Annotated in this window: 58 protein-coding genes, 3 tRNA genes and 2 pseudogenes (1 of these 63 running past the window's edge); 35 read left to right on the forward strand and 28 right to left on the reverse strand. The window is 57.2% G+C overall.

Features of this window, described 5'->3' with window-relative positions; translation table 11 throughout:
* Positions 1-276 precede the first annotated feature (276 nt).
* Positions 277-1,020: an SDR family NAD(P)-dependent oxidoreductase gene (locus ACYSTU_RS25365; protein ID WP_123442615.1), complete on the reverse strand. Its 744-nt coding sequence runs from the start codon at positions 1,018-1,020 to the stop codon at positions 277-279.
* A 612-nt stretch (positions 1,021-1,632) separates the two neighbouring features.
* Between ACYSTU_RS25365 and ACYSTU_RS25370 the strand changes: the two genes are divergently transcribed.
* On the forward strand, positions 1,633-2,112 hold the full coding sequence (locus ACYSTU_RS25370) for a carboxymuconolactone decarboxylase family protein (RefSeq protein ID WP_122506017.1): 480 nt from the start codon (positions 1,633-1,635) through the stop codon (positions 2,110-2,112).
* Here the strand turns inward: ACYSTU_RS25370 and pdxR are convergent.
* Positions 2,105-3,541 (reverse strand): MocR-like pyridoxine biosynthesis transcription factor PdxR, encoded by a 1,437-nt coding sequence (pdxR, locus tag ACYSTU_RS25375; RefSeq protein WP_123442616.1) that lies wholly within the window; start codon positions 3,539-3,541, stop codon positions 2,105-2,107. The two genes, ACYSTU_RS25370 and pdxR, sit on opposite strands and share 8 nt — an antisense overlap.
* 89 nt (positions 3,542-3,630) lie before the next feature.
* On the opposite strand from pdxR, the gene ACYSTU_RS25380 reads away from it, so the two are divergent.
* The 3 genes from ACYSTU_RS25380 (at position 3,631) to ACYSTU_RS25390 (ending at position 5,419) form a co-directional block, all read left to right on the forward strand.
* Positions 3,631-4,113 carry a GNAT family N-acetyltransferase gene (locus ACYSTU_RS25380; RefSeq protein WP_122506015.1) on the forward strand — a complete coding sequence of 161 codons (483 nt, stop codon included), beginning with the start codon at positions 3,631-3,633 and terminating at the stop codon, positions 4,111-4,113.
* Positions 4,114-4,141: 28 nt separating this feature from the next.
* Positions 4,142-4,816, forward strand: a complete 675-nt coding sequence (locus tag ACYSTU_RS25385; protein ID WP_123442617.1) for an FMN-dependent NADH-azoreductase — start codon at positions 4,142-4,144, stop codon at positions 4,814-4,816.
* A 153-nt stretch (positions 4,817-4,969) separates the two neighbouring features.
* Positions 4,970-5,419 carry a carboxymuconolactone decarboxylase family protein gene (locus ACYSTU_RS25390; protein WP_122506013.1) on the forward strand — a complete coding sequence of 150 codons (450 nt, stop codon included), beginning with the start codon at positions 4,970-4,972 and terminating at the stop codon, positions 5,417-5,419.
* Between the two features lie 1,173 nt (positions 5,420-6,592).
* Here the strand turns inward: ACYSTU_RS25390 and ACYSTU_RS25395 are convergent.
* The 3 genes from ACYSTU_RS25395 to ACYSTU_RS25405 form a co-directional block, all read right to left on the reverse strand.
* Complete coding sequence (locus ACYSTU_RS25395; RefSeq protein WP_499002324.1) at positions 6,593-7,363, reverse strand: molybdopterin-dependent oxidoreductase; 771 nt, start codon at positions 7,361-7,363, stop codon at positions 6,593-6,595.
* A complete protein-coding gene (locus tag ACYSTU_RS25400) occupies positions 7,360-7,980 on the reverse strand; it encodes a cytochrome b/b6 domain-containing protein (protein WP_110599401.1) in 621 nt (206 codons plus the stop codon). The genes ACYSTU_RS25395 and ACYSTU_RS25400 overlap by 4 nt, the downstream gene beginning before the upstream one ends.
* A 71-nt stretch (positions 7,981-8,051) precedes the next feature.
* Entirely contained in the window at positions 8,052-8,660 is a 609-nt protein-coding gene (locus ACYSTU_RS25405; protein ID WP_042609816.1) for a hypothetical protein, read from the reverse strand.
* A gap of 215 nt (positions 8,661-8,875) precedes the next feature.
* On the opposite strand from ACYSTU_RS25405, the gene ACYSTU_RS25410 reads away from it, so the two are divergent.
* Positions 8,876-9,571 (forward strand): heavy metal response regulator transcription factor, encoded by a 696-nt coding sequence (locus ACYSTU_RS25410; RefSeq protein WP_039760267.1) that lies wholly within the window; start codon positions 8,876-8,878, stop codon positions 9,569-9,571.
* Complete coding sequence (locus ACYSTU_RS25415; RefSeq protein WP_262138109.1) at positions 9,544-10,932, forward strand: heavy metal sensor histidine kinase; 1,389 nt, start codon at positions 9,544-9,546, stop codon at positions 10,930-10,932. Before ACYSTU_RS25410 ends, ACYSTU_RS25415 begins: the two co-directional genes overlap by 28 nt.
* On the opposite strand, the gene ACYSTU_RS25420 is transcribed toward ACYSTU_RS25415, so the two are convergent.
* A complete protein-coding gene (locus tag ACYSTU_RS25420) occupies positions 10,904-11,410 on the reverse strand; it encodes a nuclear transport factor 2 family protein (protein WP_042609814.1) in 507 nt (168 codons plus the stop codon). The two genes, ACYSTU_RS25415 and ACYSTU_RS25420, sit on opposite strands and share 29 nt — an antisense overlap.
* Positions 11,411-11,489: 79 nt before the next feature.
* Complete coding sequence (locus tag ACYSTU_RS25425; RefSeq protein ID WP_499002335.1) at positions 11,490-12,248, reverse strand: SDR family oxidoreductase; 759 nt, start codon at positions 12,246-12,248, stop codon at positions 11,490-11,492.
* A gap of 168 nt (positions 12,249-12,416) precedes the next feature.
* Between ACYSTU_RS25425 and ACYSTU_RS25430 the strand changes: the two genes are divergently transcribed.
* The gene (locus ACYSTU_RS25430; protein WP_223631549.1) at positions 12,417-13,928 is read left to right on the forward strand and encodes an MFS transporter; all 1,512 of its coding nucleotides are present in this window, start codon (positions 12,417-12,419) and stop codon (positions 13,926-13,928) included.
* 1 nt (position 13,929) lies between these two features.
* On the opposite strand, the gene ACYSTU_RS25435 is transcribed toward ACYSTU_RS25430, so the two are convergent.
* Positions 13,930-14,790 (reverse strand): LysR family transcriptional regulator, encoded by an 861-nt coding sequence (locus ACYSTU_RS25435; RefSeq protein WP_122704478.1) that lies wholly within the window; start codon positions 14,788-14,790, stop codon positions 13,930-13,932.
* 118 nt (positions 14,791-14,908) lie between these two features.
* Here ACYSTU_RS25435 and ACYSTU_RS25440 point away from each other — a divergent pair, with 118 nt between their 5' ends.
* From ACYSTU_RS25440 to ACYSTU_RS25455, 4 genes are all read left to right on the forward strand, one after another.
* Complete coding sequence (locus ACYSTU_RS25440) at positions 14,909-15,760, forward strand: NAD(P)-dependent oxidoreductase (RefSeq protein ID WP_042609811.1); 852 nt, start codon at positions 14,909-14,911, stop codon at positions 15,758-15,760.
* A gap of 34 nt (positions 15,761-15,794) precedes the next feature.
* Entirely contained in the window at positions 15,795-16,127 is a 333-nt protein-coding gene (locus ACYSTU_RS25445) for a chorismate mutase (protein WP_042609810.1), read from the forward strand.
* Positions 16,128-16,173: 46 nt separating this feature from the next.
* Positions 16,174-16,827, forward strand: a complete 654-nt coding sequence (locus ACYSTU_RS25450; protein WP_110599395.1) for a hypothetical protein — start codon at positions 16,174-16,176, stop codon at positions 16,825-16,827.
* A gap of 232 nt (positions 16,828-17,059) precedes the next feature.
* The gene (locus ACYSTU_RS25455) at positions 17,060-17,452 is read left to right on the forward strand and encodes a RidA family protein (RefSeq protein WP_009049394.1); all 393 of its coding nucleotides are present in this window, start codon (positions 17,060-17,062) and stop codon (positions 17,450-17,452) included.
* Positions 17,453-17,643: 191 nt separating this feature from the next.
* On the opposite strand, the pseudogene ACYSTU_RS25460 reads toward ACYSTU_RS25455, so the two are convergent.
* Together ACYSTU_RS25460 and ACYSTU_RS25465 are read right to left on the reverse strand one after the other, a co-directional pair.
* Positions 17,644-18,245: pseudogene (locus ACYSTU_RS25460) on the reverse strand (terminase small subunit).
* 317 nt (positions 18,246-18,562) lie between these two features.
* Complete coding sequence (locus tag ACYSTU_RS25465) at positions 18,563-18,895, reverse strand: phage holin family protein (protein WP_110599393.1); 333 nt, start codon at positions 18,893-18,895, stop codon at positions 18,563-18,565.
* A 514-nt stretch (positions 18,896-19,409) separates the two neighbouring features.
* Between ACYSTU_RS25465 and ACYSTU_RS25470 the strand changes: the two genes are divergently transcribed.
* The 4 genes from ACYSTU_RS25470 to ACYSTU_RS25485 are packed head-to-tail and all read left to right on the forward strand — an operon-like array spanning position 19,410 to position 21,495.
* Entirely contained in the window at positions 19,410-19,775 is a 366-nt protein-coding gene (locus tag ACYSTU_RS25470; protein ID WP_093101815.1) for a pyocin activator PrtN family protein, read from the forward strand.
* Positions 19,776-19,786: 11 nt separating this feature from the next.
* Positions 19,787-20,260: a hypothetical protein gene (locus ACYSTU_RS25475; protein WP_499002345.1), complete on the forward strand. Its 474-nt coding sequence runs from the start codon at positions 19,787-19,789 to the stop codon at positions 20,258-20,260.
* Complete coding sequence (locus ACYSTU_RS25480; RefSeq protein ID WP_093101817.1) at positions 20,257-20,463, forward strand: DUF4224 domain-containing protein; 207 nt, start codon at positions 20,257-20,259, stop codon at positions 20,461-20,463. The genes ACYSTU_RS25475 and ACYSTU_RS25480 overlap by 4 nt, the downstream gene beginning before the upstream one ends.
* Complete coding sequence (locus ACYSTU_RS25485) at positions 20,464-21,495, forward strand: site-specific integrase (protein ID WP_499002349.1); 1,032 nt, start codon at positions 20,464-20,466, stop codon at positions 21,493-21,495.
* Positions 21,496-21,588: 93 nt separating this feature from the next.
* On the opposite strand, the gene ACYSTU_RS25490 is transcribed toward ACYSTU_RS25485, so the two are convergent.
* Positions 21,589-21,675 (reverse strand) — tRNA-Leu (locus ACYSTU_RS25490).
* Between the two features lie 493 nt (positions 21,676-22,168).
* On the opposite strand from ACYSTU_RS25490, the gene ACYSTU_RS25495 reads away from it, so the two are divergent.
* The 4 genes and pseudogenes from ACYSTU_RS25495 (at position 22,169) to ACYSTU_RS25510 (ending at position 24,770) form a co-directional block, all read left to right on the forward strand.
* Entirely contained in the window at positions 22,169-22,702 is a 534-nt protein-coding gene (locus ACYSTU_RS25495) for a GAF domain-containing protein (RefSeq protein ID WP_163012213.1), read from the forward strand.
* 342 nt (positions 22,703-23,044) lie between these two features.
* On the forward strand, positions 23,045-23,410 hold the full coding sequence (locus ACYSTU_RS25500; protein WP_499002352.1) for a hypothetical protein: 366 nt from the start codon (positions 23,045-23,047) through the stop codon (positions 23,408-23,410).
* Positions 23,411-23,464: 54 nt separating this feature from the next.
* Positions 23,465-24,145: pseudogene (locus tag ACYSTU_RS25505) on the forward strand (SOS response-associated peptidase family protein).
* A complete protein-coding gene (locus ACYSTU_RS25510) occupies positions 24,102-24,770 on the forward strand; it encodes an Rv1289 family protein (RefSeq protein ID WP_499002355.1) in 669 nt (222 codons plus the stop codon). The pseudogene ACYSTU_RS25505 and the gene ACYSTU_RS25510 overlap by 44 nt, the downstream one beginning before the upstream one ends.
* Positions 24,771-24,791: 21 nt before the next feature.
* Here the strand turns inward: ACYSTU_RS25510 and ACYSTU_RS25515 are convergent, their stop codons facing one another.
* Together ACYSTU_RS25515 and ACYSTU_RS25520 are read right to left on the reverse strand one after the other, a co-directional pair.
* Positions 24,792-25,295, reverse strand: coding sequence for a lysis system i-spanin subunit Rz (locus tag ACYSTU_RS25515; RefSeq protein WP_499002358.1), 504 nt, complete (start codon positions 25,293-25,295; stop codon positions 24,792-24,794).
* Positions 25,292-25,825, reverse strand: a complete 534-nt coding sequence (locus ACYSTU_RS25520; RefSeq protein ID WP_499002360.1) for a glycoside hydrolase family 19 protein — start codon at positions 25,823-25,825, stop codon at positions 25,292-25,294. The genes ACYSTU_RS25515 and ACYSTU_RS25520 overlap by 4 nt, the downstream gene beginning before the upstream one ends.
* Before the next feature lie 111 nt (positions 25,826-25,936).
* Between ACYSTU_RS25520 and ACYSTU_RS25525 the strand changes: the two genes are divergently transcribed.
* A complete protein-coding gene (locus ACYSTU_RS25525; RefSeq protein WP_499002363.1) occupies positions 25,937-27,073 on the forward strand; it encodes an acyltransferase family protein in 1,137 nt (378 codons plus the stop codon).
* A 220-nt stretch (positions 27,074-27,293) separates the two neighbouring features.
* Here ACYSTU_RS25525 and ACYSTU_RS25530 read toward each other — a convergent pair whose 3' ends face one another.
* From ACYSTU_RS25530 to ACYSTU_RS25555, 6 genes are read right to left on the reverse strand one after another with little or no spacing between them, the layout of a single operon-like run.
* Positions 27,294-28,346 carry a hypothetical protein gene (locus tag ACYSTU_RS25530; RefSeq protein ID WP_499002366.1) on the reverse strand — a complete coding sequence of 351 codons (1,053 nt, stop codon included), beginning with the start codon at positions 28,344-28,346 and terminating at the stop codon, positions 27,294-27,296.
* Between the two features lie 11 nt (positions 28,347-28,357).
* The gene (locus ACYSTU_RS25535; RefSeq protein ID WP_499002367.1) at positions 28,358-28,957 is read right to left on the reverse strand and encodes a YmfQ family protein; all 600 of its coding nucleotides are present in this window, start codon (positions 28,955-28,957) and stop codon (positions 28,358-28,360) included.
* A complete protein-coding gene (locus ACYSTU_RS25540) occupies positions 28,948-29,985 on the reverse strand; it encodes a baseplate J/gp47 family protein (RefSeq protein WP_499002370.1) in 1,038 nt (345 codons plus the stop codon). The genes ACYSTU_RS25535 and ACYSTU_RS25540 overlap by 10 nt, the downstream gene beginning before the upstream one ends.
* A complete protein-coding gene (locus ACYSTU_RS25545) occupies positions 29,975-30,373 on the reverse strand; it encodes a phage GP46 family protein (RefSeq protein WP_499002372.1) in 399 nt (132 codons plus the stop codon). Before ACYSTU_RS25545 ends, ACYSTU_RS25540 begins: the two co-directional genes overlap by 11 nt.
* The gene (locus tag ACYSTU_RS25550; protein ID WP_499002375.1) at positions 30,373-30,879 is read right to left on the reverse strand and encodes a phage baseplate assembly protein V; all 507 of its coding nucleotides are present in this window, start codon (positions 30,877-30,879) and stop codon (positions 30,373-30,375) included. Before ACYSTU_RS25550 ends, ACYSTU_RS25545 begins: the two co-directional genes overlap by 1 nt.
* Positions 30,876-31,007 (reverse strand): hypothetical protein, encoded by a 132-nt coding sequence (locus ACYSTU_RS25555; protein WP_499002378.1) that lies wholly within the window; start codon positions 31,005-31,007, stop codon positions 30,876-30,878. Before ACYSTU_RS25555 ends, ACYSTU_RS25550 begins: the two co-directional genes overlap by 4 nt.
* A gap of 1 nt (position 31,008) precedes the next feature.
* Between ACYSTU_RS25555 and ACYSTU_RS25560 the strand changes: the two genes are divergently transcribed.
* From ACYSTU_RS25560 to ACYSTU_RS25575, 4 genes are all read left to right on the forward strand, one after another.
* Positions 31,009-31,290, forward strand: a complete 282-nt coding sequence (locus tag ACYSTU_RS25560) for a hypothetical protein (RefSeq protein WP_499002379.1) — start codon at positions 31,009-31,011, stop codon at positions 31,288-31,290.
* The gene (locus ACYSTU_RS25565) at positions 31,287-31,829 is read left to right on the forward strand and encodes a phosphohydrolase (protein WP_499002382.1); all 543 of its coding nucleotides are present in this window, start codon (positions 31,287-31,289) and stop codon (positions 31,827-31,829) included. The genes ACYSTU_RS25560 and ACYSTU_RS25565 overlap by 4 nt, the downstream gene beginning before the upstream one ends.
* A 159-nt stretch (positions 31,830-31,988) precedes the next feature.
* Positions 31,989-32,225: a DUF4224 domain-containing protein gene (locus tag ACYSTU_RS25570; RefSeq protein WP_499002384.1), complete on the forward strand. Its 237-nt coding sequence runs from the start codon at positions 31,989-31,991 to the stop codon at positions 32,223-32,225.
* Between the two features lie 2 nt (positions 32,226-32,227).
* The gene (locus ACYSTU_RS25575; protein WP_499002387.1) at positions 32,228-33,295 is read left to right on the forward strand and encodes a tyrosine-type recombinase/integrase; all 1,068 of its coding nucleotides are present in this window, start codon (positions 32,228-32,230) and stop codon (positions 33,293-33,295) included.
* A 6-nt stretch (positions 33,296-33,301) separates the two neighbouring features.
* Here ACYSTU_RS25575 and ACYSTU_RS25580 read toward each other — a convergent pair whose 3' ends face one another.
* The 7 genes from ACYSTU_RS25580 to ACYSTU_RS25610 form a co-directional block, all read right to left on the reverse strand.
* Positions 33,302-34,243, reverse strand: a complete 942-nt coding sequence (locus tag ACYSTU_RS25580) for a DUF2971 domain-containing protein (protein ID WP_499002389.1) — start codon at positions 34,241-34,243, stop codon at positions 33,302-33,304.
* 284 nt (positions 34,244-34,527) lie between these two features.
* Positions 34,528-34,601, reverse strand: a tRNA-Cys gene (locus ACYSTU_RS25585).
* Between the two features lie 46 nt (positions 34,602-34,647).
* Positions 34,648-34,723: transfer RNA gene (locus ACYSTU_RS25590), tRNA-Gly, on the reverse strand.
* A gap of 60 nt (positions 34,724-34,783) precedes the next feature.
* Positions 34,784-35,344, reverse strand: coding sequence for a CDP-diacylglycerol--glycerol-3-phosphate 3-phosphatidyltransferase (gene pgsA, locus ACYSTU_RS25595; RefSeq protein ID WP_016774513.1), 561 nt, complete (start codon positions 35,342-35,344; stop codon positions 34,784-34,786).
* Between the two features lie 32 nt (positions 35,345-35,376).
* Positions 35,377-37,200 (reverse strand): excinuclease ABC subunit UvrC, encoded by a 1,824-nt coding sequence (uvrC, locus tag ACYSTU_RS25600; protein ID WP_024012762.1) that lies wholly within the window; start codon positions 37,198-37,200, stop codon positions 35,377-35,379.
* 2 nt (positions 37,201-37,202) lie between these two features.
* Positions 37,203-37,844, reverse strand: coding sequence for a response regulator transcription factor GacA (gene gacA, locus ACYSTU_RS25605; RefSeq protein ID WP_024012761.1), 642 nt, complete (start codon positions 37,842-37,844; stop codon positions 37,203-37,205).
* A gap of 127 nt (positions 37,845-37,971) precedes the next feature.
* Positions 37,972-38,415, reverse strand: coding sequence for a GNAT family N-acetyltransferase (locus ACYSTU_RS25610; protein ID WP_122699220.1), 444 nt, complete (start codon positions 38,413-38,415; stop codon positions 37,972-37,974).
* Between the two features lie 603 nt (positions 38,416-39,018).
* On the opposite strand from ACYSTU_RS25610, the gene ACYSTU_RS25615 reads away from it, so the two are divergent.
* The gene (locus tag ACYSTU_RS25615) at positions 39,019-40,092 is read left to right on the forward strand and encodes a 3-deoxy-7-phosphoheptulonate synthase (RefSeq protein ID WP_071172273.1); all 1,074 of its coding nucleotides are present in this window, start codon (positions 39,019-39,021) and stop codon (positions 40,090-40,092) included.
* A 17-nt stretch (positions 40,093-40,109) separates the two neighbouring features.
* Here ACYSTU_RS25615 and ACYSTU_RS25620 read toward each other — a convergent pair whose 3' ends face one another.
* Positions 40,110-41,222, reverse strand: a complete 1,113-nt coding sequence (locus ACYSTU_RS25620) for a hypothetical protein (protein WP_130926595.1) — start codon at positions 41,220-41,222, stop codon at positions 40,110-40,112.
* A gap of 334 nt (positions 41,223-41,556) precedes the next feature.
* Here ACYSTU_RS25620 and ACYSTU_RS25625 point away from each other — a divergent pair, with 334 nt between their 5' ends.
* The 10 genes from ACYSTU_RS25625 to ACYSTU_RS25670 all read left to right on the forward strand — a co-directional run bounded on the left by ACYSTU_RS25625 (position 41,557) and on the right by ACYSTU_RS25670 (position 54,509).
* Positions 41,557-42,426 carry an esterase/lipase family protein gene (locus ACYSTU_RS25625; protein ID WP_051600704.1) on the forward strand — a complete coding sequence of 290 codons (870 nt, stop codon included), beginning with the start codon at positions 41,557-41,559 and terminating at the stop codon, positions 42,424-42,426.
* A gap of 95 nt (positions 42,427-42,521) precedes the next feature.
* Positions 42,522-42,803 (forward strand): peptidylprolyl isomerase, encoded by a 282-nt coding sequence (locus ACYSTU_RS25630; RefSeq protein ID WP_016774509.1) that lies wholly within the window; start codon positions 42,522-42,524, stop codon positions 42,801-42,803.
* A gap of 131 nt (positions 42,804-42,934) precedes the next feature.
* Positions 42,935-44,803 (forward strand): extracellular solute-binding protein, encoded by a 1,869-nt coding sequence (locus ACYSTU_RS25635; RefSeq protein ID WP_125926814.1) that lies wholly within the window; start codon positions 42,935-42,937, stop codon positions 44,801-44,803.
* Positions 44,803-45,864, forward strand: a complete 1,062-nt coding sequence (locus tag ACYSTU_RS25640) for a microcin C ABC transporter permease YejB (RefSeq protein WP_125926815.1) — start codon at positions 44,803-44,805, stop codon at positions 45,862-45,864. The genes ACYSTU_RS25635 and ACYSTU_RS25640 overlap by 1 nt, the downstream gene beginning before the upstream one ends.
* The gene (locus tag ACYSTU_RS25645; RefSeq protein WP_024012756.1) at positions 45,864-46,886 is read left to right on the forward strand and encodes an ABC transporter permease; all 1,023 of its coding nucleotides are present in this window, start codon (positions 45,864-45,866) and stop codon (positions 46,884-46,886) included. Before ACYSTU_RS25640 ends, ACYSTU_RS25645 begins: the two co-directional genes overlap by 1 nt.
* A 9-nt stretch (positions 46,887-46,895) precedes the next feature.
* Complete coding sequence (locus ACYSTU_RS25650) at positions 46,896-48,470, forward strand: ABC transporter ATP-binding protein (protein WP_073474724.1); 1,575 nt, start codon at positions 46,896-46,898, stop codon at positions 48,468-48,470.
* Positions 48,471-48,602: 132 nt separating this feature from the next.
* Positions 48,603-50,030, forward strand: a complete 1,428-nt coding sequence (locus ACYSTU_RS25655) for a sigma-54 interaction domain-containing protein (RefSeq protein WP_024012755.1) — start codon at positions 48,603-48,605, stop codon at positions 50,028-50,030.
* 265 nt (positions 50,031-50,295) lie between these two features.
* Complete coding sequence (locus tag ACYSTU_RS25660; protein WP_122610516.1) at positions 50,296-51,687, forward strand: GntP family permease; 1,392 nt, start codon at positions 50,296-50,298, stop codon at positions 51,685-51,687.
* Positions 51,688-51,694: 7 nt separating this feature from the next.
* The gene (gene hbdH, locus ACYSTU_RS25665) at positions 51,695-52,468 is read left to right on the forward strand and encodes a 3-hydroxybutyrate dehydrogenase (RefSeq protein ID WP_499002400.1); all 774 of its coding nucleotides are present in this window, start codon (positions 51,695-51,697) and stop codon (positions 52,466-52,468) included.
* A gap of 85 nt (positions 52,469-52,553) precedes the next feature.
* Complete coding sequence (locus tag ACYSTU_RS25670; RefSeq protein ID WP_499002403.1) at positions 52,554-54,509, forward strand: acetoacetate--CoA ligase; 1,956 nt, start codon at positions 52,554-52,556, stop codon at positions 54,507-54,509.
* 48 nt (positions 54,510-54,557) lie between these two features.
* Here ACYSTU_RS25670 and ACYSTU_RS25675 read toward each other — a convergent pair whose 3' ends face one another.
* Positions 54,558-54,995, reverse strand: the final stretch of a protein-coding gene (locus tag ACYSTU_RS25675) for a hypothetical protein (RefSeq protein WP_499002406.1). Its footprint extends 3,321 nt past the window's final position; only the last 438 of its 3,759 coding nucleotides appear in the window; its start codon lies beyond the right edge, outside the window; the stop codon is at positions 54,558-54,560.

Here is a 54,995-nt window from a genome sequence, read left to right on the forward strand (position 1 = left end):
AGCCAAAAGCGGACCTAGATGAGCCATGCATATGGCAAAGTGGTCACCGCTGCAGGCTTGCCATGTTCGTCTTTCCTTCAAGGCAAGCTGGGCGTGACGGCACTGGCCAGCTGAGAATTTCATTGATAAAAGGTGGGCAACTATGTGGAGAATGTACTTAATCAAGGGCCCGAGTTGATCACGTCAATTAGAGGTAAAGTTAGCGCAGAAAATAGAGGCCGAGAGCACGATCCGCACCGGATAGGTGTCTCCTCGACCTCAATGCGTTTCTAACGCCTACCGCAAGGTATACCCCCCATCTACCACAACATCTTGGCCGTAAATGCCACGTGCTCGCTCTGATAGAAGGAACAGAATCACATCTGCCACCGCTTCCGGCTCAAGGAACTTACCCTCTAGTAAGCGCTGGTTGACCGTTTCCGCGACTGAGGACAACGTCGCATTATCCAACCCTAGTGATCGCCAGATCGGCGTAGCTGTTGGCCCTGGCGATACGACGTTCACTCTAACTCCGGCCTCAGCCTGTTCGACGGCTAAGGTTCGAGCATGCGCTGTCAGTGCTGTTTTCGACGCAATGTAGCCAGCCAAGCCTGGGAAGGCCAAAGCGGAAAGAAAAGTCCCCACAAATACAACCGAAGCGGGTCTCGCCAATTGGGCTCGCAAAGCTGAAAGCGTGTTAAGCGCACCTGCTCCGTTGATGGCCCAATTTCGCTCGAATCCCTCACTCGCCAAGCTGTCTTCAAATACAGCGACTCCTGCATTCGGTACTAGAAAATCTACAGGCCCGATTCTGGAGACGCAGTGTGCAAGCTTCTCAAGATCCGAACTTACCGTAACATCGCCACTGACAATATGGAGGCGATCACCATGAACGTCTTTGAGTGCAGCCAGGCCGCCCCGGCCACGGGACATCGCCACTACCGTCGCTTCATAGCTTAGTAATCGTTGAACGACTGCCAGTCCGATGCCTGAACTTGCTCCGGTTACCACAGCGACACGATTGTCGAACTCACTTTTCATGTTTCAGCTCCTTGGGTATTAAACCATTTACCCATCACTGACACATTTCATGCCAACCTCAAACGTCATAAAAATCAGGGTGCTGAAGCTATACCGAGTCAATTTGACCATTATTCGTTTTTGTCGAAATGACGACAAAAAGGTTTTTTTGACACGCACCAATGGCTGTGTTCTCAAGTGCGTTATAGGACTGAAAATCCGGTCGCATCGAATTTCTTTGAGAGGAAAATGCCACTCCACTCTTCGTAAACACGCCCGAGTTGCTCTGCGAACTGCGGATTGACCGCCCACCGCCCCACTCTCTTGCGATCTGTTTCGGCGTTGTCGACCGGCGAGAGGAATCAGTCTTCACAAAGGCGCTGCACCTGTTATCCACCCCAGAACTATCGCGCATCGCAACTCAGTTGCCGCTTACTGTGCCAGTTTATACACCGGCTTTGGGTCGCCTTCCGCCGGGTTCACGGACAACCGGCTTGGCAACATCGGCGAACGGCAAATCGCGAATCAGAACTGTATGGCTTAGTTGAAAGGTCTTTTCTTGGCCCTGTCTGACTAGACCACGCGTGGCTACTGTGGGCTCCAACAACCCTAAACCCGCTGCGAGTGACCGCCATGAACAACCGTCTTGATTACTTCAAACAGTCGCCTCAGGCTTCCAATAAGCTGGTGGAGCTGACGATGCAACTGAGTAAGAAGCCGCTACTGGCTGACCTGGCCCACCTCATAATGCTGCGGGCGTCTCAATTGAATGGCTGCGCGTTCTGCGTGGATATGCACGTGAAGGAAGCCAAGATCCATGGCGAGCGCGAATTGCGCCTCCATCACATTGCGGTCTGGCGTGAATCGCAACTGTTCTCGCCAATAGAGCGCGCGGCGCTCGCCTGGACAGAAGCCCTGACCCAACTGCCATCCCATGGTGTACCTGAAAGCCTCTACGCGGATGTGCGTGAGCAGTTTTCCGAACAGGATCTGTCGGATTTGTCGTTCCTGATTGTCGCCATCAACGGTTGGAATCGCCTCAATGTGGCCTTTCAGGCAGTCCCTGGTTCGTCGGATGAGGTGTTCGGCCTGACCAAAGCCAACCTCAACTGAGCGCACGGTTTATAAACGCGCCAAGCTGCTCGCCCTGAGCAGCGCAGGCGCAGTTGGTGAAGCTCAGCAGCAGCCCAGATTGACGCCGCGACGAAACACTCCATCGCGACAAGGGTTGCACGGCGATGCCTTTGGCCAGCAGTTGCTCAGTCAGGGCAGTGTCGACTACTCCCTCCGGCAAACGGAGTACCAGGTGCATCCCTCCTGGCGAGCGCTCCACCAGCAGTCCATTGGGTAAACTCCGCTCCAACGCTTCAATAGTCAAAGCGCGTCGTTCGCTGTAGAGCCTTCGCATGCGCTGAATGTGCCGAGTGAAATGCCCCTCGACAATGAACTCTGCGACCAGCGCTTGAGTAATCGCTGGCGAGCCTGCGGAGAATAACGCCCGACTTACACGCTCAAACGCTGCCACTTGCCCCTGAGGCACCACTAGGTAGGCAAGGCGGATACCGGGGAAAAGCACCTTGCTGAAAGTTCCGGCGTACAGCACGCGCCCGTTGCGATCCAAGCTCGCCAACGCCGGCAAGGGGCGACTGACATAGCGATACTCGCCGTCGTAATCATCCTCGACAACCCAGGCATCGCTCCGGGCCACCCAATCGAGTAACAACTGTCTCCGAGGCAAAGACAGCGCCATACACAATGGGCTTTGATGCCCCGGCGTCACCATGACGACCTGTGCAGCCTGATGCCTGGCAATGGCCTGCTCCACATCCATACCTTCGGCATCAACTGGCACTGCCTCAAGCTCAATACCGAATTGACGAAGCACTTGGCGCGTGGTTGGGTAGCCAGGATCTTCGACCCAGGCTCGCTCCCCTGCGCGCAGTAAAGTATGTGCGATCAGCGACAGGCTACTGCGCCAGCCGCTGGTGATAAATACCTGATGGGCGCCGCAATCGATACCTCGAGACACCTGCAGATATGAGGCTATGGCGCTGCGTAAGGCAGGCAGGCCGTGCGGCGGCGGATAGTCCAGATCGCCTGAACGCATGCCTCGCAGATAACGGGCACCCAAGCGCGCCCAGATCTTGCGTGGGAACTCATCCATTGCAGGCACTCCCATCTGAAACGGCAAAAGTTGCGGTGGACGCCATAGTGCGTCTGGGGAGTTTTCAATCACCTCGCTGCTGACGGATAAAGCGGGGGCAGACAGTAGCGGCTTCTGCAATTCGGGATTGACCACGGTGCCCTTCTGCCCCAGGGCCAAGAGGTAGCCCTCGCTCGTGAGCAGCGAATAGGCCAGCTCGATGGTGCCACGAGCAACGCCGAGATCCTTGGCGAGAGCTCGCACCGAAGGCAATCGGTCACCAGGGGAAAGCGTGCCAGCGGCGATGGCGGCGAGTACTCGGTCATATAACTGACGGTACAGAGGCGAGCCGGGTTGCCCATCCAAGGAGGCGAAAGGGTGCGAACAGGAAGTCATCATGGCCTAGTTCATATCTCACTTCTTGGTTCAATAAATTGAGGCAATGTTAGTTCAAGATTTGACCATCACAACCCACTAAGGCCTCTCCCATGACGTTCAATCTTCAAGACTACGTGCCCAGCGTGCTCGACTTGGCCGACACTGCCCTGCGTCCTCTAGACAGCCGCCATGACTTGAAAATCGCTTTCCCGGTAATGCAGCAATTGCGCCCCCACCTAACAAGCGAGGCCGATTTTATGAGTCGTATCGAACGAATGCGAGCCGGCGGCTATCGCCTGGTTGGAGCCTTCGAGTCATCGGCTCTCGTGGCGCTTACAGGTTACCGCCTTCAGGAGAATCTGATTTATGGCCCATTCTTGTATGTCGATGACCTCATCACCGATGAAGCCCAGCGCGGCGGCCAGTGGGGCTCCCGATTATTGCGAGCTCTGGAACGACTGGCTCGTGCCAGCGGTTGTGCTCGCCTTGTGCTTGACACGGGTTTGGCCAACGCGCGCGCCCAACGCTTCTACTTCCGCGAAGGCCTTTATACCGGCGCGCTGCGTTTTCAAAAACAGTTCGATACCCCATGACCGCATCACCCGTACAGGAGGCAATATCATGAACCCGTCTCAGAAGCCACTCGCTCCTTTGCGAATCCTTCGCCTGATTGCCAGTCCCAACGGTAATGCATCTGAAAGCTTGAAACTGTCTGAGCGGATTCTGCACGCTCTGACAGTACGCGCTGGTATACGCGGGATTGAACTGACGGATATAGACCTGAACACGTTATCGCCAGTCGATGCGACTTATGCCCATGCCTTGGCCCATCCGAGCGAAATAGCTACCGAGGATCAGAAAGGTACATTGAGTCGCTCCGACCAAATGATCATCCTGTTGAATGCCTGCGATGTACTGGTAATCGCTACTCCCATGCACAACTACAGCGTGCCCTCTCCGCTCAAGGCCTGGATTGACCACGTTGTACGCGTCGGAAAAACTTTCCTGAGCACATCAAAAGGTAAGGTTGGAACGTTATTGGATCGCCCCGTCTACGTTGCCGTAGCCACCGGCGGCTACATTAGCGGTGAGAGGGCCCGGCAACCCGACTTTCTTCGTCCCTACCTATCCGCAGTGCTGAAAACCATCGGTCTCAATCAGGTGCATTACTTCACCGTTGAAGGGACAGCAAAAGGGACGGACGCGCTAAAAACGGCGCAGAAAATAGGGTACGACGATGTGCACACGTTCTTTCATGAGGAAATCGAAGCTAGGACTCATGAAACAGTTGCCTGAAGCCGGTGCCCCCAGACGGTCGAAGTACAAAGGTCGGCAGCGATGCCTGAAGCTGAGCCTTGCTTTTTGATTTCGGGAGAGCCGTTCGCCCGGCTCGGCAGCCATGAGCCGCAAGTCCCACGCTTAATATCGCCCTACAGAGAGGAATTAATCATGAGTCGCCTCGATTGGTTTCAAATTTCACCTAGTGCAGCCAAGGCGCTTGGAGGTTTGCATCACTTTGCGACCACTGCAACCAACCTGCCAGCCCAACTGATCCATTTGGTGTTTCTCAGAGTGTCGCAGATCAACGGCTGCGCACACTGTATTGATCTGCATTCACGGGATCTGATCAAAGAAGGCATGTCGGTGGACAAGCTGGTATTAGTACCGGTATGGCATGAAGCGCAGCACCTATTCTCGGATCAGGAGCGCTCGGCATTAGCCTGGGCAGAAGAGGTCACGCGGGTAAGCGAGACCCACGTATCGGACGAAGCGTACGCAGCCGCCTTGGCGATGTTTGCGGAAAAGGATCTGGTTGACCTGACAGTAGCGATTGCTGCGATGAACGCTTTCAATCGTATGGGTGTCAGCTTTAGATTGAAGCCTGCTGCCAAGGCTTGATGGCGAAGGCCTATGAGTCCGAAGACAGCACTTCAGCATCCCTCTGCTGACCCTGCGTAAAGGCTAGTGTACGCCCACCACAACTGATGCCCGCTGTGGGTTGCGGCGGACGCTAAAGGCCCGGTATCCGTACTGGGCCTGGGTCTTCGCCCCGCCTCATTTGTCCGATTGAATTCAACATCTTTGAAGGGCTATCTCCGCGCATCAGTTAGAGGCGGCAATTTTAGTTAACAGCCTTCTCTTAGCCTTCCTCATGCGTTTATGCCAATACTGTTGGCAGCTATAGCCTGGACGTTTTCGGAAACATCCACGAGTTCGCGTCTAGCGGTTTTTCATCGAAGGTAATCTCAGGTTGATCTGCCGCTTATAGCCGAAAATGGACGCCCATCAGGGCTGCTTCTGGCCGAAAGCGGCCGTTCACGAACGACTACCTTCGGCCAAAAGTAGCTCTGAAGGCGGGCTATAACTCTCTGATGCTCAGAATCAACGGGGGATGACAGCGGGGGGGAAATAGGCTGTAAGTCGACCCTGCCTCATATCACCACCTTCGCCACGATAGAGAAGCCATCGGGCCTTCTACTTCAGGCGAACGAAAGACCATTCAACGCTACAGATGAGAATTGGCGGTAGCTGCTTCTCCCTTAATAATACTGGCCTACGGCGAGCAAGCTCTCGAGACACGTCTAATCATAATCCCTATCCTCCGAGCTTGACCGGTTGAGGAAGGAGCTCTCGGCTGAAGAGGGATTGCGACGGCGAAAAGTCCGTATCCCAGGCGAACGCAGTGGCGCTCGAACAATCTCGGTCGGTACCCAGGTGACGGTTAGCGGCGAAAGAGCCACTGCAATGGCGAACGCATTCAGTCCCCCTGTGCCGATAACATCAGAGCAGATAGCCCTTTTTTCGCCATTGAAGGTACATGCGGCAAGATTATCAAAGAGCATCCGAGTGCGAGCTTTATCTGACTGTTGTAAAGGTGGCCTGGACTGAGCCTGCAAGAGAGATTGGAAATCTGCTCCATCACTCGTTGCCCGCATCCTGGGTTCTGATGTCGGCAAGACGGATGGTGCTGGCGGTACTGCAGAAATACCGGTCATCGGCATGCCTCATATCACGCTTGGTGTCATGAATCTCGCCAGTGTTCCTGGCGTGACAGTTCCGTTCTTTGCTTCATCAGATCCCGCTGAACCAGTTGTAGCCCTGGTCTTCCCAATACCCGCCCGGGTTGTCGTTGCTGACGAAAATCTCGACAACATGCTTGGGGTTTTTGAAGCCCAGTTTGGTGGGGACCCGAACCCTCAGCGGATAGCCGTACTCGGGCGGCAGCGCCACGTCAGCGTAATCCAGTGCCAACAGCGTCTGCGGGTGCAACGCAGTCGGCATGTCCAGACTGGAGTAGTAACGATCGGCACATTTGAAACCGACAAATTTCGCTGTGGTGTCGGCGCCGATGTGTTCCAGGAAGGTTTTCAGCGGTACACCTCCCCATTGCCCGATCGCGCTCCAGCCCTCAACACAGATCAGCCGAGTGATATCGCTGCGTTGCGGCAGCTTGCGCAAGCTTTCGAGTGTCCACGGCGCCTTGTCCCTGATCCGGCCGGAGACGGCGAGCGAGTAACTGGTCAGGTCTACTTCAGGGATATCGTCCTGACCATAGAAAGCGTTGAACGGAAACGGCTTGGTGATCTGCGCGCGGGCGAAGGTCGGCGCCAGTTTCCGTCCACTGAACAGCCACGCCTGGACCCGGTCGTTCCAACGCGACATGGCCCAAAGCACTTTGTCGACCTGATCGCCGTCCTGCAGGTTGCAACCGGTCAGCATCGACACCGCGCCCACCGTCAGGCCGGCCCGAAGAAAATGCCGGCGCTGAATGTTTTCCAGTTCAAGCTGTTGCGCAGGTTCAATCCTGACGCGCTGACGCGTTGTTATTTTAAATTCAGTCATGACCCATTTTTCTCGTTATTAGGCGTCCGCACTCCACCCGTGATCATTGGCACCAGGGTTTTTGGTACCAGAATCACCAAGACCAGGTGAATCACTACAAACGCTGCAATCATCGCCATGGCCGCAAAATGTACGTAACGAGCAACGTCATAGCCGCCCAGTAACGCGACCAGCTCTTGAAGTTGAACCGGTTTCCAGATCGCTACACCCGAGATCACGATCAGTACACCTGCCGCCAGCACGATCCAGTACATCAGGCGCTGTACTGCGTTATAGACACCCTTTTCATGCACCAGCCGAAAGCGCAAGGCATCGGTCAGATCATGCTTCAATGCGGCAATGCCGATGGGCAGCAGCTCACGTTTGAAATGACGACTGGCCAACCCGTACAGCACATAGATTGCGCCGTTGATCAGCAGCAGCCACATGAACGCAAAATGCCAGGCAAGTGCCCCGCCCAGCCAACCGCCCACGGTCAATGACACCGGAAACCTGAAACTGAACAGTGGCGAGGCGTTGTAGATAGCCCAACCGCTCATGAACATGCAGACCATGCAGGCCGCATTGAGCCAATGGGTGAGGCGAACCGGCCAGGGATGCAGTTTCTTCTGTCTCACGTGGTTCCCCTTGCAAGCCTTCCGTGTAGCGGAGCGTTGCCAGACGGCAACGCTCAAGCTTTCTCAGATGATTACATCGGTGGCTGGAAGCCATCCTTGCCGACTGCAATGCCGCGTGCGGTGCCATCTGCAGCGGGGAACACGACAATTTTGGTGCCTTTGACCAGTTCATCGGCCTTGCCGGGCTCGACATAGGCGATGGGCACATCATCCGGTACGACGATCTGCTTCTCGCCGCCCTGGTAGTTGACGGTCAACGTGCGGCCGTCGGTTTTGGACAGTTTGCCCACGGTGCCGTTGGTCATGGTGCCAGTGCTGCCGTCTGCGTTCTGCCAACCGTAATGACCTTCGCCGCTGCCCTTGAGCCTGGCGTCGAATACCGTGACCTCAAGCGCCTTCAAGGTTCCGTTGGCCTGCGGGATGGCCGCCGAGCCGATGAAGCTGTCGGATTTGATCGAGTCGATATTGGCCTTCGATACCCGGCTGATACCGGTCTTGTCAGTCAGTCCGATCGTCTGCTGGGCGCCAGAGCGGACAGTGAAGGTCAGCGTGTTGTTGCTGACGCTTTCCACCGTACCGCGCAGTGGTTTGATGACCGGCATGTCGGCGGCGGTGGCAATGACGGCAGCGCTGAGCATCACCAAACCGAACGTGGTAGACAGGGCGTTTTTGAGTTGCATGGCGACGATTCCTCATGGGTTGATGTGTCGCCATCCTCGACCGCAGACCGGGACGTCACGATGACCGTCGAATGACATTTTTGTCATTCGCCAACCCTGACCATGTATGACAGAAATGTAACCGACTGCGCCCGCTCATCCCGTTACACTGCACAGCCGAGATACCGATGTCGCGGACTTAACCCCGTCATGAAGAAACCCGAGCGCGCCTGACGATGCATATCCTGCTGATCGAAGATGACACCAAAACAGGTGAGTACCTGAAAAAGGGGCTCGGTGAGTCCGGTTACAACGTCGACTGGACCCAGCATGGCGCTGACGGCCTGCACATGGCCTTGCATACGACCTATGACCTGATCGTGCTGGACGTGATGTTGCCCGGGATTGACGGGTTTCAGATCATCGAGCTGTTGCGCGCCAGACAAGACGTACCCGTGCTGTTCCTTACCGCGCGCGACCAGTTGCAAGACCGCATTCGCGGTCTGGAACTGGGCGCCGATGATTACCTGATCAAACCTTTTTCGTTTACCGAACTGCTGTTGCGCATCCGCACTATTCTGCGCCGCGGTGTCGTGCGCGAAGCCGACCATTTCCACCTTGCCGATCTCGAACTGGATCTGGTCCGGCGCCGCGTGACCCGCCAACAACAGGTGATCGTGCTGACCAACAAGGAGTTCGCCCTGCTCCATCTGTTTCTGCGTCGAGCCGGCGATGTGTTGTCCAGGACACAAATCGCTTCGGAAGTCTGGGACATGAATTTCGACAGCGATACCAACGTGGTGGACGTCGCTGTCAAGCGCCTGCGCAACAAGGTCGACCAGCCCTACCCGATCAAGCTGATCCATACCATTCGCGGTATCGGCTATGTCTGCGAGGTGAGGCCATGCGGTCCCGACGCCAACCCTCGCTGACGCTGCGATCGACCGTGGCGTTTGCCATGGTCGCGATGCTGGCCGTGGCCGGCGCGGGCTTCTATCTGTATCAGACGATGAAGGCCTCGGTATTGGTCTACAGCGATCACGCGGTGATGGGCCGTCTGGAGCATTTTCGCAAGCTCCTGCATTACGAACTCGCCATCGAAAAGCTGCGCGACAGCCCGCAGATTTTCAAGAACATGCTCGACAGCGAAGACGACATCTTCATCATTGAAGAGCCGGGGCAGCCACCGGTCATCCAGGTCAATCCACTCAACGTCACGTTGCCTGAACTGCCGGTGATCGGCCAGGACACAAAGCTGAGCGTCAGTGATCTGCGCAGCGGCGTGACCGACTCGGGAACAAGGCTGCGCGCCGCCTCCGTAGTCACGACGTCGGGTGGCCGTGTAGTCCGATTGACGGCCGCCCACCTTATGGGCAAGGAAATGGCGATGCTTGCAGCGTATCGCGAGCGCATCTACCTGGCCGTGGCCCTGGCCTTTCTGGCAACCGCGTTGCTGGGTTATCTGTTATTGCGTCGCGGGCTGCGTCCGCTGCGCAAAATGGCCGCCCATGCCGCAGCCATAACGCCTGAGCGTCTGCACAGCCGCATGGACAGCGCCGATACGCCGGTTGAATTGCAACAGCTGAGTGACGCCTATAACGCGATGCTTGATCGTCTTGCCCAGGGTTATCAGCGACTGACGCAATTTTCCGCCGACCTTGCCCATGAAATCCGCACGCCGGTCGGGTCGTTGATGGGACATTGTCAGGTTGCCCTTCGCCAACGCCGTAGCGAGGACGAATATCAAGCGCTGATCGCTTCGAACCTTGAAGAACTCGAACGGATCTCGCGCATCGTCGAAAGCATTCTGTTTCTGGCGCGCGCCGATGAAGCGCAAGCCGTAGTGGAGCGCCAGCAACTGTCGCTGCATGACGAATCACAGCGCATCGCTGAGTATTTTGAGGGCTTGGCTGAAGAGCGGCGAATGAGCTTCCAAATAACGGGCGATGGTATCGTGCTCGCTGACCCCTTGCTGCTGCGCAGAGCGTTGAGCAACCTGGTGGCGAACGCTGTTCGCTACGCTTACGAGGGCACCGAGATTCTGATACGGGTATTGGAAACCCACGGAGGTGCCCGGATTGAAGTGGAGAACCAAGGGCCGGTGCTGGGCGACGAAACCCTGGGCAAACTCTTCGACCGCTTTTACCGTGGCGATGCGTCTCGGCACCAGAATTCCGACTCCTACGGGCTTGGCCTCGCCATTGTCGTGGCCATCATGCAACTGCATGGCGGCCACGTGGGTGTCGAACAGCCAAGGGCCGGGACTATTCGTTTTTCGCTGTCGTTCCCTTGAGCTGCTCGAACGGTGCAAACTGTTCTTCGCCCGCTGCGGGTACCCAATCTTTTAACGGCGTCAGGAAATGCATTTCAAAACGACGTGACAGGAACGCCCACTTCCCGTCCCGACGTTCAAACCTGTCGTGGTAAAGACCGCTGACTTGCACCGGGCCTTTTTCAATGTCATGAAACAGGCAATCCGCAGCTACCGTGCCCACTGCGCTGTCACCCTCGATTTCAATCAGCGGGTTGGCCATCCAGTGGTGCATATGGGGCATCTGGCGCCAGCTGTTTTGCGCCATCGCCAGGATTTCGTCACGGTTTCCAGCCTGGCCAAAACCCGGTAGATCCAGTGTCGACTCTTCGTGCCAGATTGAGCTAAGAAGCGAGGCGTCGATGCGGTCGAAAGCATTGGCGTAGGCGCTGATCAGCGACTCGATGGCGGCGCGACTTTCCAGGGCGTCCAGTCGGGCTGTCAGTTGTTCATTGTTCATGATGAGGTTTCCTGCAGGGGCTGCGCATAAGCGAGGAAGGCAGCCCTGCGCGAGGGCTGCGCTACGGTTGAGCACGTGGTCAGACCTGCGACAGGCCGCCGTCGACCATCAACTCCACACCGTTGACATATTTCGCATCGGCAGACGCAAGAAACAGCGCCGACGAGGCGATTTCCTCAGGCTCGGCCATGTACCCCAATGGCGTGATCTGCTCGACGTGCTGACGCAGCGCGGCGACGTCGGTTTCGCTCATCTTCAAGCCGTTATCCATCAGCGGTGTGCGGGTGAAGCCAGGGCTCAGGACATTCGCTCTGATCTTGCGACCTTTGAGTTCGTTGGCCCACGTCCTGGCAAAGGAACGTACCGCGGCTTTGGAGGCGTTGTAGAGGCTCAGTCCTTCCATGCCATTGCTGGAACAGATAGAGGCCGTCAGCACGATCGAAGCGCCATTTTTCAACAATGGCATCAACGTCTGTACAGTAAAAAAGACTCCCTTTACGTTGATGTCGAACATGTTGAAATAGGCGGCCTCGGTGGTCTCGCCCAGCGGGTTCTTTTCACAAATACCCGCATTGGCAAACACTGAGTCCAGTTGATCGCCGTGCGCCTCAATCGTCGCCTTGAGCTCGTCCAGATCAACCTGGCGCGCGACATCGGAAATGACCGCGACCGCCCTGTCGCCAAGCTTGGCCACCGCAGCCTCCAGCGTGGCTGCAGAACGCCCGGTGATGTAAACGCGCCTGGCGCCCTCGGCAATCAAACCCTGTGCAATCGCAAATCCGATCCCGGTGGACGCGCCGGTGACGACTGCGACCTGATCAGCGAATTTACCTGACATAACTGACTCCTCGATTTCGGTTGTGTGGCTCGACTGGAACCACAGTGCGGCCATTTTGCGAGGAGGCAGGGGCGCAGCGGCACTGCCATAAATGAACATTGGCCGTTCATTTATGTGAGGCGTCAGCCAGGGTTTGATCGTTTAGATTGAAGTCAGCTTATTCAAAGCATGACTCGCAATCGAAAATATTCTGGAGCCGAAGGGTTTCAGAAAGGAGACCTTATGCCTGAGAAAATAGTAGCCCTTCCGGAACAGCGGCGCTGGCTGATGTTCGCCATCCTGTTGGTCGGTGCATTCTTGCCGCCGCTGGATTTCTTCATCGTGAACGTAGCGCTGCCTTCGATTCAGCAATCGCTGGGCACGGCCTCCTCTGCCGAACAGTTGATCATCTCTTCTTACGCGGCGCTGTATGCCGTGACACTGATCACCGGCGGAAGGCTTGGCGACATCTTTGGCCGCATGAGAATGTTCTTCGTTGGCCTGATTGGCTTTGCCGTCGCCTCACTGATCTGCGGTGTCGCCGAGTCACCCTGGGTGTTGATCGCCGGACGCTCGCTGCAAGGCGTGACGGCCGCTGTCATGGCGCCGCAGGCACTCGCTTCAGTGCAGGCGATATTCCCTGAGTCGGAAAAACCCTTGGCGTTGAGCCTGTACGGTGCGGTGTTTGGTTTGGCGTCGGTAGTCGGCCAGGCACTTGGCGGGATTCTGATCTCGCTCAACCTGATGAACCTGGGCTGGCGGTCGATATTTCTGGTGAATCTACCGATTGCGTTGCTGGTCATTCTGATCGCCATCCCCGTGGTCAAGGAAACCCGCGCACCCCAGACCAGCAAGCTGGATCTGGGTGGAACGCTGTTGTCGATGGTGACGCTTGCGGCGCTGATCGTTCCACTGATCGAGGGACGTGAAGCGGGCTGGCCGTGGTGGGCCTGGCTGTCGCTGGCGGCGGTGCCACTGCTGGCCTGGCTGTTCTGGCGCTACGAAGCCCGCTTGTATCAAGCGCAAGGCGCGCCGTTGCTGAACCCTGCTGCACTGCGTGCGCCCGGGCTGGGCCGGGCATTGCTGGTGGCGCTGACTTTTTACGCGATCGGCGTGTTCTTCCTGCTGTTTTCCATCTATTTACAGGGAGCGCTGCATACGAGCCCGCTCAGTGCAGGTCTGGTCTTTCTGCCATTCGGCGCTGGTTTCTTGCTGGGGCCGCTCGCCACCCATCTATTCCGGCGTTTGCTGGGGTCTTATGTGAATCCCTTCGGAATGGCACTCGAAGTGCTGGGGTTCGTGCTATTGGCCTGGCTCGTGGCGCACACGCCAACCGCCGTCACGCCCTCTGCGCTGTCCCTTGCCGTGATTCTCTTTCTGATCGGTTTCGGACAAGGACTGGCCCTTCCGACATTGATGCGCATGATCACTGGACGCGTGGCACCGGCGTATTCCGGCATGATTGCGGGCATCACCAGTTCCACACTGCAAATCAGCACGGCACTGAGCGTAGCGATCATCGGTGGCATTTTTTACACGCTTCTGGGCAAGGACACGGACGCGGCGGCCATCACCCACGCCTTCACCGTCGCCATACTGTGCATCGCTGCGTGTCTGGTGGTAGGCGCAGGACTGAGTCTGAGTCTGGCGCGCCAATCTGCTGCAGAGCTGCAAACGGCGGCCATGCAGCCGGCAGAGTGAATCAACCGCCTGCCTGAGTGCCAATCATGACGGAGGCCAGGTCGGCAAGCGCGCGCAGACTGTCCATCTGGCGCATGTCCTGGTGGTAGCCCATCCAAATGTCGCGGCCTGGTGGCGGTTCATCTGAATCGATCAGACGCAGCGCCGTCAACTGGTCGCCCAAAGCGCGGGGCAATACCGCGACGCCCTGCCCCTGCGCACACATTTGCGCCTGGACTGTGCGACTGCTACTGGTAAACACGGTACGCGCCAGAGGGTAACGCTGCTGCAGCCACTGCACATCGGGATAATGAGACTGGGCAACACTCATGGTGATCAGACCCAGCCCGGCGCCCTGTGGCTCAGGGTCAGCAGATCCAACGGCTGCGTATAACCCGTAAGTCAGGGAGATCAGCTTGCGGTGCACGATATCGGGTTCGGTGAACGGAACGATTCGAAACGCGATGTCGGCGTCGCGGCGAGCCAGATCAAACAATCGATGCCCGGCAATGACCTCGGGCACGATCAATGGATAACGCCGGCCCAGTTCACTCAGCACCGGGGCCAGCACATAACAGGCGAACCAGTCAGCGCAGGAAATGCGCAGCACACCTTCGGGCTGTGCGCTGTCCCCCGCGAGGCGCCTTTCGATGGCCAACGCACTTTGCTCCATTTCCTGCGCGAGGCTGAGGAGCTTCTCGCCGCTGTCGGTCAACACGAGACCTTGGTTGGTACGCAGGAAAACGGGTTGGCCACTGAACTGTTCCAGCACCTGCAAGCGCCGCCCCACGGTCGGATGGCTGACCCCCAACAGCTTGGCGGCAGCCCCTAATGACCCGCTGCGGGCAATCGCGAGAAAGACCCGCACATCACTCCAGTCCATGCTCCGCCCCCGTACAAAAATGAACAGTGAGAGTGCAGCAATGGCAGTGCCGTAGCAATCCCGTGCCCGACATACTTGTCTGCATTCACCGTCGTCGAATACCAACCGGAGACTGCAAATGAAGATTGGTTTTATCGGAGTGGGATGCATGGGCAGAGCCATCATTCCACTGCTCGTCCGCGCTGGCCATCACGTCTCGGCATGGAACCGCAGTCAGGCGGCGATCAAGGATCTCGAAGGCATCAGCGTTATCGAAACGCCGGCCTCGGCGTTCCAGCAAGAGGTAGTCATCACTCTTCTGGCCGATGATGCCGCCGTCAGGCAAGTGCTGCTCTCCAGCGCTGTTCTGGAAACTGCAGACAAAGCTTGCGTGCATGTCGTGATGTCGACCTTGTCGCCTTCGCTGATGTTGGAGTTGCAGCGCGAACATGAAGCCGTCGGCATGCCATTGATCGCGGCGCCGGTCTTCGGCGTGCCCGCCGTGGCGGCCAAGGGCGAGTTGAATATCCTGGCGGCCGGATCGCAGGCCGCTGTCTCGACCGTCCAACCGCTGTTCGACCTGCTCGGGAAAAAAACCTGGTATCTGGGCGACCAACCTGAACAGGCCTGTATCGCGAAAATCGCCGGCAACATGATGATCACCCAAGCCATCCAGTCGCTGGGCGAAGCCAGCGGACTCGTTCAACGCCACGGACTGAGCCCTTCGATTTTCATCAAGCTCATGACCCAGACCCTGTTCGCCTGCCCCAGTTATCAACGTTATGGGCAGAACATCGTCAGCAGCAATTTTGAACCGGGATTCAAACTGTCGCTTGGCCTCAAGGATATGAATCTGGCGATCGATGCGGGTCGTCTCAAGGGGCTGGAGTTGCCAGCGGCGGATGCCGTGCGATTGAAAATGACGTCGGCGGTAGCCAGGGGAGATGGCGACAAGGACTGGTCGGTTTTTGCTCAGCAGACGAATCATTGAGAAGCTCTTTCGAACACCTGTCACGAGGTCATTCATGGAAAACTCCGACATCGCGCGTCAACTCTCAACATTCAGGAAAACCATCGACAATATCGACGCCGCTCTCATCCACCTGCTCGCGGAACGGTTTCGCTGTACCGATGAGGTCGGATTGCTCAAGGCCCGATATCAGTTGCCTGCGGTAGACGAGGCCAGAGAGCAGCAGCAATACCAGCGTCTGGCAGCACTTGCTCAGGAGGCCGAGCTGGATACGGCCATCGTGCAGAGGCTGATGCAGTTGGTCATTGGCGAAGTGGTCGAGCGCCACAGGCAGATCGCCGCCAGGCATGCCCCGGCACCCGCCAATAACCCTGACCCTCGGGCCTGACCCCGGCGCCACTTATCGAAGCAATCAGACAAACGAGCAGAACCGCATGAAATGGCCAACGATCGAGCAAATTCGCAGCTTCACCGATTTACCCTATGGCTACAGTTGGGATTACCTGAAACGTGAGGAGATCAATGTCGCGACAGATTTTTTCCGGACATGGTTTCCCTCCATTTCGGTGGGGTTGGCAAGCCCGTTTCTGGACCAGCAGTTCTACGCAGACAACGTGGTGCTCGAAGACGATCCGGATCGAGGCATATTCGCTACCGTCGTCCGCCAGAACGATGAGATTGTCGCTATCGCCACGTGGGAAAAAATTGACGGTGCTGACGTTATTTTCGGGCGGGTCGGCGCGGTAGCCAAACCGCACAGACAAGCCAGACTGGCCGTTGCGGCCCAGGACCTGGGAGAAAAAATCGGCACGTTCATGGGCGCGGGGCTGATCTATGGCATGGCAACAACCCGCACGCCGTATATGCAACAAGCACTGGAGCAAGCCGGTTACAAAGCGGTAGGGATAATGCCTGGCCTGGACCGGGAAGAAACAGCACCTGGAATCGTGCGCAGGGTTTACGAAGTCATCTACGTAAAACGGCTCGCACCACACGCCGACTTTCTCATTCCTGCCGGTCATAACCTTACCCCTACAGTCGCGCGACTTTACGCAGATATATTTCAAGGTGATGACGACACGAACTGACGAGCCAGCCTAGCAGCGAACCAACCATCGAAATGCTTCTGATCAGTAACGCTACCGGCTCGCGCCTTTTGCATCGATCGAGGTAGCCACATTAGGTAATGAGTTCAAAAAGACTCAGCAGCGGCTAAAAGCACCTGTGGGGTTGATTAATAGATGAGAAGTGAACTGAGTGGACGCGGCTCTGGCCCCTGAGTTAGCTTTCGTAACCGTTCTAACTTGGGGCTCCGCAATCATGACTGACCGTCAGATCATTGTTCCAGATGGCATGAGATTGATCTACGAGCGCGCGGGTTATGCACCAGCAGTAAAGGTAGGAAAAACTCTCTACTGCGCGGGTCAGGTAGGCAGGACGCCGGAATTATCCGTCATTGAAGAACCTGAGCAGCAGTTTTTAGCTGCATGGGACAATCTCCGGATCGTCTTGGAGGCAGGTGGCTGTAAATTTGAAGATGTCGTAGAAATGACAACTTACCACGTCGACATGCACCGTCACATGCCAATTTTCAGACGCGTAAAGGATAAAGTATTTCCGAGAAGCACTTGTGCATGGACCTGCATTGGTGTCAGTGAATTAGCTCGACCTGGCCTTCTCGTGGAGATCAAGTGCGTCGCAGTAGAGCGATAACCCTCTGACAAGAACCTGCATATCCAGGTCTTAAAATGGGTGACTACGCATGCGGTGGTAGATTCAAAATTACACTTGCCTGCTGCATCGGTAGGCGCGTGATAACACTTTACGCCGACGGCTAATACTGACTGGAAGCAGGCGCCAATCAATTCCGATGCGAGCAGAAAAATGCCTATCAGCGGATATCCTTAGCACTCGCTAAACGCAAATCCAAAGTCATCGCTTGACACTTGTGCCGCTTCGTTAAGTCGTTGGCGCAGCGCAGCCGTTAGCTGCCTCTCCACCACCCACGGATCCGACAGCGCGGCGAGTTGTGGCGCCAATTGCGGCGACAGGCTCATTAGCGAATGATTAAGCGATCGCGCCGTTTCAAAAGCGGCTTTCTGCACAAAGCTGATTTCCACCAGCTCCCCCTGCGCCTTGCGAAACTCCATCTCAGCCATCCGCGCCAAGTAGTGCTCGCGATGTGCACGCGCTTTCTGAAAGTCCGGGGACTGCCCTTGCGCGGGATCAACGGGCGGCGGCGCAGCCATGTTGGTCGGTTCGGATTGTGTAGCGACGTGGCTGTACACATTACGCTGAAGCCGCTCCTGTTGGTGGCGAGCAGCGACGGCAGCCTTGCTCGGGTCAGCGGTATCGCGGATCAATGCTTCGGTGGCCAGAACGTCGACCTGCTTGCCATTGGGGACAGGACCAGTCGACCGTTTTCCTTCAGCCAGGTGATGTAACTCGGTGAGCGGCCGATGTGTGCGGCGAAGGCGCTCTTGGATAGGTACGTGGCTGCGGTCATAAGCCCTCCTTTTCAGCGGCTTTTCAATGAATGCTTTCAAGATTTCAGTGGATTGAAATTTCAGTAAGCTGGTGGGCCTCCCACTAACAAGATCCCGCGGGTTTCCGACCCCGTGTCCTTTGGAAGTCCCCAGGGTCCCCGGCGGTTTTCCGCCCGGTCCGGTCGCTCGACTGCCATGCCCTGCCCCCATCCCTTTGGAAAGACGGACATCCCTGCAAAGGTTTCAGCTAGAGAGATCTCGCGAGTTCGATAACCCGTGTAGGGGGCGGCCCTCGGGGAGGACCCGTGAAATCTGCGCCCTACCCGGCCTGCCCGGCTCATGCCTTCGGCTCGGCCTCGCTCAGGTCGAGCCGCTTGGCGACCCAGCGTTCGTACAACCCGATGGCGACGTCCGCGCCGGCCATCGCTGTTAGGCAACCCAGGGCGCCCGCCGTCCAGATCGACAGGCCCGCGCCGAACAACAACATCATCGCCGACACCCCGCAAACGATGCAGGCACCGGACCGAAGTGCTAGCCGGCGCAATAACGCGCAGCCTCGCGCCCCATCCTTGTCAGCGCGCCACATCTCACCGGATACACCGCCAACCAATGACAGGGCAATCACCATCCAGATCGGCATCTCTGCCAGTGCCTGTTGCTCGTTCGTCATTGCCCTACCCCTTAAACAAAAAGACCCGGCGCATTGGCCGGGTCAGGTGGTGGGTGGTCTGCCGCGCTTTGCGGTCGCACCCATCGAAGATGGCCCCTTTTTACAGGTCGATTCTGGTGGCAGCAAGACCGTTTTAATGCCACCCGGTGAATGTGTGGCTTACGCCCGGTGAACGGCTGGCGAATGTCGGTGAATATCTATCCCGGCTGTCTTTTGCTTTTCTGGCGTCCCACGCGTCCCACCTCTCTAAAACTAGGTGGGACGTCCGAAAGCCCCGCAGATTGGGGCTTTGCCCCACCGTCCTACTTTTAACTCTCCTTTCTCGTTATAGAGAGAATATTTAAAAACACGCGTGCGCGTGAACACGCGCATTGATGCCCGCTACGCATACACGGGGAGCGCAACGCCGCGCTCCTCGAAGTGCCCGAACATCTGCGCGAGCTGACCAGACGCCACTGCCTGAATGCCTGGAATCACCCGGCACGACAACAACGCAAGGAGGCTAGACAAGGCCATGAGTAACGCTGCACAGAATCCGCTTCGCCTGCATCCGGCGCCCGAATCGGCCACCGTCGAACTGCTCTATCGAATCTTCGGTGACGTCCTGATCCCGCTAGAAAAAGTCCGCGAGCAGTACTTTCGCAATCTCAACGAGCAGTCGTTCGTGACGGAGATCAACAGCGGCCGGATCCAGCTTCCCATAACCACGCTGGACACAAGCCGCAAGGCGTTGAAGTACGCGCACATCCGCCATGTTGCCTCGCTGATCGACATCCGCGCCTACAAGGCTGATGAAGATATGCAGCGACAGCAGGACGGCCAACGCCAAACGGCCCCCACACCACTGACGGCTGTCACCACCAGCCAACGACAACCCTAGGAGCACACCACATGATGACCCCAATACAAATCGGTGCACTGCTCATCCTGATAGCTCTGGCCGCCCTGCTGCTCAGGGGCGGTTACATCATAGGCCGCAGCGATGGCCTGGAGACCGGCCTGCGCGAGGGTGAAGACATCCAGCGCGCCGCAAGCGCCAAAACCATCCGCGAGCTTCGAGCCTCCCTGCAGTTCATCCGGGCCGATCACACTCGCTTGGCACAAACCTGCAAACGACTTGAAGCAGCCCCCCTCTTCTGCCCGGCCGAGCACCAGACGCTGGTCGCCATCGGCGAGTTGCTGCGGATCGCCGCCGAAACCTTCAGCGCCTTTCGTACCGGCACGAAGCTCGAGCGTGATGCCCGATCGATGCGCGAACAGGCACTTGCAATGGCTGCGCAGCTGCAACCAGGAATCGAGGGCAGCAAAGTCGCACAGCAAGCGCATTCGAAGCGCTCTGTATTTCCTAGCAAGGAGGCAGCATGAACATTCAATTTCTTAGCCATGAGCAGGTCTGCGAGTTGACTGGAGCCAAAACTAAAGCCGGTCAGATTACTGTACTGAAGCGTAATGGCATTCGTCACACCATCAAGCGCAATGGCTGGCCCTGCGTGATTGCCTCGGCGCTAACAGGGGTAACTACAAACGCACCAGAAGTTCCGACGTGGCAGCCACGCTTGGTGGGATAAATGGGACGAAGACCAACAAAGCCGGGAAGCATTCCTCGCCTACGCGAGAGAAAACGCGGCAACACCACCTACTACCTTTATGACACTGGCGGGAAACCACGCAAGGAAATCCCGCTGGGTACAGATTACGGCCTAGCCATCTTGGAGTACGCAAAGCTCGGAAAAAGCCGCGTTTCTCAAGCTCTGACACAAACCGTACTTACCTTTGCATACGTGGCCGGGCTTTATATGAATGAGGTGGTACCCACGAAAGCCCATGCCACCCAGAAGGACAACGCGCGCGAACTGAAAAATCTTCTCCTGTTCTTCAACGACCCACCGGCCCCTCTAGAAGCAATCGAACCGAAACATGTCAGCCAGTACCTTCGTCATCGCGGTAAGGCAGCTCCTATTCGTGCAAATCGGGAAAAAGCGTTACTCAGCTCCATTTGGAACTTCGCTCGCGAGAACGGCTACACATCCTTGGCAAATCCGTGCTCAGGCGTGAAGGGTAATAAAGAAACCGGTCGCGACATATATGTTGAAGACGACGTCCTTGCCCGAGCCTACCAGCATGCCGATCAACCATTAAGAGATGCTTTGGACCTGTTCTATCTAACAGGTCAGAGGGTCGCTGACACATTGAAGATGGATGAGCGCGACATAAAGGACGGAAAGCTCTCCGTCCAGCAAGGCAAAACTGGGGCTAAACGAAGGATCGAAATCATTGGTGAGCTCAAAGTCGTAATAGATCGAATCATGGCGCGAAAGACCGGACAGAAAATCAGATCAACACGCCTGGTAGTAATCGACTCTGGGCAGCCGATGACGACCAGCATGCTCAGAAAAAGGTTCGATGACGCCAGGGAAGCAGCCGGGATTCCAAAAGCAGAATTTCAGATGCGCGACCTACGAGCAAAAGCGGCCACGGATAAAGAGGAGTCAACAGGGAACATCAGAGAAGCTCGAGACCAACTTGGGCACACCACCGTAGGGATGACAGAACAGTACATCCGTATGCGGAAGGGCATGAAGGTCACCCCTACGAGGTGACTAACGGTCACGAATTGCGGAAAAGATTTTTTGATTGCGGAAAAAAGAACTAAGGGCTTGCATGAGGTATGTCATGCAAGCCCTTGATATTCATGGTGCCCGAAGCCGGAATCGAACCGGCACGCCCTTACGAGCGGGGGATTTTAAGTCCCATGCGTCTACCAGTTTCGCCATTCGGGCGGTAGCGCGGTGTTGCTTTGCTCAGCCTTGCGGTTGCGATCCTGACAGGATGGCCGCTTGAAAAGCCGAGCGGGGAATATATACATCACGTCCCGGTGAAGCAAGTTTGGAGTGCGCGATTTGAGAACTAAATATCGCTGACCGAGGAAAATCAAAAAGCCTCAGAAATCAGGGAGCTACGGAGTTTGCTTGAAGTAGACGCCGAGGTTACTGGCAAATCGCAGCAACCCGACTGGAAATTGAGACGATAAACTCAAAAGATTCAGACGCTCACCATCACCTTAGCTGCACGGGTGACAGATGTTTCATCGATTGAGATTATGAGCAGGCAACCCAGGACTGGACGGGATGTCTACGCTAAAGGATGGCGCCGAAATCAATAATCAAAGGGTAATCAGCACGCCCCCCCCTTCAACCACGATCACGCCTCACAGAAGTCACCAGAGCAGTGCTCAGGGATGTACAAGCAATCAGGAGATTTGATTCCATGCAAATGAGTGACACCGTTCTAAAAGCGTCTTTAAGCCAAGAGGAGCGCTCGGCGATCGCCGAGATCGAAGCGACCACCAATATCCTGCAACTTGTCACCCGTCTGACCGGTACACGCTTTGCCGGCATCGCAAAATTCACTGAAACAGAGTGGATCGTTTGTTCGGCGTACGATCCGATTGAACTGGGAATAAATGTCGGCGATACGCTGGATCTGGAGACTACCCTTTGCAGTGAGTTTCGACGAAATCCGCAAGCCCTCTTCCTTCCACAAATCAGCCAGGATGGAAGACTTTCGTCACGTCCTGTGGTGAAGCAGTATTCAATTGAAAGCTACGCAGGCGCGCCTGTTTTCCTGCCGGACGGGAGACTCTGGGGTGCCTTATGTGCTCTGGACTCAAGGGCTGTTCTGTTTGACAACCCCGATCTTGCAGAGACATTGACGCTGTTCGCGCGGCTCATTGGCTGCATCTTTTTCTCGAATCTCACGGTGGAAGGTGCCAGCCACATCCAGACCGGATCGTGCTTGACTGATTGACCCTCCGCAAACAGGTGAGCACCACACTTTTCTGCAGACAACAAAAAACCCCGTAGATCATTGATCTACGGGGTTTTTGATAGTGGAGGCCGAGGTCGGAATCGAACCGGCGTAGGTGGATTTGCAATCCATTAATAAACCTAGGCAAATTAATAGGTTAGCTATATTTCCGTTCCGCAGGCGACCGATTTTGATCACGCTACAGGCCACGTATCGCGTGGCCTGAGACTTTAAATGCGGAACACTTTACCGTTACCGCCTGCGCCTCTCGTCGCCACGCTCTCGCTCAGGTGGAAGCCTTGGATTACTGTATATGCAAACAGTATTCAGCAAGGCATCCCCGTGGACCCCCTCTATATAGAAGACACCGACGATTGGCTCGGCAATCCGACCCCGCTCGAAACCTGCCGGCACCACCTGCGGATGTACGAGAACGAATTCGAGGCTCTCACCCTCAAGCTCCAGCGAGCGCTGGCGAATATCGAAGGCCTGGTCAGAGACCATGACGCGCTCACGGAAGAGAGAAACTCTCTCAGGGCAAAGCTTAAGCACACCGAAAGCGATTTACTGAGCGAAAGGCGAAGATTCGCCCTGATCGAGCACAATAGAGACCATCTGTTCAATGAAAATCAGCGCCTGCTTAGAGATGCTCGAGATCGCGAGGAGCTGGCAGGTCATGGCGAATGTTGCGCCGAAAAAGGTTTGTGACGAAGCCAGCGCTGGCGGGTCTACGCTGAATCAGATCCAGCCGAGGGCATGGCAATGTGCGGACGACTTTCCCAGTACAGCGGCATTCGCGACTTCGTGGCGGCGCTCAGCATGCCGAACGCGCTCATCAACTCGACCGGCGAGCAGCCCTTCGAGCGGTACAACGCCGCGCCGACCACTCAGCTCGCCCTCTTCCACCAGGAAGGCAAGTTTTTGCACGCAGACATGGTGCGCTGGGGATGGCGCCCGCACTGGGCGAAAGACCGCGCTGCGCCAATCAACGCCCGCGTGGAGAAAGTCGCCCACGGCCCATTCTTCCGCGCGATATGGCCGAACCGGGCAATCATCGCGATCAACAATTGGTTCGAGTGGGTAGACGAAGGCGGGCCGAAGAAGCAGCCCTACCTGATCAGGCACCGCAACCAGTCCCCAATCCTGTGCGCCGCGATTGGCCAATACCCGAACGAGTAACACGGGCCAGGCGAGCACGACGGCTTTGTGATCATCACCGCCGATAGCGCCGGCGGCATGGTCGACATCCACGACCGGAGGCCGGTTGCTCTCTCGACAGAGCTTGCCCGCGAATGGCTGGACCCGGCCACGCAGAGAGAGCGCGCCGAACAGATGGTGCTGCATGAGGGCGTACTATCCGAGGCTTTCGAATCGTTCAAGGTTGACAAGGCAGTGGGGAATGTTCGAAATCAAGGTAAAGATCTTATCAGCCCAGCTCAATAAGGATTTCATCATGGCGGGGGTCGCAGAGTCAGTTCGTAAATCATTAGCCGACTACGAATTAGGGGAGCTTGATTTCGCAATGATGCATGCTTGCATGGCGGTGGATGGGACGTCGAAAAAACTTTTCCCCGACATGCGGAAGCATAGTCATCGATTTACTCGAGTTCTCCGTGAAAATTACGACATTATAGGGCCGATGGGAATGCCGGGAATCAATCTTGAGACAACTCGTTGGCCAGTGATAATCGGAGATAATAAAGAACCAGATGTTGCGGATCTTATTTACAGCATCCACCGCTGCTCTCACGGTCACGGCGATGACCTTCCAAACGGGTTTGAGCTTATACGAGAAGCGAACAACGGGACTAAACGCGTCACAATACTTATTGAGCCCGGCAAAGTTAGACTCTCGGATTGCATGATATTTGCACTTCTAGCAATCGCAGTTACATCCCCGGTGAACGAAGGCCTACGCGCACCCGAGGCAAATTTCCTGAGTTTCAATGGCACAGAATTTCTTATCAATGATTTGTGGGGAAGGCGAGATTATTTCGTCTCTGCAATTCAAACCCTAAGCATGCCGTCGATTACCCTTGATTTGGGCAGGCTCCGGGAACTCAAGTAACATCACTCCTACGATCTAGATTCACCGAGCGAACAATCGAACATAGTCTTGGCACGCCTGCAATGCGATCAGTCCCCGGTCACCGGTGTCGGTGATGGCGATAATTCGTTGAGCATGCGCAGGGTCAAGTCGGGCTCGTACGGTTGCATGATCCACGCCGCCGGCGCCGGTGGCTTTTGGCACGTCACAGCCACTGGCTGAATCCGCGTCGATGAGGACTGACAACCGCAGATCAGCAGTGGCAAGGCGATCGCGCAGGCGATCTTGGTCACGTTGGGCATCACTCAATTTCCTGTAATGGGTTTGCTCACTGGCCGCCAGCTTCTGCTCGAGTACCAAGCGCTTGTCCTGCTCGGCCTTCTGCGCCTCAGCGCCGGCCTTGGCAAGCTGATTGAGCGTCTCGCCGTTGAGCTTGGCCTGCTCGGCCAACTGGCGGCCGTAGCGCCAGTCCTGAAACTGCCAGGCGCTGCCGAAGCCGGCGAGCGCCAGCAACAGCAAGCCGATCAACCGCCACGGCACGGTCACGCCAGCACCTCGCGCGCCTTCTTCCAGATTTCCAGACGATCCTGCAAGCCGTTCAACCCGCCGTTGATGCGGCGGGTGATGGCGTTGAAGTCATCCCGATCGGCCAAATCGTTCAAGCCCTTCTGCTTCCAGAACCACGCTGCTGACATAGCGGCATGCTGCGGCAGCTCAAGCAATTCAGGGTGATTGATCAAGTCGAGACCCAGCGCCTCGCCGCACTTGGCGTAGTTCGCCCGGCCGGTGATCTGGACCAGTCCTCGTCCGCAATACTTGCGCCCGTCGCCCGGCACGGTATTGCCCAGGTCTTCGCGTCCCTCGTAACAGCGCTGAGCGGCAGTCGGCCCCCAGATCTCACGGACGTAGCGCAGCTGGCCAGATTCATGGCCGATCTGAGCGATGAACGCGGCAACGCGCTTTGGGCCGACGATCTGGTAGTGCTGCATGGCAGTGTTCAGGGCGGAAATAAAAACGCCCGCTTGGGTGCGGGCGTTCGGTAGAATCAGCAGCAAATTTTGCGTAGTGATAGACATAGTTTCTCCACTGGTGATAGACCGCAACTCACTACAAATGGCCCGTACCCAGTGGCCACTCAGAGTTGGCTACGTATAATCAACGCCGATATATATTTAAAAAGGAACAACATGGAAACGAGGAATTTGGAGTGGCTTCAATGCCTGCGTGGCGTCGCAGCTCTATTGGTGGTCTTCACGCATGCCCGATACTTTCTACTGGGAACGCCGAGTGAAGGGCCAGCTGAAGCCGTTTTCTTTCCAGGTGCGATGGGAGTGGATCTTTTTTTCTTAATCAGTGGCTTCATCATGGCCTACACGACAAGGGATGCTGATGGAACGTTGAAGTACACTATCAAGTTTTTAATCAAGCGCGGATCGAGAATACTTCCAGTCTATCTAGTAGTAGCAATTACAGGCCTATTGCTAGTTAAAAATGGAGAGTATTTTAGCGCCCCGATACACCTTAAAGAAATACTTCTTAGCTTTATTTTCATACCAATCAATTCTAATAATCCGCCTTTTTTTGACATGCCTTGGAGCGTAGGCTGGACGCTCAATTTCGAGATGTATTTCTATTTAGTATTTGGGCTCTGCCTTATGGCTGGCAAGCATCGCTGGGCTGTGGCGATGCTTTGGCTAGTAGCATCTCTTATTATTTTACCACTTATCACTAAGGGCTATGTTTCAACGAGTGCAATGAACAATTATGGCTTCGAGTCGCGATACTTAAATCTGATAACTAATCCAATGCTCTGGACATTCCCAGCCGGAGTTATCGCGGGCCTCGCATTCAGCTCAAAGTTGAGACTACCGCGTGGCCATGTCGATTATTCAATCACGCTAATAGCCGTGGTATTCGCAATATGGTGCGCCTACTCGGGCCTTTACAAATTTCATGGAATGGACCAGTGGGGCGGACCACTTGCTATTGCTTTCATCCTGCTTTCAATATCCCGCTCCGTTGAGGCTATCAAAGCCCCTCCAGTCCTATTATGGCTAGGCAAGATATCCTTCTCGCTTTACCTTTGCCACCCGATAGCGCAGCAGGTCTTGTCCAAATTGATAACGGCTATGGGACGACCAGACTTAACACATACATGGTCGCATATATTTTTGACTACATCAGTTGCGTTGCTTCTTGCTACCATTTCCCACCACTATCTTGAAAACCGGCTCTCGGGCCATATCAGGACCCAACTATTATGTTGGGCAGATGGACATACAGAAAAGAACGGAGTCGGCAAAAAGCAATTCAACAATCCGTAGGTGCGTACGAATTAGTCGGCCATTACTCATCCACTTTCAGAATGAGCAGCGACTCTTTTCCGTAGTCGCTTTGCCGCTCGTAGTAGTCTTGAAATCTATCGTCATCCCAGCTGACAACCCCCTGAAAGGGGTAGTCTGTTGGATCTTGCGCCCCCGAAAAAACACTGACTATTCTTTTGTTAGCTTCGCTTTCAAATTCCACAAACATATCAACCCCCAGTCAGAAATCGTATCCTGTTACAGAAATAATCACTACAGATGAACCTGCAGAATTCGAAGCTGCCCACCTAACTTGCTGTGGGGTTCTAATTCTCGAGCCTGAGAAGGTAACCGTTTGTTGACCATTTGCAGCAACGGATACATTGCAAATTTTTTGCCCCGCACTCAGTTCAGAGCTGAAAAGACTCAATGACATGGCAGAGGCCGCTGTAGAAGAGACAGTCATATTCCCATCGATCGACCTTGCGTTTTTTGGAAGGCCTGCCACGGTGACGGAAAATGGACCACCGATCGCTGTCGAGTTAACTGCGGTCACCGCGCTGCCTAAATCCACGTGCCGGTCTTCTTGTTGACATGGTGCGAACAACCCCGCACCGGTGGTTGGCAGCACGCTTACCAAACCCGAAGCGACATATCCCTGGGGCAGATTCCCTAAATATATCTCAGACTGCACGGTATTCGTCGCATTAGTTGCTATAAGCGCGGCAGAGCCTGTCGATGGGTTATGGATTGCATATAAAGCAATGAATCCATTTATTGGGGCTGGAATTATATCCATCCCTCCCGCCCCAACCTGCCCCAGGTTTACGGTTTTGTTAAACGAGGAAAGCAACATAGACGCGCCGCCTAGCGCATTTTTAACAACGATTTCATCCGCAGTAACAATAGCCGTTACGGAAGCAGAAGTAATTACACAACGTAGATTTCTCGCAGTACCTACAACAGGCGCATTTGCGGGTAATCGTTTCGCAATTGATTGAATAACACGCAGCGCCGTCATGACTTTGCTGTTATCAAATCCCGCTTCTGCTTCTGCTTGAGATGCCAGCGGCCTGGTGTCGTTTATAATCAGCGAGATCGCTGCACCCAACTGGGTATTCAATTCTTCGTCGGGAACCAGGCCAGCTCTTGTGATGACATTGAGAATTTCATCAGATACTGCGTTGCCCCATTGCGCCGGAATCAGCGAGCCAGGCGTACCTGCCACAGGGTTTTCGTCAACAAACTTACCACCCACCAAACCAACGCTGGGCACGCTTTTCGGATAATCCACTTTTCTACCTCTCAGTCATAATTGATGCGCACAACGGTGTGCGCTGGAGCAGGACGCCTGATGGTGCATTCGAGCGGATTACCAGGGTTGGCTCCGAAACGCTCGCCCCAATAGCTGACGCCGAAGCGCCGGCCTTGCCGCTGGCGGCCGCCGGTGTTGAGTGTCCACATGAACTGCGCTTGCCAGGTTCCGAAGTGGGCCAAGCCGAACCGAGAGCGGCCCATGCGTGGTGCCCGGTGCTCAGTGATAGTTGCGTCCGGGTAACCTTGGCTCACAGCGATCTCAATGAAATACGTCCTGCTCTGCCCCCCGACTTCGACGAGTCTCCGACGAACCGCCAAGCGGCGATCCTCAAAAGCTGGATTCGGGCCAAGGCAAGGATCCGGCAGATCCATCACCGCCTCCCAGTCAGGCACCAGCTCACTAACCCCGGAAGGATCCATCTCGTTGAGAAGATCGACGGCACGGGCGTCGAGCCGAGAAAACTCCAGCGCGACACCGGCAAGCACCAGGTCTATCTCTGGAACGAGTTCCGGATCCCAAGCGGGGCCATGCGGCAATAAACATCGCAGCTGTCGGCGGTACTGGTCCGCAGTTCGCGCTACAGCCATGTGATGCCTCCGAACGTAAGCAGCTCGTTGGCCGCCGCAGGCACATCTGCGGATGGCACGGTCATTGAGTGATCTGTTTCACCGGCAGCACCGCTGATGGCCTCACGGATGTGGCTGATCAGTAGCTTTTCGCCCAGACCTGCCTCGCGCTCGTGCAGGTCTTTCAGGTTTGCGGTGATCGCCGCGCGCACGGCGGTTGTGTCAGGTACGGGATGGATGCTGTAGAGCACCGGTTTTAGCGTTGGGGCAAGAACGTAGAGCTCGGCGGTCACAGGGCGCAACGGCTCGATGTATTCCTTGATTTCCTGCAGCTGTGCAGGGTTAGGCACTGGCACCGGATCGTTGTCCCGCATCACAAAGAGCCCGACGGTGCCTGGCCCGAGATAGTTGCCGCGGCACCAAGCCCGGGTTACGCCCGGGAACTCCAGAGCCCAGGTCTCGTAATCGTCCGCAGATCCGCCATGCGGGATAACCCGGTAGGAGCGGATCACCCGCGCGCGAAGCGATTCGATGCTTTCCTTTTCGATGCCGCCCGAAAGCCCTGGAGCAACAACGGTGAAAGCATTCGTCACGCCGGAAACGGGCTGCACGAGAGTCAACTGAAGACCTGCGTCAGCGTTGCCGAGTGCACCTCCCGTAACCGCCGCAATCGTGGTCGTGTTGATTCCTGCAATCGTGGTGACGCCGGCGGTGACGCGATACATACGGCCATCACCCGCTTGCAGCACCACATCGACGTCGAGCACGGCGCCGGCGGCCGCGCTGAAACTGACGCTGCCTTCCGCAGGCTGTGCAGCATTGCGTGGTCGATTGAGGCGCAGCGCAGCGATACGCTCGAGGGTTTCCTCGTCTGCTGTGTCGGGCAGGATCTGTTCGGCAATCCAGTCGAGATAACCGTACAGGCCATAAGCGGCGCCGCCGAGGGTTCGCGCCAGCACCTGCGCATCGGATCGGCGCAGGGAATCGCTGGCCAGATCGCTTTGCGTGCGACTGATGAGCACCGGCAGTGAAGGTGTTTCAAACGGCATAGATCACCTGCCAGGAAGAGATGGGTTTTATTTCGATGCGGACGCCGCCTGGCACCGTGAGGATGACCGTCAGGTTTAGCCGGCTGATGTCAGCCTTCTGGCTGGTGATCTCGATCGCGATCGCGTGGCCGTCGTCCAGAAGCCAGCGCAGGGCTTCGTTCGCATAGAACTCCGCGTCGCGCTGAGTTGCGTCTGTCAGCTTCACTCGTCGCAACAGCCACAGTCGCGAGCCGATGCGGTCGTCAGCGATATCCGGGTAGCTGTCGCCCCACCAGCCGAAGAGTTCTTCATCGTCTACGGGGTCATCGGTCAGCGCTCGGCGCCACGTAAACAGACTGATCAGCACCGCGCGGGTCAGGGTTGCCTCACGATCATCGGAAAAGATCATCAGGCCCCCACCGCGGGTGGCCCGCTGTTGCCGTTGCCCGCCTGGACATCGGTGTGGATGTGCTCAATCTGGCTAACGCCGCCGGCTACCTGATCACCGGTAGAGATGATCTGCCCGGTCTGGTTGATGACCGGCGTGTCAAAGTTCACCGCGGTGGTCGCCTTGATGTTCAGCGTGGCGGTTTCGATATCGATGATCCGGCCGCGCTTGAAGTGGATCTTGTCGCCCTCGTCCGTGTAAATGGCCACCTCGCCCGGCTCCAATTCCTTGATCCGGTACCGACGGTCTGAGGCAACCACGACAACGGCGTGGGAACGATCGCCATTGAGGAACATTGTCAGCACCTCGGAGCCCGGCAACGGATTGCTGGTCAGCCCGTAGGGCTCAAAGTGCTCAACGTTGTCCTTCAGTTCGCCGGCTGTCAGCCTCACCTGCAGCGTCTGCATCATCTTCCCGGCCGCCGCGAGCACAACCGTGCCGCGCGCCATCATGCTTTTCAGGCTCATTTTTTCGGCTCGTAGTCTGCGGGGATGAGGTATTCGAAGTTGTCGGCCTTGCCGCCCTTCTTCAATTTGCGGTCTTTGTGCGGGTCGTGGGGCTCAGGTTCGAAGCCGTCCGGTGGGCCGACTTCCAACTTGGTGATCTGCCCGCCGTCGGTGAGTGTGTACCGCGTCTTTCATGTCGTCGAAACGGCAAGCAACCTCAACGCCCAGCCACTGGATACCCAACTCATTGAATGGCTGGACAAGCGCGGCACGTTCAACGCAGAACCCGAACTGAGCTCGATCAGTTTCCCGCACGAAGCCGACACCGAGGGTTACCCGCACTTGCGTGATGCCTTGCGTCAAGCACTGGAACTTGACCTCAACCGCCAAGCCGTTGAAATGGGTTTGTGGCCAGCAGGGGACGCAGCATGAACTGGATACTCACCCACAGCGGTCGCCAGTTCGATTTGGTCCACCCAACCGCTGCCATGATCTCACCGCACGATATCGCTCACTCGCTGGCCAACCTGTGTCGCTTCAACGGGCACACCCGTATGCACTACAGCGTTGCCCAGCACAGCCTTCTGGTCGCAAGCCTGGTGCCGGAAGAACACCAACTGGTTGCCCTGCTGCACGACGCGACCGAAGCCTACATTGGCGACATGACCCGGCCATTGAAGGCACTGATGCCGGGATTCCGAATCGCTGAAGAAATCATCTGGCACGCAGTATGCGATCGATTCAATCTCGACCCTCGCCTGCCTGAATGCGTAGTGCACGCCGACCTGATCGCGCTGGCCACCGAACACCGCGACCTGATGCCCAACCACTCCGGTGAGTGGGACTGCCTGCGCGGCGTGCCTCCCATGCTGGAAACCATCACCCCGTTAACCGCACCCGAGGCAGGCATTCAGTACTTCAGTCGCCTGATGGAGTTGATGCAAGCCCAACATCGGAGGGCTTGCGCATGACCGCCCTACGTCGACCGGTCCGAATTCGACACGGACAAATGCCGCCGCTGGATTTGGTCACCATCTGCGACAAATGCCAAAAGTCTCGAGCACATGGCAACCACGATAAATGCAGCAAACAACGCCAGAGCGAAGGCATCGCGAGACGGGAGGCAGATCATGGAAATTCAAAGTGAAACTCTCACAGACGAAGAGCTGGCCACGATCACTGGCTACAAAATTCCGTCATTTCAACGCCAGTGGCTTATGACCAACCACTGGGAGTTCGTCTTGACCGGCGCCCAGCGCCCAGTGGTGGGCCGGATATATGCCCGGCTAAAGCTCGCCGGGGTCAAGCCAACGGTAAACAGCTCTGTCGCTGAGACCTGGACCCTTGACTTGGCGCGCGTGGGCTGACCATGAGACAGAAGAAAACAGCCAATCGGGATCTGCCACCACGGATGATCCGGCGCACTCGGAAGAGAAAAGGCGGTACCACCTGGACGGGTTACTACTACAACGGCAGGGACGCCGACGGTAACCGCGTCGAGATCCCGCTTGGCGGCGACCTGGACGAAGCCAAGATTGAATGGGCGCGGCTCGACCGCAAGGCGACACCTAAACCGACCCACCTAATGGGCCGGATTTTCGACGATTACGAAAAGAAAGTGATTCCAACTCTGAAGCCTGGTACGCAGAGCGACTACCTTAAAGGCCTTAAGCAGCTTCGAAACGCATTTGAATCAGCCCCGATCGACGCAATCACGCCACAGGTGATTGCGCAGTATCGGGATGCGCGCACAGCCAAGGTGCGCGCCAATCGTGAGATAGCGCTGCTCTCAACCATGTTTACTTTCGCCCGCGAGTGGGGACTGACCGACAAGGCTAACCCCTGCTCCGGTTTACGCCGGAACAAGGAGACACCTAGGGATTTCTACGCCGGCGATATTATTTGGAACGCGGTGTACGAACAGGCCGGGCAGGATCTCAAAGACGCGATGGACTTGGCATATCTCACCGGACAGCGCCCAGCTGACGTGCTGAAGGCATCGACCACCGATCTCAATCATGGCTTTCTGATGGTTGGACAAGGCAAGACGGAAAAGCGACTAAGAATACGCCTCTACGACGGAGACAACGAGACAGACCTTTGCGTCTTCATCAACGGCCTACTTGATCGGCGCGCGCAAGCTGGCACCAAGTCATCAATTCTGATCACCAACCAGGCCGGACTGCGTATGAGCTACAACATGCTGCGTAATCGATGGGACGAGGCTCGTGATAACGCTGCGACGAAGGCAGCCGCCAGCGGTGACAGTGAGCTTGCCACATCAATTCGGAAGTTTCAGTTCAGGGACATCCGCCCTAAGGCGGCGAGTGACATTGAAAATATCGACCACGCCAGCCGATTATTGGGGCATTCCACTCAAGACATGACCAAAAAGGTTTACCGTCGTGTCGGCGAGCAAGTCTCTCCCACAAGATGATGCGCCTTAGCGTTGCGGCCGCATCGATAATTTTGATGCCAATATTTCAACATGCGGATATTGTTTCTGATCGAGCAGAAGCCGAAGGGAGAATTCGGTAAGTTGAGGATCTTGCCCTGCCCCATACATAATTTGCGAAATCGGTAATCTATCAACGTGGATACCAGCCATCGGACTAGGATCCAAATTAACATATGGAGTTATCCCATAAGGGCCGACACGAAACTCTACGTGATCTCGCGCCGCAACAATGTGGCATAGGCGCCATTCACCCTCCATCTCAAAAGCAGGATCCTTGAAATAAACGACGAAATGCGACACTAGACTACTTACGAACGAACACCCTTGAGCGATCAAATTGTTAACCTCGGGATCTGAACATCCTTGGGACATATTTGCGAGGGCTTCCATTGCAGGATCAAGAATATCCTCGATAATTTTGGTTTGGACGCCAATGTCATAAATGACTTTTCTCAGAACAAAAGCCTGAGATGTATTTTGTCTGTTACCGGGGCGCTGTCCAATCAGCTTGCTTATCATGCCTATCGCGAATCCGCCTCCAGACTTTGCGTAATCTCGCCACTGATTCAACCGGTCACTATGTTCACAAAAACAAGTGATGTAACAATCTATCATTCCATCGAATGAGTTAGCTGTTCGCAATAATCTATTAAGACACTCCTTAACAACCAAATTTTCCTCGCGCGAGATACGTTCCTTAAGTACGTTCTCTAGAATTGAAACTCCATGTATCAACTCTTTAGTATCGTTCAGAAATCTATAATTAGTCGCCCAAAGGCGAGAAGTTTTCATTATACCGAGAAGCCCTCCCGCGTCGGTATAATGAAACAAATACTCTGGGCGATCCGCTGCTGCGCTATTGAGAGTGTCATAGGCTGCCTTTGCCACATCTGCTAGCGCAACAGCTAAGTATTTATCACTTGTCATGCTTAACTCCACAGATATCAGCCACTTATCTAACCACACGAATTTTGATATCGCGCATCATTACCACTCAAATGACCGATGGCGCAACAATCTTCGAACAGATTCTGGCCAGGCTACCGGACGTTGAGGTGAGGGGCACCAGTACTCACTATCAAAAATACGCGCCAAAAATTTCATAGGATGCGCAGAGGTTGCGGAACACCTATCAAAAATTGCGGAACACCCAACTTTTTCGCAGGCAACAAAAAACCCCGTAGATCATTGATCTACGGGGTTTTTGATAGTGGAGGCCGAGGTCGGAATCGAACCGGCGTAGGTGGATTTGCAATCCACTGCATAACCATTTTGCTACTCGGCCTCAAAGTATTCGCTGTCAGTAGCACAACAACAAACACTGTACAAATTGGAGCGGGAAACGAGACTCGAACTCGCGACCCCGACCTTGGCAAGGTCGTGCTCTACCAACTGAGCTATTCCCGCTTGGTGTGGCGCATTCTATAGAATTAAGATGCCCCGTCAACCCCTTGATTCAAAAAACTTTTATTTCTTTTCGACGTCGGTCTTCAGGTGCGGCCAGGCAGCGCGAAGGTATTGAACCATCGACCACAGGGTAAGCCCTGCCGATACGATCAGCAGCGTATAACCGAGCACGACCCAGAAGCTGAATGCCTTTGGATGAGCCAGCAGAATCACCAGCGCGAGCATCTGCGCAGCGGTTTTCCATTTGCCCAGATTGGAAACGGCCACCTGCGCTCGTGCGCCGAGTTCGGCCATCCATTCGCGCAGGGCCGAAATCACGATCTCGCGACCGATGATGACCGCCGCTGGCAGCGTCAGCCAAAGATTGCCGTGTTCCTGCACCAGCAGGACCAGGGCAACAGCGACCATCAGCTTGTCGGCGACCGGATCGAGGAAGGCACCGAACGGTGTGCTTTGCTCCAATCGGCGCGCCAGATAACCATCGAGCCAGTCGGTTGCAGCCGCGAAGGCGAACACCGAAGCGGAGGCCATGTAACTCCACTCGTAGGGCAGGTAGAACAGCAAAATAAAGATCGGGATGAGCAGGACGCGTAGAACGGTAATCAGATTAGGGATATTCATCGGCACAACTGGCTACGAGGTGAAGGGGCATTCTACTCACTATGCAGGTTCGCATAAATCGACTCAGCGAGCTTTTTACTGATCCCCGGGGCTTTGGCGATCTCTTCGATGCTTGCACGAGACAGCTCCTGCAATCCACCAAAATGTTTCAACAGGTCACGGCGGCGGGTCGGCCCTACCCCTGCCACGCCTTCCAGCGTTGAGGTTCGGCGGGTCTTGCCGCGACGAGCGCGATGCCCCGTAATTGCGAAGCGGTGCGCCTCATCGCGGATCTGCTGAATCAGGTGCAAGGCGGGTGAATCGCCGCGCAAGGTGAACTCGTGGGCTGCATCATTCAGATACAACGTTTCGAAACCGGCCTTGCGCGTGGCGCCTTTGGCGACGCCCAACAGGATCAGATCCGGCACGGCCAATTCGTTGAGCACATCACGGGCCATCGACAATTGACCCTTGCCACCGTCGACCAGCAGGATGTCCGGCAACTTGCCTTCGCCGTCCTTGAGTTTGCTGAACCGGCGGGTCAGCGCCTGGTGCATGGCCGCATAATCGTCGCCGGCGGTGACGCCTTCGATGTTGTAGCGGCGATAATCCGACTTGATCGCGCCTTCCGGCCCGAACACCACGCAAGAGGCCACCGTGGCTTCGCCGCTGGAATGACTGATGTCGTAGCATTCCAGGCGTTGCGGCGGTTCATCCAGATTCAGCACTTCGGCCAGCGCGTCGAATCGCGCGGCGGTGTGCTGACGGTTGGCCAGACGCGCGCCCAACGCTTGCTCAGCGTTGGTCACGGCCAGTTGCTGCCAGCGCGCACGGGTACCGCGCACCCGATGACTGATGGCCAACTCACGGCCGCGCAATGTGTGAATCCCTTCGATCAACGCCGGGAAGTCTTCGTGAACCACGTTGACGATCAGTTCGCTCGGCAGATCGCGTTCGGGGCTACTGATGTAGTACTGACCGAGGAATGCTGCCATGACCTCGGAAACGTCTTCCTCGATGCCGACCTGCGGGAAGAAATTCTTGCTGCCGAGCACGCGCCCGCCGCGCACGCTGATCAGGTGGACACAGGCGCCGCCTGGGTTGACGAATGCGGCAATAACGTCGATATCGCCGGTTCCGCCTTCCATGCTTTGCTGGTCCTGCACCCGACGCAGCAAGGCAATCTGGTCGCGCAATTCGGCCGCGCGTTCGAATTCGAGATTGATCGCTGCCTCTTCCATCGCGGTGGACAGCTCATTAGTCAGCGCGTGGCTGCGACCTTCGAGGAACATCACCGAGTGGCGCACGTCTTCGGCGTAGACGTCAGGCTCGACCAAACCCACGCATGGTGCCTTGCAGCGTTTGATCTGGTATTGCAGGCACGGACGGGTGCGGTTCTTGTAATAGCTGTCTTCGCACTGACGGACGAAAAAGGTCTTTTGCAGAATGCTCAGGCTTTCACGTATGGCGCCGGCACTCGGATAGGGGCCGAAATACTTGCCCTTGGCCTTTTTTGCGCCGCGATGGATGCTCAGGCGCGGAAACTGTCCGTCGGAGAGAAACACGTACGGATAGGATTTATCGTCGCGCAGCAGGATGTTGTACGGCGGGCGCCACTCCTTGATCAGCGTCTGTTCCAGCAGCAGCGCTTCGGTTTCGTTGGCGGTGATGGTCGTCTCGACCTGAGCGATACGCCCGACCAGTGCAGCCGTTTTCGGCGCCAGCCCGGTCTTGCGAAAGTAGCTCGCCAGACGTTTCTTCAGGTTTTTCGCCTTGCCGACATACAGCAGGCGCGCCTCGCTGTCGAACATGCGATAGACGCCCGGGCGACCGCTGACGGTCGACAGGAAAGCACTGGAATCAAATGTCTCGGTCATGGTCAGGCGCTGGCATCCACCATGCCGTGACGCACCGCGAGCAGTGTCAGCTCGACGTCGCTGCTGATCGAAAGCTTCTCGAAAATGCGGTAGCGGTAGGTGTTCACGGTTTTCGGCGACAGGCACAACTTGTCGGAAATGATCTGGACTTTCTGGCAGCCGACAATCATCAAGGCAATCTGGATTTCCCGCTCCGACAAGGCATCGAACGGCGAATCATTGGTTGGCTGGAATGATTTGATCGCCAACTGCTGAGCAATCTGCGGACTGATGTAACGCTGCCCGGCGAAAACCAGCCGAATGGCCTGAACCATTTCCGGCAGACCCGCCCCCTTGGTCAGGTAACCGGCGGCGCCGGCCTGCAGCAAACGCGTCGGGAAAGGGTCTTCCTCGCACACCGTAACGGCAACCACCTTGATGTCCGGGTGGCTGCGCAGCAGTTTTCGTGTGGCTTCGAGGCCGCCGATGCCGGGCATCTTGACGTCCATGAGCACTACGTCAGGCTTCAATTCACGGGCTTTGATCAGGGACTCTTCACCTGACTCGGCCTGACCCACCACCTGCAGGCCATCGATATCGGCCAGCATCCGTGTAATGCCTGTACGAACGAGATCATGGTCGTCGACCACTAGCACCCTAATCAAGCAGACACCTCGCGATATGGTCTTATTGGGATGCCGGACACCTTAGCAAAAAGTGCCAGACAGACCTAGCGGAAAGCCGCATTTAAAAAGTTTCAATTCGTCATTCAGGGCTTGCCGGCTGTGGGTTTCAGAGCACAGCTGTACTCAAATCGAGCTGCATTCTGAGGAAACACTCATCCCTGCCCACGATGTGCAGTCCTTTAGATGCATACAGTTTTTGCGCCGGGTTATTGTCAAACACTGTCAGCCGCAGTGCCGGTCGCCTTGCCTGCCGAGCCATCTCGACCACCTGATCAATGGCCCAGGACCCGGCGCCCTGCCCTTGCCACGGATGATCAATCTGCAATTCGCGTATGTACAGCGCTCGGGCATCCTGGCTCAGACTGACAAAGCCGATCAGCAGTTCATCCTGAAGGATCATCCAGTTCTCACGATGCTGCCAGCCTGCGTCGAATGCCTCGTCCTGCCACAACAGATCGTGGTCAATGTAATAACGCAGCATGTTGCGACAGGTCAGGTCCCGCGCAAAAGCAAGATCATCATGGGTGGCATGCCGAATTCGATAACTCATTCAGCTCTCTCCAATCGTAAAAATGTACTTTAACCAGATCGTTTGCCAGTGATAGCCGTTTCGCTCGGCACGCAATAGCATTTTCTGATTGCTGAGGCGTATCAGCGTCGAGTAAGCTCGGCGCATCCCTCGGAGACAGACCATGTTCAACGCCCCTTCACAGTCTTGCATCGCCAGCGCCTCGCGCTCGATTGCGGCTGCGTGGGTGAACGACGCCTGCGCTCCAGACAACTTTTATTTTGGGTATTGGTTTAGCCACTGGCGCGCCTGATACCCAAACGGCGCCCATGATAACGGGTCGCCTACCAGAGATTTCTCAACCCCCGGTCGGCCTCCCGACCGGGGGTTTTGTTTTTTCAGGCCCATCACTTTCAGCGACACACCACACTTCGAGGATTCCCCCATGAACTACGCCACTTATTACCGTTACGACAGCTTTAGCGCCTGGCGATTTACCAGCCTCCGCTCGGGACAGCCTGCCGCCTCCGATCGGTCACCTACCGGTGGCAAACACACACGCCTAGCCCGTACGGCCATTTGTCGAACACCCCAGTAGGGCCGAGTGCGCGGGAAAAACCCGCCATCCGCCCAGGAAGACCGAACATGAACTCTTCAGTTTCCGCTTTGCCGCTGTCCACTCTCGACTCTGCCAACGAAGCGCTGACCCTGCGTCTGCCCAGTTCATTGCAGCTCAAACAGCAATTACCGCTCAGCCACTCCTTGCATCAGCAGGTCAATGCCCATCGCCAGGCGGTGCGCGCCATCCTCGACGGTGAAGACCCGCGCCTGCTGGTCATCGTTGGCCCCTGCTCTATCCATGATCCGCAGTCGGCAATCGAATACGCCAGCAAACTCGCTCGCCTGGCCGAAGATGTCAGCGGTGAAATGCTGCTGGTCATGCGTGCCTACGTCGAAAAGCCGCGAACGACGATCGGCTGGAAAGGTCTGGCCTACGATCCGCATCTGGACGGCACTGACGATATGGCTGCCGGTCTGACGCTGTCGCGCGAACTGATGCTGGAAATGATCCGGCTCGGACTACCGGTCGCTACCGAACTCCTGCAACCCATGGCCGCCAACTACTTTGATGACCTGCTGAGCTGGGTGGCCATTGGTGCCCGCACCACCGAATCGCAAATCCACCGCGAAATGGCCAGCGGCCTGAACATGCCGGTGGGCTTCAAGAACGGCACCGACGGCGGCGCCGCCGTTGCTGTCGACGCCATGCGCTCGGCAGCCCATCCGCATCGGCACTTCGGCGTCGACAGCCAAGGGCATCCGGCGATCGTGCAGACAGCCGGCAACGCTGACACCCACATCGTGCTGCGCGGTGGCCATCAAGGGCCGAACTACGATGCAACCAGCGTGGCCAACATCAGCGCCGAGCTCAGCCGACTGAAGATCCCCAGCCGGATCATGGTCGATTGCAGCCATGCCAACAGCGGCAAGGATCCACTGCGCCAGCCAGCAGTCTTCAATGACGTCCTTGAACAACGCCTGCGGGGAAACCACTCGCTGATCGGCATGATGCTGGAATCTCACCTGTTCGAAGGCTGCCAGCCGCTGAGCAGCTCTCTGCGCTACGGCGTATCGATCACCGACGGCTGCCTCGGCTTCGATGCAACTGAGCGATTGCTGACCGATGCCGCACGACGCGTCGCGCAAGCCGAACGTTGATCGAACCGCCCTCCCGCTCATTCAAAGCGCGGAGGGCCGGCATTCACTGGCAAAGCCTCCACGCTGATTTGCCTAACGGGGGATTGCTGACTGACATCGTCCAGACGCTCCACGGTGTAGGCGATCTGCACCGTTGTGCCGTGATGTTCACGCCAGAACCGGTGAGGGACAATGAAACACACCGCTTGACCAGCCGTCTCCCGCGTAATTTCAAGATCATCCCGGTGACTGAAGAACTCACCGTCACACTTGAGATAGACCAACTCATCCTCTTGCACCTGCGCCCCTTCGATGAGAACGGAAACGCCGTCGACCGAATCCTTCAGTGACAACACGTTTTCAACTGCCTCGACGACATCCGGCGCAGGCAATTGCGCACGCACTGCAGGCCCTAGGAAAACCGTGGCAGGCTCGGACGCTCGAACCGTTCCACAGCGTTGTTCGACACGGTAGGCGACGACCACTTCACCACCTCGGTGAGCTTCGATGTAGCTCCCCGGCACCCAGAACGACAGGCATTGCGCGACGGAGTAGGCCTCCACGTTCAATGAGTCGGTAAAGATCTCGGGCGAGGTATCGCCGTGCCAGGACAACATCACCCGATCGCCCGCCGACATCCTCGCGTAAGGCTGCAGAGTCACCAGGGTGCCCTCGGCCACTCGCGATGGCTCCAGCGCTCCGTTTACCGAGCCTTCGATCTGTGGCGCCAACAATTGCGTGCGCATATCGCCCACAGACAGTTGCAGGCGTGCAGATTCCACTGCCTTGGGCGCGGACGCACTTTGCAGTGTCCAGTAAACCTCCAGCGAGCCTCCATCCAGCGCAGCCACATGCATGGCCTTGATGACGAAGATTACGTCCCTGCCGACCTGAGCCTGGCTGATGAATCGAACACTCTCGTATTGATAGGTGAAGCCTTCGATATCCAGCCCCTCCCAATACAGCATCAACTGATCGCCGCAGCTCATGTTGGCATAAGGAGAAATGCGAACGATGGCTTTGACCACTGAAGGATCCAACACGCTCCCACTGAGCCCGTCAATCATCGGCGCGACAAGAGTTTCGATGGACACTTCGGCAACCATCGGCTGACGCATCCGCCAGCAAAACTCGACTTCATGGCTATTCATTTTCGTTTCCACTCCCTGGAAAACGTGCCGCCCCGAATGGCGACACTGACATCTACATTGAGGACTTCTTCGAATGTTCTTGATGTCAGCCGAATACACCGCAACGACGGCGCAAGCGCTACTCGCAAGGTAGGCAACCGGGGCGTTCGCGCTGTTATGCCGACAAACGACCCACTGAACTTCCGATTCGGATTTCACAGCTCTCCGAAATTTCGTACGCCTCGTAGTCCATTTTCAAACACAACGCGAAGCCTCTTCGTACTTCCTCAGCGACAGGGGTGTTTTAGAGTGGCTCGGTGATTTCCCGATGAACTTCTACGAAAAAGGTAAGAACATGCAACGGAATGCTACAACTCGTTATCCCATCCTGTTGGTCCACGGTCTGTTCGGGTTCGAGCGTATCGGTCATTTCGAGCTGTTCCATGACGTCAAATCCGCGCTGAAAGCGGCTGGCTGTCGATTGTTTGTTCCACACCTTTCGGCCACCCATGACAATGAAATGCGGGGTGAGCAATTGCTGTCACAGATGGCCTGCGTGCTGCGAGGCACAGGCGCGAAGAAAGTCAACCTTATAGGACACAGTCAAGGTGCACTCGCTGCACGCTATGCGGCAGCGCTTGCACCAAACGTCGTCGCTTCAGTCACCTCCGTCAGTGGTCCGAACCATGGTTCGGAGCTCGCCGACTTCCTGCGCAAGGCACTGGTCCCGGGCAAGCTGCCGGAGGTCGTTGCACAAAACGTGGCGACGCAATTTGCCGATTTGTTGTCGCTGCTCAGTGGCAGCGTGGCACTGCCACAGAATGCAGTGGCCGCACTCAACGCACTGACCACCGTCGGCGTCGGTCAATTCAATGACAAATTCCCACAAGGCCTGCCACACACCTGGGGCGGTCACGGCCCGGAGCAAGTCAACGGCGTGCGTTACTACTCGTGGAGCGGGGTTGTTGCGCAATCCAGGCTGCCGGCGCTGGATCCGGTTCAAGCAACCTGCCGCGTCCTGTCGCAGTATTTCACCACCGAACCCCAGCAGAATGACGGCTTCGTCGGACGCTTCAGTAGCCATCTCGGCCAAGTGATCCGCTCTGATTATCCAATGGATCACCTGGCTAGTTTGCGGCGCAGCCCGGAAGTAACCGCGTCTTCGCCGGACCCTATCGAGCTGTACGTCGAGCATGCCCGGCGCCTGCGTGCGGCGGATCTTTGAGTAGAGTCAGGGAATCAGAATGGAACTTTGCCGAGAATTCACCGACTGATTCCGGTACGCTCCACCTTTTATTGAAACAGTTCGGAGAATTCCCCATGGCCAAAGCCACTGCCCGCCACATCCTGGTTTCCAGCGAAGACAAGTGCAACGAACTCAAGGCTCAGATCGAAGCCGGCGCCGATTTTGCTGAAGTCGCCAAAGCCAACTCCAGCTGCCCATCCAGCCGTCAGGGCGGTGACCTGGGTTCGTTCGGTCCTGGCCAGATGGTCAAGGAATTCGACACCGTGGTGTTCAGCGCGCCGATCAACGTCGTGCAAGGCCCGGTGAAGACCCAGTTCGGTTACCACCTGCTGGAAGTCACCAGCCGTCAGGACTGATTCGTCGTCCTGTTGCTGACAACGGCCCACCCTTTGGTGGGCCGTTGTGTTTCGGTTACATATACGGCTGGCGAGTGGCGCGCCGCTCGCGTACAACTTGCGCTTATCGATTTTGCGTTCCAAGGCTGACGATGCGACTGGTTTTCCCCACACTGATGCTCACCGCCCTCGCCCTGCTCACGGGTGCCGCCGGTGCGACCGCTGCCCCGCAACACGCACTGACCGTTTACGGCGAACCGGCCAAATACCCCGCCGGCTTCGGCCATTTCGACTACACCAATCCGCAGGCGCCGAAGGGTGGGACGATGCGGCGCTCGGCAATCGAAATCGGCCACTTCGATCATCTGCTGCCCTATATAGACAAAGGCATCGGCGTGACGCAGATCGACGGCCTGCTGTATTCGCCACTGGCCCAGCGCTCGCTGGATGAGCCCTACACGGTGTACGGTCTGGTGGCGGAGAAAATGGAACGCTCGGACGACGGTCTGTCGCTGCGTTTCTTCATCAATCCGAAGGCGCGTTTTGCCGATGGCAAACCGATCACCGCCGAGGACGTTCGCTACACCTACAACCTGCTGATGACCCAGGGCAGCCTGCGTTATCGCACCCAGTTTGCCGACGTCAAAGGCGTCGAGATCGAGGCGCCGCTGACCGTGCGCTTCGACTTCAAAAGTAACGAAAACCGCACCCTGCCCCTGGATATCGCGACCCTGCCGGTGTTCCCCGAACACTGGTGGAAGAGTCGCGATTTCGCCGGCGGCGGTGGTTATGAGCCGCCGCTGGGCAGCGGGCCGTACCGTGTTGGCAAGGTCGACTCCGGGCGCAGCATCACTTTCGAACGCAATGGCGACTGGTGGGGCAAGGACCTGCCGGTCAGTCGTGGCCTGTACAACTTCGACCATTTCAGTATCGAGTATTTCGGCGACACCGATGTCGCCCGTCAGGTGCTGCGTGGCGGTGCCTATGACTACAACCGCGAGTTTTCCGCGACCGGCTATTCGATCGGCTACGACAGTCCCGCCCTCAGCGATGGCCGTTTACAGAAGGCCCACCTCGCCACTGAAGCGCCGCAATCGGCCCAGGGTTTCGTGTTCAATCTGCAAAAGCCGATGTTCCAGGACCGCCGGGTACGCCAGGCACTGGCGATGCTCTGGGACTTCGAATGGAGCAACCGGCAGATGATGCGCAACGTCTATATCCGCCAGCAGAGCTACTTTTCCAATACCGATCTCGCCGCCCGGCAGTTGCCCGACGCTCAAGAGCTGAAGATTCTCGAACCGCTGCGCGGTCAGGTGCCTGAGGAAGTGTTCAGCAAAGTCTTCGAGGCGCCGAAGACCGACGGCAGCGGCATCATCCGTGACAAGCAGTTGCAAGCCCTGCAACTGCTTGAGCAGGCCGGCTGGAAACCGGATGGCGATCAACTGGTCAACGGCGCCGGCGAGCCGCTGAGCTTCACTTTTCTGGTCAGCCAGAACGGCATGGACCGCCTGCTGTTGCCCTACAAGCGCACGCTGAAGCAGATCGGCATCGAGCTGAATATCCGTCGTATCGACGCCTCGCAATACGTCAATCGCCTGATGAGTCGCGACTACGACATGATCGTCACCGGCTACCCCGTTACCACTTCTCCGGGCGGTGAGTTGCTCAACTATTTCGGCTCGGCAGCGGCCAACGATCCCGGCGCGAACAATTACATGGTGTTGAAAAACCCGGCGGTCGACACCTTGATCAACGGCCTGATCCGCGCCTCTACTCAGTCGGACATGCTGCATTACGCCCATGCGCTGGACCGGGTGCTGCAATGGAATTACTACTGGATTCCCAACTATTACCCGCCGGGCACCTCGACCGTGTGGTGGAACCGCTTCGGCATTCCCACGGTGCAGGCGAGCAATGACGAAGCCATCGAGAGCTGGTGGGAAATCAGCCGCACGCCACTGACCAATCAGCAGATGACCGCCGAGAAAATCAGTCGCGGCAGACCCGGAGGGCCGCACTGATGTGGGGTTACATACTGCGGCGCCTGCTGCTGATCATTCCGACGCTCGTGATCATCCTGCTGGTCAATTTCGTCATCATCCAAGCCGCGCCCGGCGGACCAGTGGAACAAGCCATCGCCCATCTGCAAGGCATTGGCGGCGCCAGTGTCGGCGGCGGAGCCGGCGAGACATCGAGCAACGCTTCGCGCGCCAGCCGTGGCCTCGATCCGCAATTGATCAAGGACATTGAAAAACAGTACGGCTTCGACAAACCGGCCCACGAGCGCCTGTGGCTGATGCTGAAGAATTACGCGCAATTGGACTTCGGCAAGAGCTTCTTCCGTGGTGCAACAGTCACCGACCTGATTCTGGAAAAGATGCCGGTGACCATTTCGCTCGGATTGTGGGCGACGCTGATCACCTATCTGGTGTCGATCCCGCTGGGCATCCGCAAGGCTGTGCACCACGGCAGCCATTTCGACATCTGGAGCAGCACGGCGATCATCATCGGTTACGCCATGCCGGCGTTTCTGTTCGCGATGTTCCTGATCGTGGTATTCGCCGGCGGTACTTCGTTGAACTGGTTTCCGGTGCGCGGACTGGTTTCGGACAACTTCGAATCGCTATCGACCCTGGGCAAGATCGCCGATTACTTATGGCATCTGGTGCTGCCGGTCACCGCGCTGGTGATCGGTGGATTCGCGACCTTGACGATCCTTACAAAAAACTCGTTCCTCAATGAAATCACCCGACAGTATGTAGTAACGGCTCGCGCCAAAGGCTTGAGCGAACGCCGCGTGCTGTACGGACACGTGTTTCGCAACGCCATGCTGTTGGTGGTCTCGGGGATACCTCAGGCGTTCATCAGTGTGTTTTTCGCCGGCTCACTGCTGATCGAAGTGATCTTCTCCCTCGATGGCCTTGGGCGCATGAGTTACGAAGCAGCGGTATCGCGGGACTATCCAGTGGTGTTCGGTTCGCTGTTCATCTTCACCCTGTTCGGCCTGCTGATAAAACTGATCGGCGACCTCTGCTACACCCTGGTCGACCCGCGTATCGACTTTGCCGCGAGGAATGCCTGATGTTCAAGCTCTCGCCTTTGGGTCGTCGCCGTTTCGAACGCTTCAAGAAAAACCGTCGTGGCTGGTGGTCGCTGTGGCTGTTCATCGGCCTGTTCCTGCTGACGCTGGGTGGCGAATTGATCGCCAACGACAAACCGTTGATGGTCAGTTATCAGGGCCAATGGTACTTCCCGGTGTTCAAGCGCCATACCGAACAGGAATTCGGCGGGCAACTGCCGTTCCAGGCCGATTACCGCAGCGAGTACGTGCAGAATCTGATACGCAAGGACGGTGGCTGGTTGCTGTTCCCGCCGATTCCGTTCAGCGACGACACGCCCAACTATGACCTGAACAAACCGGCGCCGAGTCCGCCGACTTCGGTCAATTGGCTGGGCACCGACGATCAGGCGCGCGATGTGCTGGCGCGGGTCATCTTTGGTGCTCGGGTATCGATTCTGTTTGCCCTGATGCTGACTTTCGTCAGCGCGCTGATCGGCATCGCCGCCGGCGCATTGCAGGGGTATTACGGTGGCTGGGTCGACCTGCTCGGACAGCGCGTGCTGGAAGTCTGGTCGGGGCTGCCAGTGTTGTATCTACTGATCATCCTTTCCGGGTTCGTCGAGCCGAATTTCTGGTGGCTGCTGGGGATCATGGCGCTGTTTTCCTGGTTGGCGCTGGTGGACGTGGTGCGCGCCGAGTTCCTGCGCGGGCGCAATCTGGAATACGTCAAAGCCGCACGCGCCCTGGGCCTGACTGACCGCAAGGTGATCTTCCGGCACATTCTGCCCAACGCAATGAACGCGACGCTCAGCTACCTGCCGTTCATTCTGACCGGCGCCATTTCAACGCTGACCGCGCTGGATTTCCTCGGCTTCGGCATGCCGGCCGGCAGTGCCTCGCTGGGCGAACTGATCGGTCAGGGCAAGCAGAACCTGCAAGCGCCGTGGCTCGGGTTGACCGCGTTCTTTACCCTGGCGTTGATCCTTTCGTTATTGGTATTCATCGGCGAAGCGTTGCGCGACGCTTTTGACCCTCGATCCTGAAGCGTGACCATGACAGAAAACCTGATTGAAATCCGCAACCTCAATGTCGCCTTCCATGGCCAGACCGTGGTGCGTGACCTGTGCCTGGATATCCGCCCCGGTGAGTGCCTGGCACTGGTGGGCGAATCGGGCTCGGGGAAATCGGTGACCGCGCATTCGATCCTGCAACTGTTACCTGAGAGCGAGGCGCAAACCCGTGGCAGCATCCGCTATCGCGGGCAAGAATTGCTCGGTGCTGATCCGAAGGTCTTGCGAGAACTGCGCGGCAATCGCATCGCCATGATCTTTCAGGAGCCGATGACTTCGCTCAATCCGTTGCACACCATCGAAAAACAGATTGGCGAAACCCTGTTGCTGCACCGCGGCCTCGGCGGCAAGCAAGCCCAGCAGCGCATTCTCGAATTGCTCGGACTGGTCGGTATTCAGAAGCCCAAGGAGCGTTTGAAAGCCTATCCGCATCAGCTCTCTGGCGGGCAACGGCAACGGGTGATGATCGCCATGGCCCTGGCCTGCGAACCGGAGTTGTTGATTGCCGACGAGCCGACCACGGCGCTGGATGTCACCGTGCAGCGCAAGATTCTCTTGCTGCTCAAGTCCCTGCAACAGCGGCTCGGCATGTCGCTGCTGCTGATCAGTCACGATCTCAATCTGGTTCGCAGCATCGCGCAGCGGGTGTGCGTGATGAAGGCTGGCGAGATCGTCGAGCAGGCGCCCTGTGAAACCCTGTTTACCGAACCCAAACACCCTTACAGCTGCGTGCTGTTGAACGCAGAGCCGGAAGGTGAAGCCCTGCCCCGTGACGAACGCGAAAATGTGCTGGAGGTCGCTGATCTGCGCGTCGATTTCCAGGTCGGCGGCGGGCTGTTCAGGCGCAAGCAGTATCTGCGCGCTGTCGATGGCATCAGTCTGAATATTCAGCGCGGCAAGACCTTGGGCATAGTTGGCGAATCCGGTTCAGGCAAGTCGACGCTGGGTCAGGCGATCCTGCGCTTGCTGGATTCCGAGGGCAGCATTCGCTTTCAGGGCGAAGCGCTGGATGGCCTCAATCAAAAGCAATTGCGGCCGTGGCGGCGGCAGATGCAGGTGGTTTTTCAGGATCCGTTTGGCAGCCTCAGCCCGCGCATGTCGGTGGCACAGATCATCAGCGAAGGTCTGGAAGTGCATTGCGAGTCGACCGCTAATGAATGTGATGAGCAAGTGATTCGCGTGCTCAAGGAAGTCGGCCTCGACCCGGAAAGCCGCCATCGCTACCCGCATGAATTTTCCGGCGGCCAACGCCAGCGCATCGCCATCGCCCGGGCCTTGGTGCTGAAACCGGCGCTGATCCTGCTCGATGAACCGACCTCCGCGCTCGACCGCACTGTGCAGAAACAAGTGGTCGCCCTGCTCCGTGATTTGCAGGAAAAATACGGTTTGACCTACCTGTTTATCAGCCATGATCTGGCGGTGGTGCGCGCGTTGGCACACGACATGATCGTGATCAAGGACGGCCAGGTGGTCGAGCGTGGGGCCAGTCACGACGTGTTTGACAACCCGCAGCATCCCTACACCAAAGAGCTGTTGGCGGCGGCGCATCCGGGGTAGGTTTTTTTCTGTAAATCCGCGGCGCGGCATTCGCGAGCAGGCTCGCTCCCATATTGGAATGCAGTCCCCTGTGGGAGCGAGCCTGCTCGCGAAGGGACCGGTACCGGCAACAAACAATCAGGATCAGCCTCCATGAACACCACCGAAAGCCTCAAGGACTACCAACGGGTACGCACCCTGGCGATCCGTTCGCTGTTCGAGATCATCGAGCAATCCAGCGAAGGCACGGTGATTGTTGACCGCGATGCGAATATCGTCTGGATGAACGAACGCTACGCCCGGCGCTTCGGTCTCGATTCAGCGGCCGGCGCTATCGGCAAACCCTGCGAAAGCGTGATCCCCGGCAGCCTGCTGCGTGAGGTGGTACGCACCGGTCGGCCGATTCTGCTGGACATGCAGGACACGCCGAAGGAACCGCTGGTGGTGATGCGCCTGCCGATCCACGACGATGCCGGCAGCGTGATCGGCGCCATCGGTTTTGCCCTGTTCGACGAGTTGCGCACGCTGTCGCCGATGCTCAAGCGCTACCTGAGCATGCAGGAAGAACTCGCCTCGACCCGCTCGCTACTGCGTGCGCGGCAGACCAAATACAACTTCGCCCACTTCATCGGTACCAGCGCTGCCAGCCTTGAAGTCAAACGACGTGCGCGCCGCAGTGCCAGCGCTGATTCGCCGGTTTTGCTGCTGGGGGAAACCGGCACAGGTAAAGAGTTGCTTGCCCAAGCGATCCACAGCGCCTCACCACGCGCGCACAAAGCCTTCGTCAGCATCAACAGCGCGGCAATTCCCGAGGCGCTGCTGGAAGCCGAATTCTTTGGCACTGCACCCGGCGCCTTTACCGGCGCTGACCGCAAGGGCCGCACCGGTAAATTACAAATCGCTCAGGGTGGCACGCTGTTTCTCGATGAGATCGGCGATATGCCGCTGCCGCTGCAAAGCAAACTGCTGCGCGTGTTGCAGGAAAAGGAGTTCGAGCCGGTCGGCTCCAATGAAGTGATTCAGAGCGATGTGCGGGTAATCGCCGCGACGTCGACGGATTTGCAGGCGGCGATCAAGCGCGGCGAATTTCGCGCCGATTTGTACTACCGCCTCAACGTACTGCCAATCCAGGTGCCGCCGCTGCGTGAACGTCTCGATGATCTGCCGGCGCTGAGCGAGGCGATTCTCGAAGAACTGCGCAGCCAGCATGAACTGCACCGCGATGCGCTGGCGTTGCTCGGCCAGCATGCCTGGCCGGGCAACATCCGTGAGTTGCGCAATGTGCTGGAGCGGGCGGCGTTGCTCAGTGATGATCTGATCCTGACCGAGCAGGATATTCGCGGCGCGATTGGCACCTTTACTCCGGTTGAGCGAACGTCCGAGCCGAGCATGCAAGCCTCCGCTGGGGAGACATTTGCACAGGCGCGGGCGCGGTTTGATCGGCAGTTGATCGAGTCGACCCTGGCGCAATGCGCGGGGAAAGTACCGGAGGCGGCGGTTCGGCTGGGGCTGGGGCGGTCGACGCTGTACAAGAAAATGGCTGCGCTGGGGATTGCAGAGTCTACATATAGAGACATCTGATCTCCATTTTAAGACTAGAGCAAAAGCTTCGCGAGCAGGCTCGCTCCCACAGGGGAATGCATGAACAATGTGGGAGCGAGCCTGCTCGCGAAGGCGACGGCCCATTCAAAGAAAATCTCAATTAAGAGACAAAAACAGCTCCCAGAACGCGACTCTGATCTAATTTCCTTATATTTCAAACAGTTAGAAGATTGGCACAAATCTCGCTAACCCACTCTCCGCACCCGTTCCACCCACAAAAATAACAATCCTGGAGAGACACACCATGAGTGTGATCATTGCCTTGGCAGCCCTGACGCTGCTGATGCTCGCCGCCTACCGTGGCTACAGCGTCATCCTCTTTGCCCCGATCGCCGCCCTCGGCGCGGTCCTGCTCACCGATCCGTCCGCCGTTGCCCCTGCGTTCACCGGGGTGTTCATGGACAAGATGGTCGGTTTCATCAAGCTCTATTTCCCGGTATTCCTGCTCGGCGCGGTGTTCGGCAAGCTCATCGAACTGTCCGGTTTCTCGCGCTCGATCGTCGCCGCTGCGATTCGCCTGCTTGGCACCAAACAAGCGATGCTGGTGATCGTGCTGGTGTGCGCCTTGCTCACTTATGGCGGCGTGTCGTTGTTCGTCGTTGTCTTCGCTGTTTACCCGTTTGCAGCGGAGATGTTCCGCCAGAGCAATATTCCCAAACGTCTGATCCCGGCGACCATTGCCCTCGGTGCATTCTCGTTCACCATGGACGCCCTGCCCGGCACGCCGCAGATCCAGAACATCATCCCCAGCACCTTCTTCAACACCACCGCATGGGCGGCGCCGTGGCTGGGGGTGATCGGCACGATTTTCGTGTTCTGCGCCGGCATGCTGTTTCTGCAGCGCCAACGCAACAAGGCGCAACGTGCCGGCGAAGGTTACGGCACTGAACTGCGCAACGAACCGGAAACCGCCGAAGACCTGAAGCTGCCCAACCCGTGGATTGCCCTGTCGCCATTGCTGGCCGTGGGCATCATGAACCTGCTCTTCACCCAGTGGATTCCGCAGTGGTACGGCAAGACCCACAGCCTGGCACTGCCGGGCATGGCCGCGCCGGTCACTACCGAAATCGCCAAGCTCACGGCGATCTGGGCGGTGCAGGCGGCGTTGCTGGTCGGCATCCTCTTGGTCCTGGCGTTCGGCTTCAAGGCGATCAAAAGCAAGCTCGCCGAAGGCAGCAAAAGTGCGGTCAGCGGTGCGTTGCTCGCGGCCATGAACACCGCGTCTGAATACGGCTTTGGTGCGGTAATCGCTTCGCTGCCGGGGTTCCTGGTGCTGGCCGACTGGCTCAAGCAGATTCCCAATCCGTTGGTCAACGAAGCGATTACCGTGACACTGCTCGCCGGCATTACCGGATCGGCGTCGGGCGGCATGAGCATTGCGCTGGCGGCGATGTCCGAGCAGTTCATCAGTGCAGCGCACGCGGCGAATATTCCGCTGGAAGTGCTGCACCGCGTGGCCGCGATGGCCAGTGGTGGCATGGACACCCTGCCGCACAACGGCGCGGTAATCACGTTGCTGGCGGTGACCGGACTGACCCACCGCGAAGCCTACAAAGACATTTTCTGTATTACGCTGATCAAGACCCTCGCGGTTTTCGTGGTGATCGGCACTTTCTACGCCACTGGCATTGTGTGAGGTATTCATGACCACTCTTTCCGGCAAGACAGCCTTGGTAACCGGCTCCACCAGCGGCATCGGCCTGGGCATCGCGCTGACCCTCGCGAAAGCGGGCGCCAACCTGATTCTCAATGGCTTCGGCGACGCCTCGAAGGTGATCGCCGACGTCGCTCAGTTCGGCGGCAAGGTCGGCCATCATCCCGCCGATGTCAGCGACCCGGCGCAGATTGCCGACATGGTCGCCTACGCCGAGCGCGAGTTTGGCGGCGTCGACATTCTGGTCAACAACGCCGGCATTCAGCACGTTGCGGCCGTAGAAGATTTTCCTGTTGAGCGCTGGGATTCGATCATCGCGATCAACCTGTCATCGGTATTCCACAGCACCCGGTTGAGCCTGCCGGGCATGCGCAGCAAGAACTGGGGGCGCATCATCAATATCGCCTCGGTGCACGGCCAGGTCGGCTCCACCGGCAAAGCCGCGTACGTTGCCGCCAAGCATGGCGTGATCGGCCTGACCAAAGTAGTCGGGCTGGAAACCGCGACCAGCAATGTCACCTGCAATGCGATCTGTCCGGGTTGGGTGCTGACGCCGCTGGTGCAGAAGCAGATCGATGATCGCGCGGCCAAGGGTATTGATCCGCAGCAGGCGCAGCATGATCTGCTGGCGGAAAAACAGCCGTCGCTGGAGTTCGTCACACCGCAGCATCTGGGTGAGCTGGTGCTGTTCTTGTGCAGTGAAGCCGGCAGCCAGGTGCGCGGCGCGGCCTGGAATATTGATGGTGGGTGGTTGGCGCAATAAACACCTGGCCATTGTGGGAGCGAGGCTGCTCCCACAGGTAATGATCTCCCTGGCCTGTACGAAGCAGATAAGAAGAGGCAAACCCATGTCCGACATCCTCTGGCAACCCGACGCCCAGCGTATCGCCGGTTCGCGTATGGACGTTTTCCGGCGCGAAATCAATCAGCGGCATTCGCTTAAGCTCGACGACTTCCCTGCCCTGCACCAATGGAGCATCGATCAGCGCCCGGCGTTCTGGCAGGCGATCGTCGATTTCTTCGACATCCGCTTTCACACCCAGCCAGGCGCCGTCTTGCGTGAAGGTGCAGAGATGCCCAGCGCCGAGTGGTTTCCGGGCGCGACGCTGAACTTTGCCGAACACCTGCTGCGCCGCCGCGACGATGCCGTGGCGGTGGTTGCTGTGGCGGAAAACGGCCAGCGCGAACAACTGACCTGGGCCGAACTGGCCGAACACGTCGCCGGTTTTCAGGCGAGCCTGCGCGCAACAGGCGTTGGCCGGGGTGATCGCGTGGCGGCGTGCATGCCCAACACCTGGCAAACCCTGGTGGCGATGTTGGCCACCACCAGCCTCGGCGCGATCTGGTCCTGCTCGTCGCCGGACTTCGGCACCCACGGCGTGATCGATCGCTTTGGCCAGATCGAACCGAAAGTGCTGCTCACCTGTGCCGGTTATCAATACGCCGGAAAAATCCTGGATCAGACCGCCAAGCTCAACGAAATCCTGGCACAACTGCCGTCACTGCAGCAGTTGATCATCGTGCCGTACGCCCGTCCGCAAGCGCGCATCGAGGATTATCAAAGCCACGCTGATGTCTGCTTGTGGCAAGACTTCTATCAATCCGGCGGTGAACCGGATTTCACCCCGGTGCCGTTCAATCATCCGCTCTACGTGCTGTACTCCAGCGGTACCACTGGCGTGCCGAAATGCATCGTCCACAGCACCGGCGGTGTGCTGCTGCAACACGTCAAGGAACATGGTTTGCACTGCGACCTCGGTCCCGGTGACCGCTTGTTCTACTACACGACCTGCGGCCGGATGATGTGGAACTGGCTGGTTTCGGCGCTCGCGGTTGGCAGCGCCGTGGTGCTCTACGACGGCTCGCCGTTTCATCCGGACCATCAGCGCTTGCTCGACCTGATCGACGATGAACGCATCAGTGTGTTTGGCACCAGTCCGAAATTCCTTGCCACGTTGGAAAGCAGCGGCACGAGGCCGCGCGAAAGTCATGACTTGAGCAGTTTGAAAACCCTGCTCTGCACAGGCTCGGCGCTGTCCCCGCAAAGCTACGATTTCGTTTACCGCGACTTCAAAACCGATGTTTGCCTGGCTTCAATGTCCGGTGGTACCGACATCGTCTCGTGCTTCGTCAATGGCAACCCACTGTCAGCGGTACGTCGCGGAGAAATCATGGGCAAGAGCCTGGGCATGGCCGTCGAGGTCTGGAACGACGCTGGCCAACCGGTGATTGGTGAGAAAGGTGAGCTGGTCTGCACACGGCATTTCCCGGCGATGCCGATCGGCTTGTGGAATGATCCCGACGGCTCAAAACTCCGCCAGTCCTACTTCAGCCTGTTCCCCGGCGTCTGGGCACAAGGTGATTACGCCGAACAGTTGCCCCACGGCGCGATGATGATCCATGGCCGCTCGGATGCGGTACTGAACCCGGGCGGCGTGCGTATCGGCACGGCGGAAATCTATCGTCAGGTCGAGAAAATCACCGAGGTACTGGACAGCGTCGCCATCGGTCAGCAGTGGCAGGATGATGTGCGGGTCGTGCTGTTCGTGCGTCTGCGCGATGGTGTCGAACTCGATCAAGGGCTCGAACAGCGAATCCGCGAAGTGATCCGCGCCAATACCACGCCGAGGCATGTCCCGGCGCGGATTGTTGAAGTGACGGACATACCGCGCACCATCAGCGGCAAAGTCGTGGAGCTGGCGGTGCGTGATGTCGTGCATGGAAGGCCGGTAAAAAACACCGATGCACTGGCCAATCCCGAAGCGCTGGAGCAGTTTCGGGATCGACCGGAACTGGCTGATTGAAACCGGCACTGACGCCCTCATCCGACAGGCTGGCGGCAGTGCTTTTCATCAACGAGGTTTGTTCAAGGTAATGACCACCGGCTCGCCAATCGCCCGGCCTGCACTGGCCTTGAGCGCACTGTCAAGAACAGTCATGTTTTGATCGAAAGTGACCTCGTCAGTGATCAGTTGACTCAGCAATGAGGTGACCAGCGTGAGCGAGTCGGCGTTTTCGAAGGCTCTGGACGGCGCATGACAGTCAGCGCCGCTCTGCGACTGCGCCAGGCAACCTGCCCCCAGATTGAGCAATACGGACACATCCAGCTGCTGTCCGCTGTCACTGGCATGCACGGCGTCGGTGGCATAACCGACATCGTCGGTTTGTGCGCTGGCGTGGAACAGCTCATGAATCAGGTCGTCGGCGATCACATCGTGGTTCAGACCCATGCTGACGAAGTGTCGATTGAAGTTTTTCGTGTAGACCTCAACAAACGCTATAGCGCAATC

Source organism: Pseudomonas glycinis (assembly GCF_054871425.1).

Excerpts from the sequence above, each read along its gene's own strand:
- ACYSTU_RS25365 (WP_123442615.1), bottom strand. The coding sequence starts at position 1,020 with ATGAAAAGTGAGTTCGACAATCGTGTCGCTGTGGTAACCGGAGCAAGT.
- ACYSTU_RS25370 (WP_122506017.1), top strand. The coding sequence starts at position 1,633 with ATGAACAACCGTCTTGATTACTTCAAACAGTCGCCTCAGGCTTCCAAT.
- pdxR (WP_123442616.1), bottom strand. The coding sequence starts at position 3,541 with ATGATGACTTCCTGTTCGCACCCTTTCGCCTCCTTGGATGGGCAACCC.
- ACYSTU_RS25380 (WP_122506015.1), top strand. The coding sequence starts at position 3,631 with ATGACGTTCAATCTTCAAGACTACGTGCCCAGCGTGCTCGACTTGGCC.
- ACYSTU_RS25385 (WP_123442617.1), top strand. The coding sequence starts at position 4,142 with ATGAACCCGTCTCAGAAGCCACTCGCTCCTTTGCGAATCCTTCGCCTG.
- ACYSTU_RS25390 (WP_122506013.1), top strand. The coding sequence starts at position 4,970 with ATGAGTCGCCTCGATTGGTTTCAAATTTCACCTAGTGCAGCCAAGGCG.
- ACYSTU_RS25395 (WP_499002324.1), bottom strand. The coding sequence starts at position 7,363 with ATGACTGAATTTAAAATAACAACGCGTCAGCGCGTCAGGATTGAACCT.
- ACYSTU_RS25405 (WP_042609816.1), bottom strand. The coding sequence starts at position 8,660 with ATGCAACTCAAAAACGCCCTGTCTACCACGTTCGGTTTGGTGATGCTC.
- ACYSTU_RS25410 (WP_039760267.1), top strand. The coding sequence starts at position 8,876 with ATGCATATCCTGCTGATCGAAGATGACACCAAAACAGGTGAGTACCTG.
- ACYSTU_RS25415 (WP_262138109.1), top strand. The coding sequence starts at position 9,544 with ATGCGGTCCCGACGCCAACCCTCGCTGACGCTGCGATCGACCGTGGCG.
- ACYSTU_RS25420 (WP_042609814.1), bottom strand. The coding sequence starts at position 11,410 with ATGAACAATGAACAACTGACAGCCCGACTGGACGCCCTGGAAAGTCGC.
- ACYSTU_RS25425 (WP_499002335.1), bottom strand. The coding sequence starts at position 12,248 with ATGTCAGGTAAATTCGCTGATCAGGTCGCAGTCGTCACCGGCGCGTCC.
- ACYSTU_RS25430 (WP_223631549.1), top strand. The coding sequence starts at position 12,417 with ATGACTCGCAATCGAAAATATTCTGGAGCCGAAGGGTTTCAGAAAGGA.
- ACYSTU_RS25435 (WP_122704478.1), bottom strand. The coding sequence starts at position 14,790 with ATGGACTGGAGTGATGTGCGGGTCTTTCTCGCGATTGCCCGCAGCGGG.
- ACYSTU_RS25440 (WP_042609811.1), top strand. The coding sequence starts at position 14,909 with ATGAAGATTGGTTTTATCGGAGTGGGATGCATGGGCAGAGCCATCATT.
- ACYSTU_RS25445 (WP_042609810.1), top strand. The coding sequence starts at position 15,795 with ATGGAAAACTCCGACATCGCGCGTCAACTCTCAACATTCAGGAAAACC.
- ACYSTU_RS25450 (WP_110599395.1), top strand. The coding sequence starts at position 16,174 with ATGAAATGGCCAACGATCGAGCAAATTCGCAGCTTCACCGATTTACCC.
- ACYSTU_RS25455 (WP_009049394.1), top strand. The coding sequence starts at position 17,060 with ATGACTGACCGTCAGATCATTGTTCCAGATGGCATGAGATTGATCTAC.
- ACYSTU_RS25465 (WP_110599393.1), bottom strand. The coding sequence starts at position 18,895 with ATGACGAACGAGCAACAGGCACTGGCAGAGATGCCGATCTGGATGGTG.
- ACYSTU_RS25470 (WP_093101815.1), top strand. The coding sequence starts at position 19,410 with ATGAGTAACGCTGCACAGAATCCGCTTCGCCTGCATCCGGCGCCCGAA.
- ACYSTU_RS25475 (WP_499002345.1), top strand. The coding sequence starts at position 19,787 with ATGATGACCCCAATACAAATCGGTGCACTGCTCATCCTGATAGCTCTG.
- ACYSTU_RS25480 (WP_093101817.1), top strand. The coding sequence starts at position 20,257 with ATGAACATTCAATTTCTTAGCCATGAGCAGGTCTGCGAGTTGACTGGA.
- ACYSTU_RS25485 (WP_499002349.1), top strand. The coding sequence starts at position 20,464 with ATGGGACGAAGACCAACAAAGCCGGGAAGCATTCCTCGCCTACGCGAG.
- ACYSTU_RS25495 (WP_163012213.1), top strand. The coding sequence starts at position 22,169 with ATGAGTGACACCGTTCTAAAAGCGTCTTTAAGCCAAGAGGAGCGCTCG.
- ACYSTU_RS25510 (WP_499002355.1), top strand. The coding sequence starts at position 24,102 with ATGTTCGAAATCAAGGTAAAGATCTTATCAGCCCAGCTCAATAAGGAT.
- ACYSTU_RS25520 (WP_499002360.1), bottom strand. The coding sequence starts at position 25,825 with ATGTCTATCACTACGCAAAATTTGCTGCTGATTCTACCGAACGCCCGC.
- ACYSTU_RS25525 (WP_499002363.1), top strand. The coding sequence starts at position 25,937 with ATGGAAACGAGGAATTTGGAGTGGCTTCAATGCCTGCGTGGCGTCGCA.
- ACYSTU_RS25535 (WP_499002367.1), bottom strand. The coding sequence starts at position 28,957 with ATGGCTGTAGCGCGAACTGCGGACCAGTACCGCCGACAGCTGCGATGT.
- ACYSTU_RS25540 (WP_499002370.1), bottom strand. The coding sequence starts at position 29,985 with ATGCCGTTTGAAACACCTTCACTGCCGGTGCTCATCAGTCGCACGCAA.
- ACYSTU_RS25545 (WP_499002372.1), bottom strand. The coding sequence starts at position 30,373 with ATGATCTTTTCCGATGATCGTGAGGCAACCCTGACCCGCGCGGTGCTG.
- ACYSTU_RS25550 (WP_499002375.1), bottom strand. The coding sequence starts at position 30,879 with ATGAGCCTGAAAAGCATGATGGCGCGCGGCACGGTTGTGCTCGCGGCG.
- ACYSTU_RS25565 (WP_499002382.1), top strand. The coding sequence starts at position 31,287 with ATGAACTGGATACTCACCCACAGCGGTCGCCAGTTCGATTTGGTCCAC.
- ACYSTU_RS25570 (WP_499002384.1), top strand. The coding sequence starts at position 31,989 with ATGGAAATTCAAAGTGAAACTCTCACAGACGAAGAGCTGGCCACGATC.
- ACYSTU_RS25575 (WP_499002387.1), top strand. The coding sequence starts at position 32,228 with ATGAGACAGAAGAAAACAGCCAATCGGGATCTGCCACCACGGATGATC.
- ACYSTU_RS25580 (WP_499002389.1), bottom strand. The coding sequence starts at position 34,243 with ATGACAAGTGATAAATACTTAGCTGTTGCGCTAGCAGATGTGGCAAAG.
- pgsA (WP_016774513.1), bottom strand. The coding sequence starts at position 35,344 with ATGAATATCCCTAATCTGATTACCGTTCTACGCGTCCTGCTCATCCCG.
- uvrC (WP_024012762.1), bottom strand. The coding sequence starts at position 37,200 with ATGACCGAGACATTTGATTCCAGTGCTTTCCTGTCGACCGTCAGCGGT.
- ACYSTU_RS25610 (WP_122699220.1), bottom strand. The coding sequence starts at position 38,415 with ATGAGTTATCGAATTCGGCATGCCACCCATGATGATCTTGCTTTTGCG.
- ACYSTU_RS25615 (WP_071172273.1), top strand. The coding sequence starts at position 39,019 with ATGAACTCTTCAGTTTCCGCTTTGCCGCTGTCCACTCTCGACTCTGCC.
- ACYSTU_RS25620 (WP_130926595.1), bottom strand. The coding sequence starts at position 41,222 with ATGAATAGCCATGAAGTCGAGTTTTGCTGGCGGATGCGTCAGCCGATG.
- ACYSTU_RS25625 (WP_051600704.1), top strand. The coding sequence starts at position 41,557 with ATGCAACGGAATGCTACAACTCGTTATCCCATCCTGTTGGTCCACGGT.
- ACYSTU_RS25630 (WP_016774509.1), top strand. The coding sequence starts at position 42,522 with ATGGCCAAAGCCACTGCCCGCCACATCCTGGTTTCCAGCGAAGACAAG.
- ACYSTU_RS25635 (WP_125926814.1), top strand. The coding sequence starts at position 42,935 with ATGCGACTGGTTTTCCCCACACTGATGCTCACCGCCCTCGCCCTGCTC.
- ACYSTU_RS25640 (WP_125926815.1), top strand. The coding sequence starts at position 44,803 with ATGTGGGGTTACATACTGCGGCGCCTGCTGCTGATCATTCCGACGCTC.
- ACYSTU_RS25645 (WP_024012756.1), top strand. The coding sequence starts at position 45,864 with ATGTTCAAGCTCTCGCCTTTGGGTCGTCGCCGTTTCGAACGCTTCAAG.
- ACYSTU_RS25650 (WP_073474724.1), top strand. The coding sequence starts at position 46,896 with ATGACAGAAAACCTGATTGAAATCCGCAACCTCAATGTCGCCTTCCAT.
- ACYSTU_RS25655 (WP_024012755.1), top strand. The coding sequence starts at position 48,603 with ATGAACACCACCGAAAGCCTCAAGGACTACCAACGGGTACGCACCCTG.
- ACYSTU_RS25660 (WP_122610516.1), top strand. The coding sequence starts at position 50,296 with ATGAGTGTGATCATTGCCTTGGCAGCCCTGACGCTGCTGATGCTCGCC.
- hbdH (WP_499002400.1), top strand. The coding sequence starts at position 51,695 with ATGACCACTCTTTCCGGCAAGACAGCCTTGGTAACCGGCTCCACCAGC.
- ACYSTU_RS25670 (WP_499002403.1), top strand. The coding sequence starts at position 52,554 with ATGTCCGACATCCTCTGGCAACCCGACGCCCAGCGTATCGCCGGTTCG.